This window comes from Chryseobacterium sp. CFS2, assembly GCF_036543225.1.
GTDB classification, from domain to species: domain Bacteria; phylum Bacteroidota; class Bacteroidia; order Flavobacteriales; family Weeksellaceae; genus Chryseobacterium; species Chryseobacterium culicis_A.
Genome location: NZ_JAZHQU010000010.1, coordinates 1 through 57671, shown reverse-complemented (window position 1 = coordinate 57671; position 57671 = coordinate 1). Strand labels below are relative to the sequence as shown.

At 36.1% G+C, this 57671-nt stretch carries 46 protein-coding genes (1 of these 46 running past the window's edge); 23 read left to right on the top strand and 23 right to left on the bottom strand.

Features of this window, described 5'->3' with window-relative positions; translation table 11 throughout:
- Positions 1-1550 carry the 5' portion of a reprolysin-like metallopeptidase gene (locus tag ODR02_RS20260; protein WP_309513264.1) on the bottom strand. The gene continues 1453 nt to the left of window position 1, outside the view, so 1550 of the gene's 3003 nt are visible here — the first part of the coding sequence; its start codon is at positions 1548-1550; its stop codon lies beyond the left edge, outside the window.
- Between the two features lie 196 nt (positions 1551-1746).
- Here ODR02_RS20260 and ODR02_RS20255 point away from each other — a divergent pair, with 196 nt between their 5' ends.
- Positions 1747-3186 (top strand): helix-turn-helix transcriptional regulator, encoded by a 1440-nt coding sequence (locus ODR02_RS20255; RefSeq protein WP_309513263.1) that lies wholly within the window; start codon positions 1747-1749, stop codon positions 3184-3186.
- An 83-nt stretch (positions 3187-3269) separates the two neighbouring features.
- On the opposite strand, the gene ODR02_RS20250 is transcribed toward ODR02_RS20255, so the two are convergent.
- The 3 genes from ODR02_RS20250 to ODR02_RS20240 are packed head-to-tail and all read right to left on the bottom strand — an operon-like array spanning position 3270 to position 11118.
- A complete protein-coding gene (locus ODR02_RS20250) occupies positions 3270-3707 on the bottom strand; it encodes a hypothetical protein (protein WP_209784118.1) in 438 nt (145 codons plus the stop codon).
- A gap of 28 nt (positions 3708-3735) precedes the next feature.
- The gene (locus tag ODR02_RS20245) at positions 3736-6558 is read right to left on the bottom strand and encodes a T9SS type B sorting domain-containing protein (protein WP_309513262.1); all 2823 of its coding nucleotides are present in this window, start codon (positions 6556-6558) and stop codon (positions 3736-3738) included.
- 51 nt (positions 6559-6609) lie between these two features.
- Positions 6610-11118, bottom strand: coding sequence for a fibronectin type III domain-containing protein (locus ODR02_RS20240; RefSeq protein ID WP_309513261.1), 4509 nt, complete (start codon positions 11116-11118; stop codon positions 6610-6612).
- A 775-nt stretch (positions 11119-11893) separates the two neighbouring features.
- Between ODR02_RS20240 and ODR02_RS20235 the strand changes: the two genes are divergently transcribed.
- A complete protein-coding gene (locus tag ODR02_RS20235) occupies positions 11894-12652 on the top strand; it encodes a response regulator transcription factor (RefSeq protein WP_309513260.1) in 759 nt (252 codons plus the stop codon).
- A gap of 164 nt (positions 12653-12816) precedes the next feature.
- Here the strand turns inward: ODR02_RS20235 and ODR02_RS20230 are convergent, their stop codons facing one another.
- A complete protein-coding gene (locus ODR02_RS20230) occupies positions 12817-13176 on the bottom strand; it encodes a prevent-host-death protein (RefSeq protein WP_105681978.1) in 360 nt (119 codons plus the stop codon).
- Positions 13177-13429: 253 nt separating this feature from the next.
- On the opposite strand from ODR02_RS20230, the gene gndA reads away from it, so the two are divergent.
- From gndA to ODR02_RS20205, 5 genes are all read left to right on the top strand, one after another.
- Complete coding sequence (gndA, locus tag ODR02_RS20225; RefSeq protein WP_309513259.1) at positions 13430-14848, top strand: NADP-dependent phosphogluconate dehydrogenase; 1419 nt, start codon at positions 13430-13432, stop codon at positions 14846-14848.
- Positions 14849-14859: 11 nt separating this feature from the next.
- Positions 14860-16341 (top strand): glucose-6-phosphate dehydrogenase, encoded by a 1482-nt coding sequence (zwf, locus tag ODR02_RS20220; RefSeq protein WP_209784123.1) that lies wholly within the window; start codon positions 14860-14862, stop codon positions 16339-16341.
- Between the two features lie 27 nt (positions 16342-16368).
- A complete protein-coding gene (gene pgl / locus ODR02_RS20215; RefSeq protein WP_209784124.1) occupies positions 16369-17079 on the top strand; it encodes a 6-phosphogluconolactonase in 711 nt (236 codons plus the stop codon).
- 684 nt (positions 17080-17763) lie between these two features.
- Positions 17764-18402: a TetR/AcrR family transcriptional regulator gene (locus ODR02_RS20210; RefSeq protein WP_209784125.1), complete on the top strand. Its 639-nt coding sequence runs from the start codon at positions 17764-17766 to the stop codon at positions 18400-18402.
- 721 nt (positions 18403-19123) lie between these two features.
- Positions 19124-19762, top strand: a complete 639-nt coding sequence (locus ODR02_RS20205) for a TetR/AcrR family transcriptional regulator (RefSeq protein WP_209784126.1) — start codon at positions 19124-19126, stop codon at positions 19760-19762.
- Positions 19763-19874: 112 nt separating this feature from the next.
- Here ODR02_RS20205 and ODR02_RS20200 read toward each other — a convergent pair whose 3' ends face one another.
- The 6 genes from ODR02_RS20200 to ODR02_RS20175 all read right to left on the bottom strand — a co-directional run bounded on the left by ODR02_RS20200 (position 19875) and on the right by ODR02_RS20175 (position 28520).
- On the bottom strand, positions 19875-21350 hold the full coding sequence (locus ODR02_RS20200; protein ID WP_309513258.1) for a serine hydrolase domain-containing protein: 1476 nt from the start codon (positions 21348-21350) through the stop codon (positions 19875-19877).
- 138 nt (positions 21351-21488) lie between these two features.
- Positions 21489-22643 carry a helix-turn-helix domain-containing protein gene (locus tag ODR02_RS20195; RefSeq protein ID WP_309513257.1) on the bottom strand — a complete coding sequence of 385 codons (1155 nt, stop codon included), beginning with the start codon at positions 22641-22643 and terminating at the stop codon, positions 21489-21491.
- A 351-nt stretch (positions 22644-22994) separates the two neighbouring features.
- Complete coding sequence (locus tag ODR02_RS20190) at positions 22995-24521, bottom strand: peroxidase, FMP-type (protein ID WP_209784129.1); 1527 nt, start codon at positions 24519-24521, stop codon at positions 22995-22997.
- A gap of 18 nt (positions 24522-24539) precedes the next feature.
- Positions 24540-25994, bottom strand: a complete 1455-nt coding sequence (locus ODR02_RS20185) for a ferritin-like domain-containing protein (RefSeq protein ID WP_309513256.1) — start codon at positions 25992-25994, stop codon at positions 24540-24542.
- Positions 25995-25998: 4 nt separating this feature from the next.
- Entirely contained in the window at positions 25999-28077 is a 2079-nt protein-coding gene (locus tag ODR02_RS20180) for a GMC family oxidoreductase (RefSeq protein ID WP_309513255.1), read from the bottom strand.
- Positions 28074-28520, bottom strand: a complete 447-nt coding sequence (locus ODR02_RS20175; protein WP_209784132.1) for a hypothetical protein — start codon at positions 28518-28520, stop codon at positions 28074-28076. Before ODR02_RS20175 ends, ODR02_RS20180 begins: the two co-directional genes overlap by 4 nt.
- A 472-nt stretch (positions 28521-28992) precedes the next feature.
- Here ODR02_RS20175 and ODR02_RS20170 point away from each other — a divergent pair, with 472 nt between their 5' ends.
- A complete protein-coding gene (locus ODR02_RS20170) occupies positions 28993-30312 on the top strand; it encodes a M20 metallopeptidase family protein (RefSeq protein WP_309513254.1) in 1320 nt (439 codons plus the stop codon).
- Here the strand turns inward: ODR02_RS20170 and ODR02_RS20165 are convergent.
- Both ODR02_RS20165 and ODR02_RS20160 read right to left on the bottom strand, forming a co-directional pair.
- The gene (locus tag ODR02_RS20165; protein WP_209784134.1) at positions 30309-30725 is read right to left on the bottom strand and encodes a RidA family protein; all 417 of its coding nucleotides are present in this window, start codon (positions 30723-30725) and stop codon (positions 30309-30311) included. The genes ODR02_RS20170 and ODR02_RS20165 overlap by 4 nt on opposite strands.
- Before the next feature lie 226 nt (positions 30726-30951).
- Positions 30952-31554 carry an FMN-dependent NADH-azoreductase gene (locus ODR02_RS20160; RefSeq protein WP_209784135.1) on the bottom strand — a complete coding sequence of 201 codons (603 nt, stop codon included), beginning with the start codon at positions 31552-31554 and terminating at the stop codon, positions 30952-30954.
- A 117-nt stretch (positions 31555-31671) separates the two neighbouring features.
- On the opposite strand from ODR02_RS20160, the gene ODR02_RS20155 reads away from it, so the two are divergent.
- Together ODR02_RS20155 and ODR02_RS20150 are read left to right on the top strand one after the other, a co-directional pair.
- Positions 31672-32028: a winged helix-turn-helix transcriptional regulator gene (locus ODR02_RS20155; RefSeq protein ID WP_209784136.1), complete on the top strand. Its 357-nt coding sequence runs from the start codon at positions 31672-31674 to the stop codon at positions 32026-32028.
- 114 nt (positions 32029-32142) lie between these two features.
- Positions 32143-32739: a Crp/Fnr family transcriptional regulator gene (locus ODR02_RS20150; protein ID WP_209784137.1), complete on the top strand. Its 597-nt coding sequence runs from the start codon at positions 32143-32145 to the stop codon at positions 32737-32739.
- Positions 32740-32767: 28 nt separating this feature from the next.
- Here the strand turns inward: ODR02_RS20150 and ODR02_RS20145 are convergent, their stop codons facing one another.
- Complete coding sequence (locus ODR02_RS20145; protein ID WP_209784138.1) at positions 32768-33610, bottom strand: universal stress protein; 843 nt, start codon at positions 33608-33610, stop codon at positions 32768-32770.
- The gene (locus ODR02_RS20140) at positions 33607-34083 is read right to left on the bottom strand and encodes a MarR family winged helix-turn-helix transcriptional regulator (protein ID WP_209784139.1); all 477 of its coding nucleotides are present in this window, start codon (positions 34081-34083) and stop codon (positions 33607-33609) included. The genes ODR02_RS20145 and ODR02_RS20140 overlap by 4 nt, the downstream gene beginning before the upstream one ends.
- Positions 34084-34291: 208 nt before the next feature.
- On the opposite strand from ODR02_RS20140, the gene ODR02_RS20135 reads away from it, so the two are divergent.
- A complete protein-coding gene (locus ODR02_RS20135) occupies positions 34292-34645 on the top strand; it encodes a DUF488 domain-containing protein (protein WP_209784140.1) in 354 nt (117 codons plus the stop codon).
- 16 nt (positions 34646-34661) lie between these two features.
- Here the strand turns inward: ODR02_RS20135 and ODR02_RS20130 are convergent, their stop codons facing one another.
- The 3 genes from ODR02_RS20130 to ODR02_RS20120 all read right to left on the bottom strand — a co-directional run bounded on the left by ODR02_RS20130 (position 34662) and on the right by ODR02_RS20120 (position 37568).
- On the bottom strand, positions 34662-35867 hold the full coding sequence (locus tag ODR02_RS20130) for an MFS transporter (RefSeq protein ID WP_209784141.1): 1206 nt from the start codon (positions 35865-35867) through the stop codon (positions 34662-34664).
- 87 nt (positions 35868-35954) lie between these two features.
- Entirely contained in the window at positions 35955-36869 is a 915-nt protein-coding gene (locus ODR02_RS20125; protein WP_309513253.1) for a helix-turn-helix domain-containing protein, read from the bottom strand.
- 183 nt (positions 36870-37052) lie between these two features.
- Positions 37053-37568, bottom strand: a complete 516-nt coding sequence (locus tag ODR02_RS20120; RefSeq protein WP_309513252.1) for a hypothetical protein — start codon at positions 37566-37568, stop codon at positions 37053-37055.
- 116 nt (positions 37569-37684) lie between these two features.
- On the opposite strand from ODR02_RS20120, the gene ODR02_RS20115 reads away from it, so the two are divergent.
- From ODR02_RS20115 to ODR02_RS20105, 3 genes are all read left to right on the top strand, one after another.
- Positions 37685-39100 carry an aminotransferase-like domain-containing protein gene (locus tag ODR02_RS20115; protein WP_309513251.1) on the top strand — a complete coding sequence of 472 codons (1416 nt, stop codon included), beginning with the start codon at positions 37685-37687 and terminating at the stop codon, positions 39098-39100.
- Positions 39101-39406: 306 nt separating this feature from the next.
- Positions 39407-39583, top strand: coding sequence for a histone H1 (locus ODR02_RS20110; protein ID WP_047377485.1), 177 nt, complete (start codon positions 39407-39409; stop codon positions 39581-39583).
- Positions 39584-39851: 268 nt separating this feature from the next.
- Positions 39852-41423: a M28 family peptidase gene (locus ODR02_RS20105; protein WP_309513250.1), complete on the top strand. Its 1572-nt coding sequence runs from the start codon at positions 39852-39854 to the stop codon at positions 41421-41423.
- 352 nt (positions 41424-41775) lie between these two features.
- Here ODR02_RS20105 and ODR02_RS20100 read toward each other — a convergent pair whose 3' ends face one another.
- A complete protein-coding gene (locus tag ODR02_RS20100; protein ID WP_209784146.1) occupies positions 41776-42114 on the bottom strand; it encodes a helix-turn-helix domain-containing protein in 339 nt (112 codons plus the stop codon).
- Between the two features lie 819 nt (positions 42115-42933).
- On the opposite strand from ODR02_RS20100, the gene ODR02_RS20095 reads away from it, so the two are divergent.
- Complete coding sequence (locus ODR02_RS20095; RefSeq protein WP_209784147.1) at positions 42934-43368, top strand: helix-turn-helix transcriptional regulator; 435 nt, start codon at positions 42934-42936, stop codon at positions 43366-43368.
- Between the two features lie 246 nt (positions 43369-43614).
- On the opposite strand, the gene ODR02_RS20090 is transcribed toward ODR02_RS20095, so the two are convergent.
- Complete coding sequence (locus tag ODR02_RS20090; RefSeq protein ID WP_245169681.1) at positions 43615-44001, bottom strand: transposase; 387 nt, start codon at positions 43999-44001, stop codon at positions 43615-43617.
- Between the two features lie 1171 nt (positions 44002-45172).
- On the opposite strand from ODR02_RS20090, the gene ODR02_RS20085 reads away from it, so the two are divergent.
- A complete protein-coding gene (locus ODR02_RS20085) occupies positions 45173-46534 on the top strand; it encodes a LuxR C-terminal-related transcriptional regulator (RefSeq protein ID WP_209784149.1) in 1362 nt (453 codons plus the stop codon).
- Between the two features lie 51 nt (positions 46535-46585).
- Here ODR02_RS20085 and ODR02_RS20080 read toward each other — a convergent pair whose 3' ends face one another.
- The gene (locus ODR02_RS20080; protein ID WP_209784150.1) at positions 46586-47236 is read right to left on the bottom strand and encodes an HAD family hydrolase; all 651 of its coding nucleotides are present in this window, start codon (positions 47234-47236) and stop codon (positions 46586-46588) included.
- A 52-nt stretch (positions 47237-47288) separates the two neighbouring features.
- Positions 47289-49412: a Tex family protein gene (locus tag ODR02_RS20075; protein ID WP_309513248.1), complete on the bottom strand. Its 2124-nt coding sequence runs from the start codon at positions 49410-49412 to the stop codon at positions 47289-47291.
- 280 nt (positions 49413-49692) lie between these two features.
- Between ODR02_RS20075 and ODR02_RS20070 the strand changes: the two genes are divergently transcribed.
- A complete protein-coding gene (locus ODR02_RS20070; protein ID WP_309513247.1) occupies positions 49693-49965 on the top strand; it encodes a hypothetical protein in 273 nt (90 codons plus the stop codon).
- 111 nt (positions 49966-50076) lie between these two features.
- Positions 50077-50754: a YceI family protein gene (locus ODR02_RS20065; RefSeq protein ID WP_209784153.1), complete on the top strand. Its 678-nt coding sequence runs from the start codon at positions 50077-50079 to the stop codon at positions 50752-50754.
- Positions 50755-50825: 71 nt separating this feature from the next.
- Here ODR02_RS20065 and ODR02_RS20060 read toward each other — a convergent pair whose 3' ends face one another.
- Positions 50826-51182: a hypothetical protein gene (locus ODR02_RS20060; RefSeq protein ID WP_209789045.1), complete on the bottom strand. Its 357-nt coding sequence runs from the start codon at positions 51180-51182 to the stop codon at positions 50826-50828.
- Between the two features lie 138 nt (positions 51183-51320).
- Here ODR02_RS20060 and ODR02_RS20055 point away from each other — a divergent pair, with 138 nt between their 5' ends.
- The 5 genes from ODR02_RS20055 (at position 51321) to ychF (ending at position 57540) form a co-directional block, all read left to right on the top strand.
- On the top strand, positions 51321-51572 hold the full coding sequence (locus ODR02_RS20055) for a DUF1294 domain-containing protein (RefSeq protein WP_209784154.1): 252 nt from the start codon (positions 51321-51323) through the stop codon (positions 51570-51572).
- A 354-nt stretch (positions 51573-51926) separates the two neighbouring features.
- The gene (gene typA / locus ODR02_RS20050) at positions 51927-53732 is read left to right on the top strand and encodes a translational GTPase TypA (protein WP_209784155.1); all 1806 of its coding nucleotides are present in this window, start codon (positions 51927-51929) and stop codon (positions 53730-53732) included.
- A gap of 131 nt (positions 53733-53863) precedes the next feature.
- On the top strand, positions 53864-55480 hold the full coding sequence (locus ODR02_RS20045) for a glycoside hydrolase family 10 protein (RefSeq protein ID WP_309513246.1): 1617 nt from the start codon (positions 53864-53866) through the stop codon (positions 55478-55480).
- A gap of 236 nt (positions 55481-55716) precedes the next feature.
- Complete coding sequence (locus ODR02_RS20040) at positions 55717-56268, top strand: ferritin (protein WP_209784157.1); 552 nt, start codon at positions 55717-55719, stop codon at positions 56266-56268.
- Positions 56269-56448: 180 nt separating this feature from the next.
- Complete coding sequence (gene ychF, locus ODR02_RS20035) at positions 56449-57540, top strand: redox-regulated ATPase YchF (protein ID WP_105682013.1); 1092 nt, start codon at positions 56449-56451, stop codon at positions 57538-57540.
- The last annotated feature ends 131 nt before the right edge of the window (positions 57541-57671 follow it).

Here is a 57671-nt window from a genome sequence, read left to right as displayed (position 1 = left end):
ACTCTTGGAATATAGGATACAGATTCCCATCGATCTTTGTCGGTTAATTTACCACTCATTACGACAGGCAGACTTGGGAAATATCTTCTCCCTGATGCCACTGCTGGATAAGAACGTGTAAGTGATCCTTCAGGATTAAAACCCCAGCCGCTGTCTCCTGAGATGGAACTGGTATTGCCCACGCTGTCATATTGCTCCCAGTTGTAGATAAACTGATTACCATCTGCGTCTACAGCATTAGCATCCAGGTAGTATGCTGTCCCTTTAGGAATATTATAGGAAATAAGTGGAGTAATAGCGGGTGCATTATTGTTTACAATATTTTCGGCAACTCCACAATCTGGTTTACCTTCAAGGTTGGTTAAAATCTGGTTTATTGATGAATAATGGAAATAGGCATCACTATTCATCTGGACATTATTAGCTGTGATTCCTGCATAGGCCATGATTGTTGTTCCTCCTCCAGGTTCTATATTGACTCCTGAGCCTTCGGTAACAGTAGAAAATGTATGGTTACCTCCAAGCTGGTGCCCCATCTCATGGGCTACATAATCAATATCAAAAGTATCTCCCACAGGGTTGCCATTTTGTGTAAATGCAGAACCTTTTCCTAGCGGCTCTGCTGCTGTTGGATCAGTACATATGCAGCCTATACACCCTGCATTTCCATTTCCTCCTGCGGCATTAAAAACATGCCCGATATCATAATTGGCATTTCCGACTCCAGCGGTTAAGACCTGTTGTAACTGACCATTCAAATCATTTGTATATGGATCATTAGCGGCGTTAGCAAAAATGATATTAGGAAAGTTTTGTATCGTTAAATGAATAGCAAATTCTTTTTCAAAAACACCATTCACACGGGTCATGGTATTATTCATCTGTGCAAGAGCGCCTGCAACCCCTCCAAAAAGCTGTGTGTATTCACCTGTTGCAGACAGAGCCAGTCTATAGGTTCTATATCTTGATGCGGCAGGTCTTCCTGTAATATCAATACCGGGAAGTTTATTTTTTCCGGTGTGTTTTAAAGATTTAATATCCAGCCCTTTGCTTCCTTCCATATTACAGGTAAAGCCATGTTCGGAGTCTGTTCTTTGCGTTTTATAAAACACTCCATAAGTCTTTTTATCTGCTGTAATAGGTTCAATGAACTGAAATACACCATCTTTGATAATCATGGACTGTATTTCGTTAGGGGATGTACTGAATCTTATATACTTGGAAGGATCATCAATTCCTATCCCTACGTAAGATCCCAATCCATATTTTTCAGCCAGTGACTTTTCCATTACAGGATTGCTGTATACGGCAAACTTTTCTATGGTTCCTTCTGCGGTGGGCAGCTGGATTGTGACTGCTTTTGCATTTACACCCGTTTCCTCTGCGTTCTTCAATAACTGAATTAAAATATTAATATCAGTTTTGTAAGCATGCTGGATTTTAACCTCCCTTCTGATTTCAGATACTTTCTGTGAAGAGGATTCCCATCTTTGTGCATTGGAAAGACAGAAGCCTGAAATCAAAAATAATGATAATAGAGTTTTTCTCATTTTAAAAATTAGGTATTTAAATAGTGATATTGCGAAGAATGAATATAATATTCGGGTATTCAAAGGTAATTGCTAATTTTGTAATGCAACTAATGTTTTGTTGTTGTTTTGTTATATAGAGTATGTAATACGTATGTATTGTATGTAAATTAGTAGTAGTGTAGTATTAATATTACATTTGTATTTTGTCGGAATTATGGTAAAAAAGCTAACTGTTTTCTTCTTATTGATTTCTTCCTTTTTCTATTCACAGCATACAGAAAAGGAGCTAAAGAATGTGCTGTTTGACATAGATTTTTCTACTGCCGGACCTAGAGAAATAGAAAAGATTGACAGCCTTATTAAGGTTTGTAAAAAAGATTCCTATAATGATTGTGCCGCATTAGGATACCTCAAAATTGCCAATATCTACGATAAAATGAATGATACAAAGAAATCCTTTTATTATATCAATAAAGTAGAAAAAGAAAACCTCATCAATTCAGATACTGACTTTGAAGTCATTTTTTACCTCCATATGCAAAAGTCTTTTTTATACCAGAAGCTGGGGGAAAGGGTTGCATCCTTTAAACAATTGGAGGAAATCTATGATAAGGCAATGAAAACAGACAATGCATATTTTATTTATCTGATTAACCGGCAATATGCCAGTAAATATGATGAAGTCAATAAAAAGGAATTGTCATTGAAGTATAATAGAACAGCATACAAATATTCAAAGATTTACAGAGAAAATAAAGGTAACCGCTACAGGATAGATAAAAACAGATTGAGTAACAGCTATAAAACTTCAGCTTATCTTGGGGGAATTTATACTGACCTCAATCAATTAGATTCTGCAAAAATATATATTGAAGAAGCCATTCACAATGAAAAAAAGATTAATGATATTGGGGTAAAATATATTACTGCTTTCTATGCCGGAAGATATTTTAGGGCTGTTAAAAATGTTGAACAGGCTCAGTATTATTTATGGATATGTAAAAATATTGCTAAAAATTATTATAAAAGTGAAAATTATCAGATTGCTGTAGCAGGAGAACTTAAAGCTTTATACGAAAGTCTTGGGCAAAAAGACAGTATCGGTTATTATTCTAACTGGTTGTTGGATATAGAGTCTTTAAGCAGCGAGCAATACCAAACCCTGAATGATACTGTAGATCAACAGAATGAATTAGAAAATGCCGAGAGAAAGAAGGAAACAAAAAACCTTTTCTTCATCCTGTCATTGAGCATTGCCGCATGTCTTCTCTTTATATTTCTTTTCTTGTATTACTATAGAAAACACAAGAGTAAAAATCTGGATAAGATTGATATCCCTCATCAGATGCCGGTACAGGAGAGTATTTTTAAGGAAGTTATACAGCTCGCCAAAGAAAATAATCCTGAGTTTTTAACTCGTTTCAATGAGTATTGCCCACATTTTTCAGAGGAGCTGCTGAAAGTTTCTCCGTTGAAAATTTCGGAAATAAGATTCTGTGCCTATATCTACCTTAATTTTTCTACAAAAGAAATCGCCGAATATACATTTACTTCAGTACGTACAGTGCAGACCAAAAAGTATAATCTAAGGAAAAAGCTGAATATTCCCGGTGATATGGATATTTATGTGTGGTTTTCTAAATTATTGAAATAAAGTCTGGCATCATTCCTCAAAATAAGAGAGGCTATTTCACTTTGAAATAGCCTCTGCTTTTAAATTAATATCCGATGCGGTCATTAATTTCTTATGGTGGAAATATGAATGTATTGTTGTCCGTTGGTATCTTTAAGCTCAATGTTACCAATCATATCATTATAGACCAGACATGTGGTGTCATTGAACAGATACCCTTCAATAAACACAGGTCTGTCTTTAGGAAGATTATTCTGCTCATTCAGCATTTCCAGTGATAAGCTGTCAGGAAATCCTGCATTTTTTTTAAACCTGATTTCTATTAAACCATGGTCTGCCAGATAATCAAATTTCTTTAAATGGGAAGGCAGGCTGGCTTTGGTTTTAAAAACGGTTACCTTTTCAATACTGCTTTTGTAAAGATCAAACATAGTGTCCGTTCCAATGGCATTATTATAAACCGCAAACTTTACATGGGTATTTTTTTGCGCCAGCAGTACTCCTGAAAAGAATACAAGCAATAGATATAATAGCTTTTTCATAATTAAAATAAATTTTTTGAAGGTTTGATTAATTTCTGTTTTTTACCATAATCCATCCCGTATATTTTATCGGGGTCTGTTTTTTGTTATTTTCATTCCATCCCATATCAAACCAATAGTTTCCGGTAGATACTTTCTTACCGCCAATGCCGCCGTCCCATTGATAGCCGTTTAATTTACTTCCTTCATGAATCTTGCTTCCATAACGGTCATAAATACTGAATTTGAAATTAGGTTTTCCAGCGAGAGCAGAATAATCAAGCACATCATTTATTCCGTCGCCATTAGGAGTGATGATATTAATAAGGTTAGGTACTGTAATTTCTACCTCTACAGGAGTACAGTTATAAGAGTCTTTTACATAAAACGTGTGGGTTCCGCGCGGAACATTGGTAAATACATTTTCATTCTGCCAGTTGATATTATCCATGGAATACTGATAAGGCGCTGTTCCTCCGATTACAGTGAGTGTAACCGAATTATTGCTGATGTTAACATCCGAAATAACAGGATGCTCAGAAGGATAAACCTTTACAGTCTGTCTGGTGGTACATTCTCTGTTTTTAAGATCTACCCAATACGTTCCCACTCCGACATTGTTGATGGATGGTGTTGTTGCTCCGGTACTCCATAGGTAAGAGGTGAATCCGGGGCCGGCATCCAGAGTGGTGGTATTTTCCATACAGATAATTTTATCTTTTAATACATCCGAGTAGGAAGGAGGAATAACCGTAAGGGTAACCTCTGCAATTCTGTAACATCCGTTGGCATTGCTTACCTTAATATAAACCACTCCGTCTGGAGCAATATAACTGGCTGGGGTCAGGATTTCATTGGTTCCGCTGTGGGCATCGGCAGGAGAAGGATAATATTGTTTGATTGTTCCCGGCTGTACATTCACTCCTGCTGAAGTTAAATTAAACAGACCCAATACAGGATTGGAAGGCTCAAAACATGATCTTAAGGCAGCATCTTTAACAATTGGGCTTTCGGAAACCGTTAGCGTTAAAGTTATCTGCTCACAATCTGTAAAGTCAGGATTGTTTCCACAAAACTTATAAACAATAGTGTCTGTACCCATATACCCGAAATTCGGGACATACGTAATCACTCCTGCCGGATCAATAGTAGCGGTACCGTTTGCCGGAGGTGTTAAAATAGTTACTGTACTCGGAACATAACTTTGAGTAGAATTGGTAAACTGAGGAACGATAGCCTGATAGCCTTCGCAGACAGTCATTGCTTTGGTAGACTCTTCAAGACAGGTATACACCTTATAAACCGGAGTGATTGCCGGAGTACATGAACCTACAGCGATTCTTACCGTATAATTTCCGGAAACCAATGGCGTATAAGAGTTGCTATTGGCTCCTGTAATAGGGTTTCCATTCAAAAACCATTGGTAAGTATCATAGCTGTCATCCACTTCAAGAACAATACCAGGAATACATTCTCCTGTCTGTTTGGCGATCAGCGGGATGGATGAGAAACCTGCAAAATAACCTCCATATCCGGATGTGCTGTAGCCTCCATTAATCCCTGCGGTTACAGCTTTGTTAGAAATAACAGTTACATTTCCGGTAATTGATGGGATGGCATAGGTTACCCAGCTGTTATTTCCCGTTAAAGGAAAAGGACCTTCTGTTGCCAATGGAGTATTTCCATTGACGGTGACTGTAGCTCCTGCTTCTGTTAAGATATTCAGTTTTACAATAGTTCCGTTAGGAACAGTACTTGTTGTTCCTGTTCCGGTGGGCATTTCATTGATCTTCCCGATTTCATCAATTTTTCTGGGTAAAAAGCAGTTTAATGGTGGAATATAGTTGAATCCACATGTTGCGCTGCTGTTATTTACAGAAACCAGTTGGTATAAATAGACATTTTTTGAAGTGGTAATAAACATGTTAAAATGCCCGGAAGTTCCCTGCTGAACATAATTACTTCCTGAAATTCTGTAAAAATCACCACTGTTGATGGTGGCAATAGGAGTGTTGGAACCATTAATAAATATTTGGGTATGATCCTCCGTTCCAACGATGATACCTCCTTCCAGATCATCATTGGTAGATCTTGTTCTTACCATGGCAAAAGTACTTCCCAGTCTTTCTGTAGGAACAGACTGATCGAGAATGGCATCGGACCCTGATCCGGTATTGTTTCCAAAATTTCCGTTGACATTTCCGTTGGTAAGGGTAATGGGTTTATCAGAAACAATTTTAGCCCCTATAAAAGCAGACTGGTTTTGGCCACCCGTCCCAGGCCCACCTGCAAAAATAAAAGACTGTCCTTTATTAAGGGTAATAGTCTGCGTGTTGGTTACAGGTGCAGCTCCAAAGAACGTTACAGTTCCGCTCCATGTGGCAGTTACTACCGTATTGTTTTCAGTAGCCAGTATCCCTGCTGTAAAATTATATCCGCTAAGTGATGAGGTAGTAGGAGTTCCTGCGACATAGAATTCCTTACCAATCCCTGCTTTTCCTTTACTTGTTATAATTTCAGCGTGTGTAGTATTGCTTACCATTCTTAATGAACAATAAAATGGCTTTGTTCCCTGCACATGCAGTCCTTTGTTGATAACACTATAAGCGTCTGACGTTACATTTGCGGCGATAACAGCAATGGGTACAACAAATATCTGAGGAGCCCCTTTACTGATGGTAACATTTCCGATCGGAGTATTGTTGTTGTTTATCGTCACAACAAAAGGAGTTGCAGAATCAGTAGAAAGATATAATGCCTGTGTATAACTTGTGGAGGCATAATAAGGAGCAAACCAGTGATCGGTGTCTCTTTGAGCCGAAATATGAATGCCCAAAAGAATGAATAATAAACTGAATATAATATTTTTCATGAATTACAGAATTTTGATTCTAAAAAATTGAATTTTCATCTATAAAAGAGATTATGATTCCTTTATAAATTTCTTCTGAACGGTAATGCCTCCATCCTCAATCTCTATCATATACATTCCGTGGATGAGATTGCTGACATCAATAGCATTGTTAAGAATAATTCCGGTTGATATAAGTCTTCCAACAGCACTGTAAATTTTATACTGAGCCTTTGCACTTATGTTTTTTACATACAATACAGAACTTACCGGATTGGGATAAATGTGGATCTCCGATTGGTTAAGCGAATTCGGTACTGGCTGCTTCGAAATTCTGACCGTATAATCTTCCACTTCACCATCTTTGAATTTGGTACAGTTCACAGGAATACCATCTTTTTGTAAAGCTACTCTCATCACTACATATTTATGATCGGTCATACTGATGAAAGCTTCTGTCGGAACTGAGAAAACAGTACTTGCCGTTGGATTTCCATTAGGGCCGTCCGCCAGAATTCTTTCGTTGATATCAAATTCTCCGTTTCTGTTGAAGTCGATCCAGGCAGCAATACCTGCGTTAGTTCCTGAGCTTAAAGTCTTATCAATAGTAATCTGGTTTCCTTTTGATCCTTGAATCAAATCAATAAATTGTAAAGCATTTTCGGTATAATCAGAATAGGTAGATGCGAGCGATTCATTGATCATTTCCTTATTACCATTAGGTTTCACAGTAACCTTTGAAATAAATTCTGTTGTGGAATTGGCTGCTGACATCGGGCAGTAGATTACAGTAGGAGTAGTGAAATAGTATAGTTTGGTAAAATTTCCCGGTACTCCGTTACAGATATTGGCCACCTGCATTTCGTATTTGGTAAGTTCCAGCAAACCTGTAATGGTGTAAGTATTGGTAATCACAGGAACATCAGTCCAGCTTGGAATTCCTACCTTTCTGTATTTCAGCAGGTAAGTGGCTCCCGGAAACGAATCCCATACCACTTCTGCCGTTGTTGGAGTAATCTGAGTGATCATAAGCCCAGGAGGAGGGATTTCACAAATTCTTTCTGTAGTAAATACCTTCGGGTTAGACCACGGATTGGCGGTTAGTTCTCCATTACAGATATTGGCTACCTGCACTTCATACGTTTTGAATGAATCAAGGTTTGGAATCGTGTATGAATTTGCCGGTGGCTGAGGGATTGCTGGCATATTCCATGGAATAGTGCCCACTTCTCTCCATCTTAAAATATAGGACGCACTTGGAACAATTGGGTTCCAGGTAATCAGTGCTGAGTTGGAGGTTACATTGCTTATAGTTACAAATGGTGGAGTAGGATCACATCTTGTTGTAAATGTTTTTATAGGAGTGTAAGCTCCGATTCCGCCACTACCACAAACTGCTGCAATTCTTACCTCATAAGCTGTAGCCGGAGTTAAAGTATTGATTGTTATGGGCGGATTTCCTCCTAAAACAGAAAGGTTCAAAGTTGTCCAAGCAGAAGCAGGTGTTGTAACAGGTCTGTATTCCAGGATAAAAGCATTATTGTTAGTGGCTGCAGTCCAGTTTATATTCACTGAATTATGGGTAATATTGGTAAATACAGGATTTCCAGGTGTTGCATTACTGCATGGTCTTAATCTTACACTATAATCTTCTACTTCACCATTGGCTGGATCTGTACACATTACTGGAGCGCTGGTTCGTTTCATTACCACTCTCATGGTAGTTGTTAAAGGTCCTGTATAAACTCCCGTTGCGGGAACATCAAAAGTGGCTGTTATTGGAGTCGTTGTGCTGGCTGCAGAAGTCAGTACCTTTTCAGTATCGGTGAAAATTCCATCTCGGTCCCAATCGATCCATGCATTTACAGCATCAGCATATTGAGTTCCTACCCAGCCTTTAGAAACCGACAGTTGATTTCCCTGAGAACCGATTTCAAGATTAATAAGCGTGGCTGCCGATGTATAACTGATATAATTCGTCTGAACAGAAGTGTTATCCATTATCGGAAAGTTGACAGGGGTCACTTTTACATTTGAAATATAATCGTTAGTTCCTGTTCCGGTCATGCTGCAATAGGTCAGTGGCGGAGTCGTAAAACTTATGCTGGGAGAGAATGCTCCCTGGTTTCCGTTGCATATCGTTGCAATTTGTACCTGATATCCGGTCTGCTCGGTAAGTCCCGTTATGGTATAAAAGCTTTGTCCTGCAGGAAGAGTCTGCCCTGTTGGACTCGGAAGCCATGTTCCTGTACTTCCTTGTCTCCATCTGATAACATAAGTAGCATTAGCAGCAGGCATCCATGATACATAAGCGGTATTATGGGTAAGGTTGTTCACTGCAATATTAGCAGGAGCAGCAGTAGTACAAGGCTGAAGATCAATAAATTTCACATAATAATCTTCAACTTCTCCATTGCTGGTTAAAGGTCCGCAGGCGTTGGCTGGAGTGAGAGAATATACGATGACGCGCATTTTTACCTTACTTGTTCCCATATAGGCATTTGCAGGTACATCAAAAGTAGCGGTAACAGGAGTCGTGTTTGAATAGCCCAGATTCATAATTCTTTCCCCACCAGGACTTGTTACCGGATTATTATCAAAAATACCGTCACCGTTAAAATCGATCCATGCATTGGTAGAATACGTTCCTGATATAATTGATCTTCCTACAGACAACGTATTATTCACTGAATTTCTAAGCAGCGTAACTGTCTTTGCAGGATCTGTAGAGTAATCTGTATACGTTGTTGGCCCGGAATTATTACTGGTTAAAGGGACATTAGTACCGATCATAGTTACATTGTTGATATAACCGTTTGTAACGGTTGCCGTGGCTGCATTACAATAAGTCAGAGCCGGAGTTGTAAAACTGGCAGGCGCAGAAAATACGCCCTGAGTTCCACAGATTGTTGCGATCTCTACCTCATATTGTGTTTGTTCAGTTAAGGAAGTAAGCGTTACACTATTGGTAAAAGGAGTTGTTATAGTAATGGTTTGCCATGTAAGGGAAGGAGGGATTCTGTATCTTACCACATACGTTGCATTGGCTGTTGCATTCCAGGTAACATTGGCTGAGGTAGCGGTAATATTACTCACAGCAATATTGGCCGGAGGCGTATTGGTGCAGCTTGGTAACGTTGTACCTGTTAATTGTACTCTTGAAAGTACAGCATACCGGCTTGTTGCCGTAGGAAGGTTCGCCGGATCCGGATTGGTTGTTGAATTATAATAAATCATTCCACGGTTATTTCCCGCAGAATAACTTCCCCAGTTTGCGGTACATGAGGTCCCTGTTGAATTTTCGTCAACACCTATCACCACATTGCTGACACCATCCCATAAGAATGGAGTACTTAATGGAATTTCAACCCATGTACCAGCTGCCATTGTCGGTAAAGTACCGGAATACACCTGTGTTAAAGAAGTTGAAGGCACCCAGCTTGAAGTGGTTGCAAAATCTATTTGCGTGGTGTTTCCCATATAGACCACCCACTGATTATAATTAGCCTGGGCAGCAGCAGCAGTGGAAACAAAAAATCTGATGGCTGTTATATAATTATTCGTTCCTACAGCTGCTCCAATCTCTGAAGCCATATAAATCTGCTGGGAATAATTAAATCCGGAACAAGAATATACAGGTAGAAAAGCATGGGTAGCTGTACCTCCGCCAATCTGTCCTGGAGTAAAGGGAATACCTGCAATCCATGGTGATTTGTCAGTGGCGGAACAAACGGATCTTACCCACCAGTAGTAGGTAGCTCCGGAAGTAAGTGAACTGATATTAGCACTTGTTCCCGGATTGGGTGTACCCGCTGTTGCAGTGGCAGGAGGAGTATTATTTGTACTATAATAATATTCATAACCATTGGCTGGCGCTGGAGCTGGAGCAAGCGGAGCAGCCCAGTTCAGCGTTGCAGAAGCAGGTGCAATATTGGAGGCCGGTAAAGTCACTGGCTCAAAACAGGTGGGAGCCTGAATTACCTGAACCTCATCCAGTAATACATCATCATAAAAGTTTCCATTTCCTGCAGCATCTTTATCTACGGTAAACTTTAGCTGTATGGTATTTCCGACGTAACTTGCTGCCAAAGGAACACCAACTGTTCTCCATTCTGGGGAATTGGTATCACCTGACCATACCTGCACCCATCCTGAACCGTTATTTACGGCAAGTTTTAACTGATTGTTGTCGGCAGCAGGTACGGTACCGTTAAGTCCGGTCAAATGATCTTTAAACCATTCAAATTTGATATAAGGATTCGTTAATCCCGCTAAGTTAATCTGTGGGCTCACCAGTTCCACAGTGTGTTCATCAGCATAAGGTGAAGAGGCATCAACCCATGCAAAAGTTCCGGCAGGTTTTCCTCCGTTTCCGGTAGCTCCGTAGCCTGCTGCTCCGGAAAACTTCCATTTGACGTTAGCATTTGTGGATGCTGAAGAAGGGTTCTGGCTGATCCAGCATGCAGGAAGTGCACCGGTACTGAATGACTGTAAAAAAGGCACCGGAACCGGAGCGCAGGTTTGTCCCCGGGCATGACCAAAAGTCAATAAAAATAGGATAATAGGTAGAATTTTTCTCATATAGTTTCATTTTTAGTTAGAGTCTGTTATTCAATTTGCTTACTTACTCCTGTGAAAGATATGCGGAGTTCTTCCATAGAATTTGTTTGATAAATTCATGGAAAAACTCTGTTTTCAATCACAGATAGGGTAAACTGTTAAAATATATCACTGCGTTTCCTTATCACCTCTTTTAAAAAAAGTGATTAATGGATAAACAGAAAAAAATAGTAGGTACTAAGTAAGTGGGAATGGGGGAAGTTGCAGATCCGTTACAAATTTGATATTTGTTCACTGTACTGCATATAACTTGTTGCAGTTTTTAACGTGTTGGATTTCCTTTCATTTTTATATAGTTTTCTTAGATTAGTTTTTATAATGATGACTTGGGTAAAAATAATTTAATAAAATCTTAATATGACTATACTTTCGTATAGTTTTAAATCAAATACTGATGAATTAAGTTGAGGTGATTCCTCACAGAATGCTTTTGGAGAAGACAATTGGTAAGTTTTACTTTTATAATGGAATGATTTTTTTGACATAGAGTTTTCGCTTTTCGTCTTTTAATGTCGTTTCTACAGCCCTACAAGACAGAAAATATTCATTACAAATATTAAAAGTTTAATAAAAATAACAAAGTATAGATTTTTTTGATATTAAAATAAATATTTGTAGTTTTAAATTTAATTATAATTAAGTTTTAATAGATTTTTTGTTTTAATTAATTATAAATATGTTTATAAAAAGTAGTCTAATAAAATAGTTTTGTATCTCTTGTTATCATGTCAAAAATATGGGTGATAAAATAAATTCAATGTATGCCAGGAATGCGTCGGGCATGTCCATTTCTGAAAAAAAGAACGCATCAGACAAATATTTTAATGTACTTAAAGCAGTGTCGGAAACCAGCTTGGGTAGTGTTTATATTGCAGATCTTAAAACAAAGAAATTAGAATTTATTTCGGAAAATCCTCTTCTTTTTTCCGGTTTTGGGTCTGCTGAAGTTGAAAAAATGGGCTATAGCTTTTTTCGTAAATACACTAAGAAGGAAGATCTTGAAATATTAAAGAAAGTAAGTACGTATGGACTTAAGTTTTTTGAGTGTCTTTCACCCGAGGAGAAAAAAATACACACCATCACCTATGATTTTCATCTTAAATATACCAATAGTGTAGATGTGCTGGTGAATCACAGGATTACCCCCATAGAGCTCTGTGATGACGGAGAAATCTCTAAAATAGTCTGTATAGTGTCCTATTCCCTGAACCGGACTGCCGGAAATATCAGGATCATATCCAATACTTCAGAAAGCTATTGGAAGTATAATCTCTTTACAGGAAAATGGACGGAAGAATCTAAAGTAGCCTTAAAATTAAGGGAAATCGAAATCATACGATTGTACCTTCAGGGCTTGAAAATAGAAGAAATTGCAGAACAGCTGTTTGTGTCACCCAGTACAATAAAGTTTCACAGGAGCAAATTGTTTGAAAGAATTGGAGTGAAAAATATAATTGAAGCCATATCCTACGTAATAACGAATAATTTGATTTAAACTATACTTTTTACATGTTTCCAGATCGAAAAGCACTGAGAAACACCTTGCTTTTCTCCGTATTCCTTAACTGTTTTAATTTAAAATGGGTTGCTTCCTATACCTTGTTCTCCTGAAAATTCTCCCTCTACAAAATACTATAGAAGGAGAATGTCCGGAACAGCTTAGTTAAGCTGATAATTCGTAATTACTAAACTCAGGATGAAATGAACATAGTTCTCTTCTACCTCTTTTCTGTTAATCAGTTTGTTTTTGTATTCATAAGAATTCAGGTCTCTGGATAATTTCTGATACGTTTCAAAATCGTCACCTTTCACCTTTACTCTTATATTACCATCTTTTCTGTTAATAAGTACATTATCCAAAGTCCTTACTTTAAATAAAACTTCGCATAATGTAGGACGAGCCTTCATAGAACCGATATATCTTTCAACTATATTAATCTTGAACGAATCAAATATGATGTTATTAAAAACGATTTTAGAATTAGGCTCCTGAGTGTTGAGTTCAAGTTTATAGTTCATTACTTTATAAATTTTGGCAAATATAAGTTTAATTATGCCAAAAAACAGACTGTTTTAATAGATCATTCCCATATTAATGATTGAATTTTATTCTGTAAACACAAAATCATATGAAAATGTGAATATTAGGGGCTTATAAATCAGGGTAAAACAAAGGAGTTATAAACTTTTTCTTTCCTTTTATTTTTTTCATTATAGGCATTTACGTAATTTTATTCTCTGTATAACAAAAATTCATATTAATACCAATATAATGGAAAGATATAGTTATGGAATGGTTGGCCTTGGAGTAATGGGGCGGAATCTGCTTTATAATATCGCTGACAATGGTTTTTCAATCGCAGGATTCGACCTTGATCAGGAGAAAGTTAAAGAATTAGAAGGCGGAGCTGCTTCCGAAATGAAAGTAAAAGGTACAGGCTCTCTGGAAGATTTTGTATCTGCACTGGAAGTCCCAAGAAAAATTATTCTTATGGTGCCTGCAGGAAAACCTGTAGATGCTGTGCTGGAAAACATTACCCCGCTTTTAAACGAAGGTGATATCGTAATTGATGCAGGAAATTCTTATTTTGAAGACACCAACAGACGTGTTGCTGATCTGGCATCCAAAAAACTGCATTTTATGGGAATGGGTGTGTCAGGTGGTGAAAAAGGAGCGAGAACAGGTCCAAGTATAATGCCTGGAGGAGATCTGGAAGCATTCAAACTTCTGAAACCAATGCTTGAAGCCATTGCTGCAAAAGTAGACAATGAAGCATGTACAGCTTATATGGGGAAAGGGTCTGCCGGAAACTATGTGAAAATGGTACACAACGGTATTGAATATGCCATCATGCAGCTTATCAGTGAAGCTTATGACCTTCTGAAAAGAGGTGCAGGCTTAAATAATGACCAGCTATATCAGGTATTCAGAGAATGGAATAATGGTGAAATGAACTCATTCCTTATTGAAATTACCAGAGATATTTTTACCCAGAAAGATGATTTGACAGACAACTACCTTGTTGATGTGATTTTAGATAAGGCCGGAGCGAAAGGAACCGGAAAATGGACCTCTGAGCAAGCTATGGAAATCGGGGTTTCTATTCCTACAATTGATATTGCGGTAACGTCAAGAATTCTGTCTGCTTATAAAAACGAGAGAATTCAGGCTTCAAAAATATATACTGAAAAAGAAATCACAAAACCGGAAAACACAGAATTGTTTATTCAGGAAGTAGGTGATGCTCTTTTCCTTTCCACATTAGTCAGCTATGCCCAGGGATTATCATTACTGGTAAAAGCTTCTGAAGAATATGGTTTTGAAATCCCATTGAAAGATGTTGTGAAAATCTGGCGAGGAGGATGTATCATCCGTTCTGTTTTGCTGGAAAAATTCTATTCAGCATATACTCAAAATCCTAATCTTTCCAATATCCTGCTTGATCATGATATTTCTGAACTGGTAAAATCAAAAATCAAAGCGTTAAGAAAAACTGCCGGATATGCTGTTACAAACGGAATCTCAAGCTTAGGAATTCAGACGGCGTTGGGATATTTTGATGCTTATACCACAGAATCTCTTCCTGTGAATCTGATCCAGGCTCAGCGTGATTATTTCGGGGCTCATACGTATCAGCGTATCGACAGGGAAGGAGTTTTCCATACCTCTTGGCAAAGTGCAAACAATTAAAATTCGGAAAAATGAATCAAAATAGAATCTTGCAGCCAACAACTATCGTTATTTTTGGTGCTACAGGAGATCTGGCAAAAAGAAAACTTTTTCCGGCATTTTACAACTTATATATCGATGGCAGAATGCCCAAAGGCTTCAATATTGTAGCGCTGGGAAGGGCAGAAAATACCGATGAAAATTTCAGAAATTACATCAAAGAAAATCTCGAGAGCTTCTCCAGAAAAAAAGTAACATCTGAAGACTGGGCAGGTTTCCAGGCTCATATAACTTATTTTCAGCATCAGCTGGATGAAGAAAGTTCTTATGAAAATCTACAACAGAAGTTGCAGAATTTTGATACCGTTTACGGAATGAGAGGCAACAGGTTGTTTTACCTGTCAATTGGCCCTAATTTCATTTCTACGATATCCAATCATATCAAAACTACATCATTAGCTTCCGATCCGAAAAAAGACCGTATTATTATTGAAAAACCTTTTGGTCACAATAAACAGTCCGCAATCGAACTTAATAGCCTTCTGGCAAAAACCTTTGAGGAAGAACAGATCTATCGTATTGATCATTATCTGGGAAAGGAAACAGTACAAAATATATTGGCATTCCGGTTTGGGAACTCTATTTTTGAACCTTTATGGGACCATAAATATATAGAGTCCGTACAGATTACGGTGGCAGAAGAAGTGGGAGTTGAGACCAGAGGAGCCTTTTATGAACAGACCGGAGCTTTGAGAGATATGATTCAGAATCACCTCTTGCAAATCCTGTGCATGGTAGCTATGGAACCGCCTGCTTCATTGCAGTCAGGGGAAATCAGAGATCGTAAAGTAGATGTTTTGAAATCTATCCGCAGAATTTCTTCTGATCAGGTTGATCATTATGCCGTAAGGGGACAATATGGAAAAGGTATTGTGAATGGAATGGAAGTGAAAGGATATCGTCAGGAAGATGGAATTGCTTCAGATTCCAATACTGAAACTTTTGCGGCGATCAAATTCTACCTGGATAACGAAAGATGGCAGGATGTTCCTTTCTATGTTCGTACCGGAAAGAAAATGAAAGAAAAGCACTCTTATATTACCATTCAGTTTAAACCGCTTCCTCATTCCACATTCTCAGACAGTCCTCATCATTTATCAGCCAATAGACTGATTATTAATATTCAGCCGATGATGGATATCAGACTGCAGTTTATGACGAAGAAACCAGGACTTACCCTGGATTTGAAACCTGCCGAAATGATCTTTGATAATTTTGCCTGTCAGGAAGATACTCCGGAAGCTTATGAAACTCTTTTACAGGATGCCCTTTTAGGAGATCTTACCTTATTTATGCGTTCTGATCAGGTGGAAGAAGCATGGGATGTTGTCACCACAATACAGGAAGCATGGGAAAATAACAAAGACCTGTCTTTCCCGAATTATAAAGCGGGAAGCTGGGGGCCGGAAGATGTTAATGCTTTGGTTGAAAGACAAGGACACAGCTGGGTATAAAACAATATAAAATTTAAACAAAGAAAAATGAATATTACAGTATTTGACGATCTGGAAAAACTGTACACAAAGGCAGCAGATGCATTTGTTGACCTTTCAAAAAAATCTATTCAGAAAAATGGCCGTTTTGTAGTGGCTTTAAGCGGAGGTTCTTCACCTAAAGCTATTTTCAAGTTATTGGCAGCACCGGAATATAAAGAACAGATAGAGTGGAATAAAGTCTACTTTTTTTGGGTCGATGAAAGATGGGTTCCTTTAAATGATGATAAAAGTAACTTCCGGATGACGGATCAAGCCCTTTTAAGCCAGGTTCCTGTTGATAAAAGCCATGTTTTCCCTATGTATAGTGACGGAAAACTTCCTGAAGACTATGCAAAAACCTATGAACAAGAGATCAGAAATGTTCTTGGTGATGAAGGTATTTTTGATTTTATTCTTTTAGGAATGGGAGATGATGGTCATACAGCCTCATTATTTCCGGGTGAAGAAGTGTTGCATGAAAAAGAAAAATGGGTATCTGCCTATTATCTGAAGCCTCAGGAAATGTTCCGGATCACACTGACCGCACCATTGATTAACAAAGCTGAAAATATTCTTGTAGTAGCCTTTGGAGAATCTAAAAAACATGCTCTGAATGAAGTACTGAATGGTGAATATAATCCTGAATTATATCCAATGCAGCTTATTGAAAGAAAAGAAGGGTTTCAATTTTTCACAGATGAAAAAGCGAAAAGCTGATTTTTTTAACCGTAATAAAATACAAGAGACTGTCCTGAGACAGTCTCTTTTCATATCAACTATTATAATACCGATATCGGCATATACAATCTTCTTTATAAATTCAAAGCTCATTACTTCAAATTTAAAAACAGTATCACTAGAGAAGTAATGATACTGTTGCATTTAGTGTTTTTACCTTAGTTGCTTGTTTTCGAAACCTGTCATTTCCTTCAACTCACATAGTGTTTCTATATAAAATGGTTATTAGTTTGGAGCAAATATACAAAATAAGACACTTCGTAGTGTCTAATGATGAAAAAAATATGTTAATTTTTAATTAATAAATATAAAGCATTGTAAAATAGTGTGTTATTGTGAATAATGCCATCCTGAAAATTGGATTTAATTGAAAAAAAACTGAAATATGATCTATTGGGTAATGATGAATGCGGAATGTTCATAAATAAAAACAGCAACACTAGAATATAGTGATGCCGTATGAGTTATATTTCTCTCAGTGATTGAATAGTAAAATATTTAAACTGAGTGAACTAACGATACAATCTGATCTCTCTTAATCTCATAATTTAGATCATTTGCTTAAAAAAGTGGTTATTAGTTTTTGCAAATATATACATTTAGACACTAAAAAGTGTCTAAAATGAAAAAAATTTCTTAAACTTGTACGATTGAAAGTTTACCATGGAAAGAAAGTCTGCAGCAGGAAGTATCCGGAACAAGGAACGCAGTAAAAAAAAGTTTTTGGACGCGGTTGGAAAAATACTGAGAACCAAAGGATATACTGCCTTGAAAGTGAATAGTATTGCTGCTACAGCCGGGGTAGATAAGAAAATGATCTATTCTTATTTTGGAGGTATAGACGGACTGATCGATGAGTACATCCAGTCACAGGATTACTGGAGCAGGGTAACCACTGAAGAAATTGTGAAAATAAAGCCCAAATTAGATGACGGAGGGAAATCCTTTATGGAAAAAATGCTTTTTTCTCAATTTGATTATGTGAATACCAACAAAGAAGCACAAAAACTACTCCTATGGCGTCTGTCTGAACCCCGTAAAGCTTTAAAGAAACTTACCGATACCCAGGAAGAAAATGGAGAATACATCTTTAAGCTGTTGATGGATCCTTATTTTAAAGATAATACTGAAGGTGTACGCTCCATCATGGCGATTATGGTTTCCGGACTTTATTATCTGAATATGTATGCGGCAATAAATGGAAGTATTTTCTGTGGCATCGATGTTAACACTCCTGAGGGAAGGGATAAGATCAAGCAAGCTGTTTCTTTCATGTTACATCATACTTATGAAAATCTGTAAGTGTGTAATTTTTTAAGAATAGAGAACCTTATAAAAAAACAAAACCATTAGAAATCTAATGGTCTGTCTATAAGTTGTGTTTCTACCTTAGTTGTTTCGGTTTCGAAATTGTCTTAAAGTAAGGGAACTCAATAATACAATTTGGATTGTTTTATTTTTCAACCTAATAGTGTTTTAAAATATATAGTTGGTTTTAGTTTGTACAAATATATAAAATAAGACACTGTGAAGTGTGTAAAATGTTAAAATTTTTCATAATTTTATTTAATTGTCTGAATTTCAATATATTATTTTTTGTAATAGATGTAAATACTTCTCTGAATAGATGCTGACAGTTCAGTTTAATCTATAAAATATAGAAGAAGATATTTCTATAAAGCAGCAAAATGTTTATTAAAAAAGAATGGGCCATAAAAAATATCTATAGAAAAGTATTTTATTTAATATGAAACCATTTTTTAAGAAATAAAAACAGCACCACTATGGAAAAAATGATGCTGTTGGTTGTGTTTTTACCTCAGTCGTGAATGTTCGAAATATTTTAAACTGAGGGAACTAACGATACAATCTGAATAGTTTTTAATTTTTTGATCTCGATCGTGTTTTTATATAGAGAATGGTATTAGTTTGTGCAAATATATACAAATAGTTGATATTAGACACTCGTTGGTGTCTAAAATGATAAAAAAATTTCTTAAACTTGTATATTGAATGTTTAGTCATGGAAAGAAAGTCAGCATCAGGGAGTATTAGAAATAAGGAGCGTAGCAAAAAAAAGTTTTTGGATGCCGTGGGGAAAATTCTCAAAACGAAGGGACATGCAGGGTTGAAGATTAATGATATCGCTGCTACTGCCGGGGTAGATAAAAAAATGATCTACACGTATTTTGGCGGAATGGATGGCCTGATGGACGAATATGTCCGTACACAAGACTTCTGGGTGAAAGCAACCAGCGAAGAAGTTGAAAAAATGAAACCCAATCTTGAAGACGGAGGAAAAGAATTTATTCAGCATATGCTTCAGTCACAGTTCGATTATGTGTACACCAATAAAGAAGCTCAAAAATTACTGTTGTGGACGATTTCTGAACCTAGAAAATCATTGAAAAAACTGATTGATACTCAGGAAGAAAACGGAGAGTATATCTTCAAATTATTAATGGAATCCCGTTTCAAAGATAAAATGGATACCTATCGTTCCATTATGGCGATCATGGTTTCCGGACTTTATTATCTGAATATGTTTGCCTCCCTAAATGGCAGCCTATTCTGCGGAATAGATACGAACACTCCTGAAGGACGCGAGAAAATCAAAAAAGCAATATCCTTTATGGTTGATCAGACCTACGAAAACCTTTAATCTACTGTAAAGAACATAATAAAAAGAGGCAGTAATCTGCCCCTTAAATGGTGGAATTGACGAATAATGGAATTGGCCGGCAATTGCTTATTGAACCAATTCGCAGTTTTGCTTAGTCCTGTGCTATTTTTTCTTTATCAAGTGCTACTTTAGTATTCAGATTACCTCTTATTAAAGTGACTGAACTTGGTTTCCCGTTGGTAAAATCAAACTTCAGCAAATTAGGATAATCAACAATTTTAAACAGTCCATTTTTTAAATATACCAGTTCATTATCATTTTTGCCTTTAAACATTTCTAAAATTGGAGATTCAACATACAGGCGGTTATTTTTTTCTACTATTTTAGTTACCATTTTTTGTGAATAGAGAAAATCATCATAAGTCCCTACCAGTTTCTCTTTTAGCTCTAAAGGTATTTCCTGAATGTTTTCATGATCTGATTCTCCGTTCCAGTTCATCAGGCTCAGAATTTTTCTTTGCGTTTGAATCATCACAGGAATACGATTAGGCTTTTCCCCATTGGCTAGGAATGCAAAACCATTTCCGTCTTTCATTGTCGCAAAAGTATTGCCGCCCACTCCCGTATTGGAACCATTACATGAAAACCATTCATAATTATTGTATCCAAAAGATTTCTGCCATCCATATCCCCAACCGCCTACTGCATTTTTTAAAGCAGAGACTTCCGTTATTCTTTTTGCTACCTGATGAGAGATCACTTTGTTGTTTTTATTGCGCAATGCATTCTGGATCTCAATCGAAAGTTTAGCAAGATCTGAAGGGGTAGACCAAAGTCCTGATGCTGCCACTTGTGGAGTGATAGGCAAGCCGGTTTTAATCACATTACCATCTTTATCATGAACAAGAGCCACATTGGTGGGAAATCCATTTTCGTTGGGCTGAATCATCGTTGTATTTTTCAGACCAAGAGGTGAGAAAATATAGGTATGGGCAAGTTCTGCAATAGATTGATGTAGAGTGTCTTCCAGTGCCATCTGAACAATTACATAACCACCTCCGCTGTACTGCCAGTCAGTTCCCGGAGTAAACAGAAATTCAATTTCTTTATCATATCTGGGGATTTGCCCTAAAAGACTTTGCTGTAGAGTAGGGATCTTTTCACCTTCATAATGGTCTTCAAATCCACTCTGGCTTGTACCTGCGGTATGGTTCAGAAATTGTCTCCAGGTTGGACTGTTATTTTCAGTCAGCTTACTTTTTGGCAAGTGCCATCGTTTCAGGTATTTGTCTATAGGTTCATCTAAATTGATTAACCCTTTTTCTTCAAGAATATGGCAAAGAAGCGAGGTAATTGGTTTGGCAATAGATGCCGTGGAAAAAGCGGTATTTTCATCTATCTTTTCTTTAGAATTTATAGACTTTAATCCAAACTGTTTTGAATATACAATCTTATAATTTTCAAAGACAACAAGGCTAAATCCGGATAGCTTATATTTTCCCAGTTGTGACTCAATATTTAAACTATCTGTAAGAAAGTTATAGTCTTTCTTTCTGGAAATATTCTGCCCAAAAGTAAAAGTGCTTATTAGTAATAGTACTGCTAAAAGATTGAATGAGGTTTTCATTGTATCGTTATTTATGGTTAAACATTATTATGATACAAATGTGAGAAAGCAGCTGATCCTATGCGACCGAGTACATGTAATTGGACGGATTTGACTAAAAAAATAAGTACGAATACTTTAGATTCGAAGTACGAGTAATTACAATGTGTTGTTTTGTAGTAACTTACGGTATTCTGTTGGCGTATTTCCTGTATGTTTTTTAAAAGCAGTATTAAATGAAGATTTTGAATTAAAACCTACTTCATACAAGATTTCAAGAATAGTTACCTTCGTTTTTGTAGCATCTTTTAAAATATCCATAGCATATTCTATCCGATAGGTATTTATGAAATCATAAAAATGCTGTCCTAGCTGATGATTGATTAACACAGATAATTCACGGGTAGGAATTCCAATATGATCAGAAATATTCTGAATGGTTATCGAAGGATTCAGGAAGGGTTTTTCTGCGGTCATAAAATGCTTTAACTTCAGAAGTTCCTCATTGTACTCTTTTTCATCTACAGCTTCAGGCTCATTCTTTTTTTCCTCAGAAATAATATCAGAAACAAGCTTTAATTTTGAATCGATGTTTCTGAATAGACCGGGATTGTTGAGCGCTTTAAACAAATACCAGCACACAATAAACAATTGAGAAACCAGGATTCCGATTTTTATCCACTCCGAGATGTAGGGATAATCTGAGAATTTAAAAATATTTTTTAAAAGTGCGGTTAAATACACAACAGCAAGCACACTGGTGAATTGGAACAACCAGTGGTAAGAATTGATATTGGTACCGGAATAGTTCTCGAGATATAATTTTTTTGCTTTCCTCAATAGGATAAAAACAGCCGTAAAATAGATAAATGTCTGAATATGAAAAAGAATATGATTGAACTGGATCTCTATCATATTTTGACGATCCATAATGAAATCAATTTTAGAAGCAGTATCCACTGAATAAAAACGGGGGATCAAAGCGATATTGGCTGCTAAGAAAGGAAGTAGGTGTATGAGATATTTAGGTTTAAATTTAAAATCAGAATAACAAACCGATAGTACATACAGGTAAAAGGTTGGAATCTGTAGAAAGGCAAGAGTGTTTCTTAGCATTCCAAAATTTGAAGGAACATCCGTTATGAGACTCAATAAGGGTTCGCTAATGTCTATTGCAGTGATGATGAGGAACAAAGCAAAAAGAGAATTACTTGTTTTATGCTTTGTTTTAACGGTAATGAGAAAAAATGCAAGAAAAAATGAAATGAACAAAGAGATTATTGTTACAATAATTAATAAATTATTCTTATCCATTTTTTATTTTTTTGTTCATAGTTCAATAGTCTTTCTGGTTTGCAATTGAATTTCGTGAAGCTAAAGTAAGGCTTGAAATTCAAAATGAAACTGTGCAAATATAGACATTAGATTGAAATAATATATTTTTTTAAAAAGATGTTCTGGCTCCCATATTGATTCTCTAAATCATTTGAAGTAACAGTCATGTAAATAAGTGTTTAAAGTTTTTTTTGTTCTGGAAAACAGACTGTGAGTGAAGATAAATAATAGGCGAGTACCTGACATTTTACATCAGTAGGAGACCTCATAAAGGCCTCCTACTTGATTGTGGGTAGTCATGAAATTAAATACCACCTATTTTTAACAATATTATCCTTTATGATAAGGACACCCTGATGCTGCATCAGAATTCCCAGAAATATTGAAGAACTGCTCTTCAATCACTTTTCTCTGATCCTCAGGAATATCCTGTATTTTACGAAGGGTGTTGACCTGGATATGAGGCCAGCTGGTAGTACCGCCATCATTTCCGAAATCAAATTCGAAGAATACGATTTGCTCATATTGCAGCTGAAGAATCTCTTTTCCATCTTCAATCACTGTTTCAATCCACATGTCCATATCTACCTCAACAGTCGGAACAAAACGATTGACAAAAGGAACATTCAAAACGCCTCCCTGTGCTCCGGTTTTCATCTTGGAAGACATTCTTACATGAACATAATTGCTGACCTTCTGACCTCTTAATGTATCCCTAAGCCTAAGATCAGGACGTACAGAATAAGGATATAAATCGTCTGCCAGTATTCGCTGGGTATAAATCTTGTTTGAACCCTGATCATTAACGTCATTAAGTGTTTCATGAACCCAGGCAGGTGCAGGTTTGTCCAGATCAATGATATTATCCGGTGTTACTCCTGCGTTTCCCATTGTACGTGAAATGGAAAGATGATTCGTATCCCATGCCTCTTTACCATAAGGGAATTGAGGTGAGCCTTCGATTAAATAGAACGTTTGGTTGTCCTTATTTTGAGGAATGATATCTCCAAGTAAAGTAATGGTGCTTCCATGAGGTATAACGCCGCTTCTCGAGATAGAGTAGTCCGGAATAAAATAAGGCCCGTCAATTCCTGCTCCCGGCTTTATTTCCTGAGCCGGAATGATTTCATAATAAGGCTGCCCCGGCTGTAGCTGGCTTAAAAGAATATATTTAGGGTTGGCCTCTCCGTCTGGTGTTATCCTTACCAAAGGTTCATCTCTGTATTCCCCTGTATAGCCATACTTCGCATCTTCTGTTGAAATAGCATGAATGCCGCGGTCTCTTTCAATAGATTCCTTGGTTGCTGCATGATTGTAAACGTCACTCAGCCAAAGATACATTCCGTTTTCTTCATGGATAGGAGTATATTTTAAAGCGTCCTGTCCCTGTACGGTATTAACACTTTTAATGCTCTGTTCATATTTAACAGCCCCACAGAAAAGTTCACTGGCTCCACCACGGTTACGAACTCCACCCGGAACAATGGAAAAGGTTAACTTCTCAATATATTCTTCACTGTCAAAAGCGAATTTTCCGGGAATTGTTCCTGAATTAGTTCCCGGAGAAGGCATAATCGTAGTATGTACTCCGCTTGCTAATGAAGGCTTGGTAATGTCTTTATTGTAATTAACATTGTAACTTACCCATGTTCCATCCAATGCTGCCAGAACTCCATAATCTACACTATTTTCTATGGACTGCAGGTTGTCTTCTCTAAAAGGTCTTACCGGATCATCAATAAGAAGTTTTGAATATCCATCCATTACCTCAGCCAGATTAACCTCATTTTGGCCAGGCATCTTACGGAATAACTGTTCGCCTCCCGCTTCGGGACTCTCTTTTTTTCTTTTAAGCATGATATATCGTTTTTATGGTTATAGATTGATGTATTCGAAAGTTGGGCCTGCATTATTCTGAGCGTCCAATGGTTGTTTCATCAGATTAACGGCTTGTTCTTTCAAGGCATACATATACATAATGGACTTTTCAAGCTCTCTCTGATTTCCTTCTACAGCACTTTGTATAGCATCTAATAAACGCTTGTAGGTTTTATTAAACTCAATACCTTGGGCATATAATTCTTTATTTTTGATATAATCTTCCAGTTTAGGATTAGGTTTCATTGGATATGCCTCATTCCAGTCTACCGGAAGATCTTTTCCAGTAGGTGGCGTTGTTACAGGCATCATTCCGTTTTCATCCATAAAAGGTTCATAATTTCCTCCCAGATAGAAATGCTCATGGAAAACTTCTTTAAATCTGAAATAATGCGCCAGTTCCGCCCCTTCTTCAAACTGAGAAGGATCAACATCAAAAATAGAATCATCAGCACCTTCTCCCTGTCCTTTTATTTCCTCAAAAACAGCAATTACTCCGGCTAAAGCCTCTACAGAATGTAATTTCCCACCACTTCCGTAATATTGTTCAGGACGGATTTGTTTGGCAGGATTTCCTGTGAAAATTCCTCCGGTATTTAATTCTTCAAAATTCGCAGGAAGTTGTCCGTGTTCTTTGTAGTATGCAATAATTTGGAAAATAACGATATAGAAAAATAAAACATCATAATATTCCCCAATGGTGTGTACATTTTCCATAATGAAACCCTTCATGTTTTCAAGAGTCCAGAAGTTGTTTTCCTGTACCGGGGCTCTTTGAGTATATAATGCTGAAGTGTCAGTGTCGTGATTATATTTTGGCGCTTTTACCAAAGGCTTGCCTGGACTTTCAATTGCAATAAATGTTGCAATACTGTTGCTTGAGAATGTTTCAAGGCCAACATAGAAATCAACATTCATGGGTAGTTTCATCGGGTAAGTAGGATAATTCTCCTGTTTATTGACAGAAGGCTGGATGTCTATAGCATTCAGAACATTACAAACCATAATCAGGTGAAGCATTTCTTCCACAGCAACACTTCTGATAATTTGCGAAGCCAGGGCGTTAGTACCATCCTTGATTGAATACAAAGCAGTAAGGTAAGGTGGAATGGTGGAATGTTCGATAAGAATTGCCGTCTGTAAAAGATCCTGTAAAATCGGTTTATAATCAATTTCGATTAATCCCTTTTTTAATTCTGAAACTCTGGATCCGAACTGCGATTGAAGGTAAGCATTAAACTCTTTGATCTGATTGGTTAACAGAAGATTAGTTAATGTTTTACTGTGATGCTTTAATCCTTCCATCCAGTCTTCCTTACTAAGCGTTGAATCAAACAGCAAAGAAGGCAATGAAACGGCCTCAGTAACAACAGCACTTCTGGCTGCCATTCTTCCTGCTGTTAATAACGTTTCCTGTGGTTGAGCGGTTTTATTGATAAGTTTTTGTCTCATGTTGTTATTTTTTAAGTTGAATTTCAAGATCAGCAAGAATAGACTCTACTGAACGGATCGTAAATGCTGATAATGTTAAAGTAGGGTTTGAAGTTCCCAGAGTAGTCATATTTCCAGCTCCTACGATGTATAAGTTAGGGTGATCCCAGGCTTTACAATAGCTGTTGGTAACAGAATCTTCTGCTGTAGAGCCCATTCTGTGAGTACCCACGATGTGACCTGCGCCGTTGTAAGAATACCTTACCCCATTGTACATCACGGAGTTCATATCTGCTGCAGTATATTTGGTGAAATCTTTAATGCCTAATCTTTTAAACATCTGATCCGAAGCATGCTTTGCCTGTTCCATGGCTTTCATTTCATATTCTGTCAGCTCATAATGAATGACAGGCCGAGGAATTCCCAGAACATCCATGTATTGATCATTAATCGTAACCCTGTTATTGGGATTCGGCAATTGTTCAATTTCAAAATGGAATAATACCTGTTTTGAAAGTCTGTTGGTAAGAGCCTCTCTCAATCCAGCACCGAAAAGATTCTCCTCGCTGATAAAATAGGCAACATCAGATCCCGGAGAAAATGCCGGCCATCCCCATCCCCAGTTGTCAAGAGGAGAGATCCACGCTGAAAATTCACCTCTGAAGTTCCCGTCACGGAAAGACGAAATGTTTGTTGTAGAACCAGGCCCTCTGTATGGGTAAACCGGTTCAGGGAAAAGTCCCCAGGTCAGCATTACCATATGATCCATCAGGTTTCTTCCCACCTGATCACTGCTGTTGGCCGCGGTTTTTACACCGTTTTGAGTAGTATATGGGGAATTCAGCAAAATCTTTGGATTTTCAAAAGCATTAGCCGCAAGAATTACGATAGCATCTGAAGTATCTATAGATTCTTCAATGAAATCTGTTTTCTCTTTTGAGGTATATCTTCTCAGATGAACTTTGGAAATTTTATCCTTATCGTTCTGGTCAATGCTCAATCTGTAAACCACACTCTGAGCCTGAATCTGCATGTATGGATTACGCTTAAGGTTTTCGTGATCATTAAGTTTATATAAAGCTTTTTTCAATGTCTTTAGCGCATTGTATTTAGCCTGAACAGGACAGATGGGAACACAGGAAGCATTCCCTTCACAACGTTCTCCCATATAAGGATTCCATACAGAACCCAATGCTTTATATTCTTCTTTTTCAGAACTGTCTAAAACCAGTTTATATCCGGATTCTTTTGGTTCGGCTTTGATGATCTTTGTTTTTCCGTATTTTGGATTGGGGATAGAGTTTCTTCCCTGTGGAGAAGGTACCATCATTAAAGGAATCTCTCCGGAACTTAGTTTCACACTTGTCCCTTTAAGCCCTTCAATAATCTTATGGTCCATATAACTCTGAGGAATTTCCTCCATCGGGAATACATAATTTCCATAATATTTTTCCATATTCTCATCAATGGGATATTCCTGTCTTGAAACATCTCCGGAAACTCCGATTTCAAATTCTGCCATTTCATAATAAGGCCTTAATTCCTCATAGTCAATAGGCCAGTTGATAGGCGTTTTTTCTTGAGAATCCGGTTTGTGTATTGTAATTCCATATTTCTCGGTGAGTTTGAAATCGTTTGGAAGCATTCTTGGTGTAGTTCCCAGCCAGTGAAGGGTAGTTCCGCCTCCCACTCTTATAGCATCACTTGCAAATGGCATAGGCCCAAACTGAACCAGATATCCTTTTTTATCAGGGAACGGCTGAACAATATGTTCCATATCCAGAACATTGGGAGAAGGAGCTTGCTTTAAATTCGGATAAGGTGAATTGGGAACCTTGGCTTCCTCCCGATAAAAAGTACGTATATATTCATTGTAAGTGGTCATTGAGGATACGGAATCCAGTTCCAGCCCAGCTTCCAGTCCCGCCTCATACATGAGTATTGATATTTCCTTGATGCTATCCGATTTTCCGGCATCTGCACGGTGAATCATTTTTCCTTTTGCGGCATCAAATACATGATCAGACAGTAGTTTTGCGATCAATGATCCTGCGATCCCCGTTCCTACGATGATCACATCTTTTTTGTTATGGGTCTGGTTCATGAGTTGCTGTTTACAGGTTTAATATTCCATGATTTGTAGCCAGGTTGTTTTGCTCCTGGCGGATGAGAGTGCATCAGATTCCAGACAAGACCTTCTTGGTAAGAAAGATCATTGATGTAACTGCCTTCCCAGGTTCCCAAATACCACATGGTGATTACTTTTCCGGCGATCTCGTTCATTCCTGCATTACCAATAATTTCGGATTGAATGGCCTTTTTTAATTCCTCTTCACCGGAAGAATTTTCAAGAATATTTTTAGATAGGGTAAGGAATTCTACAAAAGTGGCGGCTTCTAAGCTTTTTAAAACATAAGTGTAATAGGTTTCCGCAAGACCTGTGGATTGTAGTTCGTTTACCGTAAATCCCGCGAGCGCTTCCGAGATAGACATAAACACGTCGAAATAATAATCGTCGACGTTGAGAATTTTGTTAATAATATTCATTTCGTTAAAAATTTGGGTTAGATATCTTCAATTCCTTCAACAGGAGGGCATCAAGCCGATTGATCTACAGCTGCAAGATTTTTCAGATACCATCTCTTTTTCCGAAATGATTGAATGTATTTCAAGCGATCCATAGTAACCAGTTTTTGTTTATCCGAAATTAATCAGATCCCGGCAGATAAGATTCAGTATTTCTACGTAATTTATGTTAACGGTAATTTGAAAAATTATAAAGTAACCCTTTGTAGCAAAGGGTTTCAAGGGGTTTTGTTTTCACCTAGTTTAGAATTAATTTAAATAATGTGGTATTGAAACAGAATAGGATATTAAAGGGAATCGATTCAATTGAATTTAAAAAATAATAATAAATTGACGATCAGGATGTAACAAAAGTGAAGCTATGGTAGTCTAATCAATATGAGTTAACTTTTTGCTAAACAGTTATCCCAGATAAAACCAAATACTATTGACCATGAAAAGATTTTTACTTACTTTATTGTGCTTTGCTTCCTCTCTTTTTTCTGCACAGGGATTGAACAGCCAGAAAGAAACAGGTACGAATTTGTCCAAAAATATAAATGAACAGCCGGTACATCAATCCGTTCAGCTGGAGACAGATAAAGTATTCAATAAATTAGTGAACCTAAGAAGAACATTTCATGAAAATCCTGAATTAGCCGGTAAGGAAAAGCAAACTCAGGAAAAAATTAAGCAGTATCTGCTGGATCTGGGACTGGAAGTTCAAACAGGTCATTACGGGTATAGCGTTGTAGGGATTTTGAAAGGAGATAAAAAAGGCAAAAAAATAGCCTGGAGATCAGATATGGATGCACTACCGAATGATTATCCGGATCCGGAGGTTTTCAAATCAAAAGTAAAGGGAGTTCAGCATGGTTGTGGTCACGATATTCACATGGCGATCGGGTTAGGAATTGCTGAGGTTCTTTCCAAAAATAGAAAATATTTAAAGGGAACAGTATATTTTATATTTCAACCTGAAGAGGAAACCTTCAAAGGCGCAAAAGAACTGCTTAATAATGGATTGCTATCTAAAATAAACCCTAATGAAATCTATGGGCTTCATGTGACGGCTACTGCTGTTGGCCAGATCATGGTGAAACCCAGTGAAATGTTTGCCTATCAGAAGAAAATAAGGATTCAATTAAAAAAAGGACTATCTCAAGAGGAGCTCAATGGTTTAACAAAAAAAATCAGTAATTCTTTATTTCGGGTTTCTTCCGGAAGCAAACCCTGGGAAATACAGTCTATTGTTGATCCTAAAATAGGGTTGACCAATCCAGATACTATTTTCAAAGATTATCTTTTTACCGATGGAAAATTCAGTACTTATTCTAAAAATAATGAATCTTTTCTTGAAGCCTACCTGTATGAGACGAATGCTTCCAATGTAGATAAAATAATTCCTGAAGTTCAGAAGATTGTTGAAGATAGTGGATATAAAAATCAACTGCTTTCCGTTTCATTTGTTCAGGAAAACCCAACGGTTATCAATAATGAAAAACTGACAAAATCGGCAATAGAAATCCTTGAGAATCTTTATGGAAAAAATGCTGTTGCATCAGATTATGGTCAGGTTCCGTTTTTTAATGATGATTTTGCTTATTTTCAACAAAAAATACCCGGAGTTTACTTTTTCCTTGGGGGATCCAATTTTGAAAAAGGAGTGATAGCAATGAATCATTCTCCTAATTTCCAAGTGGATGAGGAAAGCATCAGAACCGGAGTGAAAAGTTTTTCATCATTATTGATAGAACGTCTTAACAGAAACTAATTCTTAACAGCAATCGCATCTATCTCAAACAACATTCCGGGTAAAGCGAGCTGACTTACCGGAATAAGTGTACTGGTAGGCAAGAATGAATGATTCCATGCTTTCTTCGCTTCATCCGCCCATATTTCAAGTTTTTCCTGATTGTGATCCACAATGAGTAAGGTAATTTTGACAATATTCTCAAATGTCATGTCATGGCTTTTTAGCACAATTTTTAGGTTTTTTAAAGCATCCTGAACCTGAGTTTTAAAATCATCCGCCAATTCATGATTTTCCCCGACACCTCCGCTCTGCCCGGAAATAAAGCACATCTGAGAAGGAGATTCTATAGAAATGCTGTGTGAGAAACTATAAGGGCCAGGATTAAATAATTCAGCAGGATTAATCAGTACAGGTTGTTTATTGCTTTCCATAATCTTTCATTTAATGAGGTAAAGGTGAGAGATAAAAATTGAAAAACTCTTTACATATGTTGAGAAAAATATTCTTTTATTTGGGTAAAGTTCCCTTTCAATTAAAATGGAATTCAAATAAAAAATGCTGTCTCAAAAGTTTCATTCTGAATAGGCCGGAAGTCTATGAACACACCCCGGAAATGTAATGAAGAATTTCATTTTTGAGACAGCCTTATTAAATTTTTTACTCTACAACAATACTTTCAATCCCTCTTTGTAAAGCCGTTTCCTGAATGACAGGAACAGAAAGACCTTCTGCACGTACTACAGAAATATCCGTCATTCCCATAAATCCAAGAGTTTGTTTTAAGTAAGGAACAACAAAATCATAAGCCTGTCTTTCCCCTTCTGAATATACTCCGCCACTGGAAAAAGCCAGATATACTTTTTTGTTTTTTACCAAACCTTCAGGACCGTTTTCACTGTAGCTGAAAGTTTTTCCTGCTCTGGCAATATGATCTAGCCATGATTTCAGGGTAGAAGTGATGCTGAAATTGTACAATGGAGCTTCGATAATAATAATATCGGCTTCATGTAGCTCATCAATGACTGTATCTGAAAGTTTTACCGTTTCCCATTGTTCAGAAGTACGGTTTTCAGCAGGTGTGAAAAATGCATTGATATGTGCTTCTTCTAAATGAGGAAAAAGAGGGTTCGCCAAATCACGTTTTTTAAAAACACTGTCAGGGTATTTTGCTGTAATTTTTTCCACAACGGCATTTCCCAGTTTTTTACTGATTGATGATTCGCTTCTCGGGCTTGAGACAATATGAAGTACTCGTTTCATTTTTTATTTTTTTTAAAATTGATGTTTCAAAATTATTTATATTTACTAATAAAAAGATAGTAGTTACCAAAAGGTTAGTAATAACATTTAGGTTAGTAATAAGCTAAAACAGAAACAATGGAAGAAGAAAAAATAGTGTATTCAAGGCCGCAATGCAGTACTCATCTGTCTGCTACAGAGGATGCTTTGTATGTTTTAGGAGGCAGATGGACCATCCGCGTAATGATTGCTATTTTGGGTGGACATACCCGTTTCAATGAACTGCAGAGAACCATCAAAGGAATTTCAGCAAGAGTATTATCCAGCGAATTAAAAAAACTGGAGGTAAATCATCTGGTTGAAAGAACGGTTATTACAGATCAGAAACCGGTGTTGGTAGAATATGTTCCCACAGGATATAGCGAATCACTGAAAGATGTTATTGCTGCTCTGGCAGATTGGGGAGCAAAACATAAAAAGAAAATTACTGCCTGATAATAAAAATAGAAGAGTAGTGTTGAGGTTAGAGAATACTGTATTTTGTGGTATTTGATAAGTTGCAGCATTGCTTATACTTTAAGTATTTTTACTCAAATTAATAATAACAAGATGGTCATAGGTGAAGACTTATTATTTTCCTACGGAGCCACTCTGGAAAATTATGAAGCCGGAGATGCTGTTTTTCAGGAAGGTACCGCAGCAAAATATTATTTCCAGATCAGATACGGCACTGTGAAGCTGAATACGTTTTTAGAAGACGGAAAAGAATTTGTTCACGGGCTGCCTTTTGATGGGCATTGTATTGGTGAAAGCTATTTATTTACTGATCATCATTATGCTGTTAATGCCATTGCCGTTACCCAATGTGAAATTATTAGAATTTCCAAAACAAAAATTCTTGAAATCCTGCTGGAAAACCCTGAATTGCTACTTGAAATTAATAAATACATGGCAGACAGAATGCATTTCAGATTTATGATTTCCAGTTTTCTGGCCATTTCGGATCCCATTGTAAAGCTCACAAAGCTTTTTGATCATATTAAAAAGTATTTCGGATTCGTAGAAGCGTATTCATTTCTGATTCCCTATACGAGACAGCAAATAGCAACCTTAACCGGTCTTCGGGTGGAAACGGTGATCAGATATGTCAAAAAAATGGAGGAACAGAAAATGGTTAAAATTGAAAGTACTAAAATTTATTATTAGCTTTCAGTAATTCAAACGAAGTTCTTTATTATTTTAAAATTAAAACAGGCTGATGCGTATTTTGGTAAATTCCTTCAGAAATACTTCTGCTTGCCAGATAATACAGGAAGCTGTGCTTACCAGGTAACGCAATAATGAGATCTGCCTCATTTGATGCCGCAAAAGACAGGATTCCATTAATGACGTTTTCATCATGAGAATAGTGAATGCTGCTTGGGATTTCTGTTAAATGTTCACGGATATAGTCTTCCAGTTCTTTTTTATGGTCTTCATTCTCTTTTTCATTGTTGTTGATATTTAAAAATGACAATCGTACATCCTGCTTATGAATAACAGATTTGTGATGAAATAATCTTTCTAATCTTTTAATTCCTTTAATATCACAAGGAATAAAGATATTCTTAATAGGAGTGTAATGATAGCTGTTAGGAACAATCAAGGTCTTCACAGGGCTTGTTCTTGCAATACTTATAATATTATCAGAAACAAAACTCTCAGTACTGGAAGTCTGATCATCACTTCCCAAAATAATCAATTCCACAGACGGCTGATTTTTTAAAAGCTCATTAATACTTCTGGTAATGACCCAGTCACTTAAAATCCTGGAAACCTTTACCTCGGGCGACTTTTCGGTAATAATACTGCTTAAGTGGTCAAATAATGATTCCGTTCTCTGCAGTAAATTATTTACACTTTCTTCATTCACAAAGGAATGCCCTTCTGCAATATGCAGGTAGTCAAACTCAGATTCACCTGCCGTTTTTAGTAGGATAATGTTTTGATATTCGTAGGTTTTTGCCCAATCTGCGGCAATTCTTACTGCATTTTCCGTAGTTGATGTAAAATCAATGGGTACAAGGATTGTTCTCATATGCTATCATGTTTTGATCCCGGTTCTTCCAGGTTTGCGGTCATTTTTTTTACTAAAAGCAGCGCTTTGCTAATCTCTTCTTCGTCTATAGTACCTGCTGCCTTTTTATAAAGATCCAATGCCCAGGGATAAACGATTTCTACAATCTGTTTCCCTTTCTGAGTCAAAAAGATCTGTTTATTTCTCCTGTCGTTTTTATCAGCTATCCTTTCCACTAAATCCCTTTTTACAAGGCTATTGATGAGGTAGGTAATACTTGATTTGTCTTTACTTACTTTATTCCCGATTTCCTGCTGATTGATGCCATTGTTGCGTGAAAGAAGTCCCAGAATTTCAATCAGTTCAAAAGACAGATCAGGATCATATTCATTAATACTGTTCTGAATTTTCTGCCGGAGACGGCTTTTCATTTCACTCATCGCCAGACCAAGTTCCAGAGCCAGTTCTGATCTATTATTCTGTTTTGCAGGCATACTTTATAATTAATAATGATACAGCAGTATAAAATCGATATCCAAAAGGATTTTAGCATGACTTATCCTAACAAATATACGAAAAATTAGTTTTAATTAAAACTAATTGAAGGTAAAGTATTCTATAACAAGAGATAAAAAATGAAAAAATAAATCTTCAGGAACAAATTTTGTAGTCAGATAACTAGAATATTAATTAAAAAAGGATATGTCTGTAATTGTGTTAAAAAGAATTTACGAAACACCGTCCGCAGACGATGGCTGTCGTATTCTGGTAGATCGTCTCTGGCCAAGAGGGCTTTCAAAAGAAAATGCTGATCTTGATGAATGGGATAAAGACATTGCGCCATCAACAGAATTAAGACTGTGGTTTCATCACGATCCTGCGTTATGGCAAGAATTTTCAGAAAAGTATATGAAGGAACTTCATGAAAGTAATCTAGGGAAAGACTTTCTGAAACGTCATAAGAATCAGGAAAAAATTACATTGTTATATGCTGCTAAAGATGAAGCCCACTGCCATGCCATCATTATAAAAAAGTATCTGGAAAGTATAAAATAAAAAGAAAAAGCAGAGATTAGTTCTCTGCTTTTTCTTTTTTAACGGCCTGATGCATAAAAAGGATAATTCCCAAAAGGAAAAATGCGATGATCAGATAACGCCACGAAAGATCTTTTTGATCCGCTACCGTTCCGCTTACAGAAATGATAAAGCTCGTTACAGAAGTGATTACATATACCAATCCACCCATAAGCCCTCCGGCAGTACCTGCATTTTTAGGAAAGTAAAGCATACTTGTTGTAAAAAAGGAGGTAAATAAAATTCCGGAACAGATGTGAATAAAAAAGGCAAAAGGAATCATAATGAAAAGACTTTCTGCAAAATAACTGGTGATGATCAGCCCGGCAATCAGAATCAGCTGAAGCAAAATAGGTTGTAGAATTCTTGGTTTAAAATCAAGAGTCAGTCTTCGTTTTCCGATAAAACCTCCTATCATCCAGGAGAAGCCCAGGATCAATGTACAGTATCCAATAACTACCGGCGTAAAATGAAAAGTATTTTCAATAATAAAAGGTCCGGTAATATTAAAGAGCATAACAATAGAGTAGCTCAATCCTAAAATGAAAATCCCTAACATGAAAATCCTGTTTTTAAGCATCATTTTGTAAAGACTGATATTCTCTGACAGATCCAGTTTCTTTTTCTGGGGAAGACTTTCGCCGCTAAAAAACCACTCAAAAAGGAACAGGAATCCGGCATATCCGGCTAGAAAATAAAAATTAGCATGCCAGTTAAATATTTTCTCAAGATATCCTCCCAGGAAAGGAGCCAGAATAGGGCCGCACGACCATACAATGGTAAAATAGCTCAGATAATGCTTTACTCTTTCCGAATCATAAATGTCTACGAAAATAGCACGCGTAGCCACCACAAGAACCGAAACAGCTGCTCCCTGAAGGATACGAAGCAGACAGATCAGTAAAATGCTGTTGGTCATCGTAATCAGGATACTGGTCAGGATCAGGAGGAACAAGGCGATCAATTTAGGACGGTAACGTCCGATACTATCCAGAATTCCTCCTACAAACAACTGGGAAACTCCGTAGCTCAATAGATATGAGGTCAGCGTGATCTGAATATCTTTTTCCGAAACCATCATTTCTTTGGCCATAGAAGGAAACGATGGTAAATAAATATCTGTGACAAACCCGGAAAGCGGGATAGACACGAAGGCCATAATGGTAATTAATCTGATTCGTTGCTCAGATGCTTCTCTCAACATATTCATTCGTTTTTACCATGCAAAAATAAGTCAAGAAATGGAAAACTGGATTTTAAAAGACAAAGCAAAAATTACGAAAATCAAATATTAAGATAAATTCTTAAATTTTAATGGTGAAGTCTGGGCATGCTTTTTAAAAAAGTTATTAAAATGAGCAGGCTGATCAAACCCTAAAGTATAGCCTATCTGGGCAATATCCCAATTCGTATACTTCAGCAGGTTTTTAGACTCTTCAAACATTTTTTCTTTGATAATCTGAGTAGTGGTAAGGTTGGTTACAGATTTTACAGAAGAATTCAAATGATTGACATGTACATTCAGGTGCTCGGCAAAGTCGGAAGGTGTTTTTAATGCCAATGGATAAGCAGGAGAGTCCAGAGGAAACTGTTTGGTGAGCAATTCATCGAATAACTTGTACAGACGTACATTCGCAGGGAGTTCATTTGGATTGATATCTTCCACGCGGTTTTCCAGTGCCAGATGCATCACAGAGGCAAGATTGCTTTTGATACTGCTGCAACGGAAAGGATATGCAGAATTATTCATCCTGTAAATCTGATCAAAATAAAGAGTTGCCAGCTGAGCCTGTTCTTCCGTCAGAAATACCACTGGTTTACTCCATTCTTTGAACATTGATGTTTTTTTAAACAGATTAAATTCTGAATTTCCATTAAAAAATTCCTGATTGAACAAGCAGAAATATCCCTCCTGTACATCACTTTCACACTCCCATGAATACGGAATGCTTGGAGAAGGGAAAAATAATGCAGGCCCATCAATAAACAGCTGATGGGTACCATAATGAATCGTGCCTTTTCCTATGATAAAGCTTATTTTATAATAATCACGTCGGTTGTAGGGACTCTTAAAGCTGCAATATCTCCGCATAGAAATATTGAAATGAGATTTTCCTGTCTCAAAATCTTCAGAATCAAATATTTTGATCTGGTCTTTACGAATGCGTCTGTAATAATCTTCTATGGTTTCCAGCTGATCGCTCATAAGTAAAAATTATAAAAATCAAAGATAAGTAAATGGTTGTTCACTCAGAATGATTTTAAGTGAGATAATAAAAATAAGAATGATAGTCTCTCTCGATATTTGTCTTAAAAAAGACCTGCAGTGATAAAATATAGAAAAGCATCTATACAATCTGAGAAATCTGTAGTTAAAAAATGAATTAAACTAACTTTTATTAACCTCCAATTCTAAAATATGCGATGGCAACTGAAAAGGATCTGCCTTTGAACTATCCGCCACTACAAAACCATATTCTTTTAAAAAGTCTGCAAGCGGATCGTGATCCAGGATATTGATCCATATAACATCTGTAAAACTTACTGCGGATCTGCATTTTTTCCAAAGGGATTGTCTTGTTTCCGGAGTGTCAAACTCTGAAAGAATTACAAAACTGATTTCTGTAGCCCTTTTTCCCTCAGGAATTCCGGGATGGAGAGAGCCGCTTTTGATAACACTGTATCCAATAGGCTTCTGATCCGCATACATAATGATTAGTTGATTGGAAAGATCATTCAGATCATTGATCATCTTTCTCGGATCTATTTCGTGGTGAATATATTTTTTTATGTCTTCCTCACTGACAAGCTCTCTGTGTAATGAATAAATGGAAGAATCAATAATGGTTATAAGATCAGAAATTCCCTCTTCAGAACCTACTGTAAATTTTGAAATGATATCCATGGGATTTTTTTATTCAAAATTATAAGATTAATCTATTCAAAAAGGATACAGTTCGCTAAAATATCATCGGTACAGAAAGGTATTTTTGTAAATTTGTTCAGTACAGTTGATGTATTATGATGAAACCTTATAAGTACGAAATTTTTACGGCCGAAATAGAGAGGCAGATCTACAATGGAATTTTACAGGAAAATGACAAGCTTCCTTCCGTTCGTTACATTAAGGAAAAATACAAACTGAGCACAAGCTCTGTGCAAAGTGGATTTGAATATCTTATGATTAAAGGGCTGATCAGGAGTAATCCACGGTCTGGCTATTTCGTTACAGGAATTCAGGAGGAAAATATTCCGGAAGTAAAAACAAAGCTTCCGGTCGTAGTGAGGGATGAAGTATTTATGAAAAATATGATGCTTACTTCCAAAAGAACTTCAGAATTCAGTTCTTTCAATACGGCTGTACCCGGAGATCTTCTGATTCCGCAAAAACTTATCCTCAGAACAATGCAGGAAGTTATTCGTGAGAAAGGGGCATCACTGCTCAGGTATTATCCCCCAAACGGATTGGAGCTATTAAGGAAACAGATTGCAAAACAAATGGGAGCTTATGGCTGTATATTGAATCCAGACGAAATAATTATCACGGATGGTGCGTTGCAGGCCCTTACAATTGCTTTAAAATCGGTTACAAAAGGAGGAGATGTAGTGGCTGTTGAGAGTCCATGTGTGTTTTCTGTACTGGAAGTACTTGCTCACCTTGAGTTAAAAGCCATTGAGCTTCCTGTACATTATAAAACAGGTTTTGATACTGAATATTTCAAAACGATCTGTGAGGAAAATAAGATCTGTGCTCTTGTCACGACTCCCAATTTTCACAATCCCACCGGTGTTGTAATGAAAGATGAAACAAAAAAAGAAATTCTGAGCATGGCAGAAACGTATCAGTTCTGTATTATTGAGAATGATATGTACTCCGATCTTTATTTTGAAGAACAAAGGCCGCAAAGTATAAAAAGCTTTGATAAAAAAGGGATAGTCATGATGTATTCATCGTTTTCAAAGACGTTAGCTCCGGGAATTCGTTTAGGCTGGTTATATGCCGGAAGTTTTTATGCAAAATCCGAAAGAGTAAGGTTTGCTTTAGGGCGCACCGTTTCGCCTATTTACCAGGAATTGGTTCTAAAACTGCTACAGGGAAGCGGTTATGAAAGGCATCTCCGGTTATTCCGGAAAAAACTCAGTCAGCAGGCTGTTCAGGTATTGGAGGTGTTAAGAAATTCCTTTCCTGAAGGCTCTTATTTCCACAGGCCGAGAGGAGGTTACAGTATTTGGGGGCAACTTCCTCAGAATACTGATATGGAAATGTTTTACCAGTATTGTGAGGAACATCAGATTTTGTTTACTCCCGGAAATACCTTTTCTTTCACGGATAAATATCATTTTCATTTCAGGATTATTTTTAGTGAAAGAATTACCTCTGAAAGCATTGTTTTACTGAAAGATGCAGGCAAGAAAGCAAAAGAGCTGCAGTTTTAAAACGTTAAGAGAAATTAAGTAAAATAGAGAAAGTAAAATGGCTTTCTAAATGAAATTTTTTAAGAAAATCTTCGTTTACTTTTTTTGATTCTTATTGATTTTGAATAGTTTATTTAAAAATTTACTTCTACTCTATATAATATCCAGGTATAGGGCTGATTTTCTACAATAAATTGATTTTATTTTAAAAATTAAATTGAATTTAAGTAAGACTTAGAAAAAATGATTAAATCCACTATTTTTTTTCAACACAATTAGGCTGGAATCACCATAAAACCTATATTTGCAGCCTAAATTTTTAAATAAATGAAAGAACTAATTGAAAAAATCAACGCAGAATTTGAAGCGTTCACAACTGAGGCAAACCAACAAGCGGAAAAAGGAAACAAAGCAGCTGGTACAAGAGCTCGTAAAGCAGCTTTAGAACTAAGCAAATTGTTCAAAGACTTCAGAAAAGTTTCTGTAGAAGAAGCTAAGAAATAATTTACCTTCAGCCGGCTTTTGAAGCCGGCTTTTTTATTTCTAATACATCTGCTTATCAGGTATTTCTCAATAGAAAATAAAATGTCATTTTATAAATGCCAAAGACTGTCATATGGATAGTCTTTTTTTGTGAATTATTCCCATAGTAGATTCTTGTTATTATTTTTAGATTAAAAAATGGATATTATCAAGGGAATGCCTCTTTTTCAGGCTTAATCTTTCATCATCTCCCTAATTTCTTTTATCTTTAAAGCAATCAATAAATATTATGAGGATAAATAGATTTTTTGCAGTGCCTGCAGTAGTGCTGGCCGCTCAGTTCTCCTGGGCTCAGGTAAAGGTTGACCCAAAAGAAAGGTTAAACCCTATCGTAAAAAGTTTTGTAGATGAAGTAAATAATAATTCCCAGCTGGAAAACCTGGCGTCTGAGCTGTTGGATGGAATCGGACCTCGTCTTGTAGGAACTCCGGAAATGCTTGCTGCCAATGAATGGAGTGCCAATAAACTCCGTTCCTGGGGAGTAGATGCCAATCTTCAGCAATTTGGAACCTGGAAAGGCTGGCAGCGAGGTGTTACTCATGTTGATATGACGTATCCGCGTGTAAAATCTCTTTCTGCAACACAGCTTGCATGGAGCCCGGCTACTAAAAAAGCTGTAGAGGCAGAAGTAATTATTCTTCCGAAAGTATCTTCTAAAGCTGAATTTGATCAATGGCTTCCTTCCGTGAAAGGAAAAATTGTGCTGATGGCACAGTACCAGAAAATCGGTCGTTCTGATGAACAAATCAAAGAATTTGCAACACCTGAATTGTATGAAAAGCTTAAAGCAGAAAAAGAACAGGCTGCCAAAGATTTTGCTGCTTATATAAAGAATGCCGGTTATGATAATAACAGTCTTCCTGAAGCTTTAGAGAAGGCCGGAGCGGCAGGTATTGCCATTTCAAACTGGACTGGTATCATGGGAGCCAACAGAATATTCGGAGCGAAAACATCCAAAATTCCAATGATTGATATCGATGTGGAAGACTATGGAATGCTGTACAGAATGGCAGAAAAAGGAACGCAGCCTAAAATCAAAATTGATGCTCAATCCAAAATACTTCCTGAAGCAAAAAGCTTTAATACAATCGGTATGATCAAAGGTAAAGAAAAACCTGATGAGTACGTGATCCTTTCTGCCCACCTTGATTCATGGGACGGAGCTCAGGGAGCTACAGATAACGGAACAGGAACGATCACCATGCTGGAAACAATGAGAATTCTGAAAAAATATTATCCTAATAACAAGAGAACTATTGTAATCGGACTTTGGGGAAGTGAAGAGCAGGGATTAAATGGGTCTAGAGGTTTTGTAGCCGATAATCCACAGATTATTAAAGGAGTACAGGCTGCTTTTAATCAGGATAACGGAACCGGACGTGTTGTGAATATCAGCGGTCAGGGATTTGTAAAAGCTTATGATTATGTTGGAAGATGGCTTGATGGTGTTCCCAAAGCAGTAAGAAGCCATATTAAGACTGATTTCCCAGGGATGCCTGGAGGTGGAGGCTCTGACCATGCTTCGTTCGTGGCAGCAGGAGTACCCGGAATTTCTTTAGGTTCTCTGAACTGGGGGTATTTCGGATATACGTGGCATACTACAAAAGATACTTACGATAAGATCGTTTTTGATGAAGTTAAAAATAATGTGATTTTAACGGCAGCCTTAGCTTATATGGCTTCCGAAGATCCTGAATTCAGCAACAGAGAAAAAAGAATAATGCCTCAGGATGAAAAAGGAGAGGTCGTAAAATGGCCGGAAGTAAAAGAACCTAGAAGAAGTTCTAAAGATTACAAATAGATATTCTTTATTTGAAACAGATAAAAGATTAGATATATGGGTGGAGCAGATATATTAGTTCAGTATAATTTTAAATTTCTCTGAATAAATAACAGTAAAGCCTTTTAATTTATCCTATTCTTTTTTGCCGTTATTGGCTAATGCATTTATTTATCTAGTTGAATAATATATGTTTTAGCCAATGATGGCATTTTTTATTATGAATTTCCTAAGAAATAGAATATTCCTTACTATCTAAATAAGAAAGAGATAATATTCTTTTACCCTCTGTATAAAATATATTCTAAATAAAAAATATAATATTTTTAACTACAGATGAACTTTATAATAAATGTATAGGAGTGTGAATTGATTAAATACTGAATAAAGTCTTCCATTTTGCAACGGTGTTACGACTTAGTTTAAAATGTAAAGCAAGCTGAGTGTTATTAAGATAATTCTTTTTTTGATATTCAAGAATTTTGTATATCGTTTCCTTGTTATAAGAACGGTGAGACTGGTTTTCCTTAATGTTCTGATTATAACTAAATATGATCCTGTTTATTTCTATTACATCAAACGCAGAAAGATTTTTCTTCGATAAAATTTTTTCACATTCATGCTTTTTCTCCGGATATTTCAGGTCAACAAGATCGCTGTAAATTTTTTTGTAATCAGGAGTCGTTGAGTGAGATTGTTTATGATGATCCATATATAATGATGTGGTTTAATTATTTTATAAACTTTTTTGAATGAGCCATATTGATAAAAATAGATACTAGAGTTCATAAATTAATTAAAGAAAGATCCCCAACCAATAAGAATGATTTCAATATTTAAAAATAATAATGCGGAAACTGCTTTTAAACTTTAAATAGTGTTTTTACTTCTTTAATTTCATTTACGGCCCTAGTACCTAGTCTTAATATCAACTAAACAATTTGAAAGCTGATAAAAAGTATATAGTTTGTGTTTTCATGTAAAATTAGCTTTCCATTCTATATGTTGCAATATTTCATATACATCATGTGTACAGCTTTTGTTTAATGCTAAAAAATGCAAAAATTTGCTACAACAAAAAGCAACTTGCCTTCCTCAATAAAATAGGGTTATTTGTTTGAAATTACGCGCATTTCGCCATGCTGTATCTATGATGTACGTGTTATTTAATACATCATAATGCTTATTTTATACTTTTACGGCGAAACAAAAAAATAGCGTGGAGATAAAAATTGTATTAGCCTTATTAATATTATACTTATTGCATGTGTATTCCCAAGTCGGAATTGATTCTTCTGCTCCTGAAATTACTTTAGGCGGAGTTGTAAACCCAACACAGTTGATTGTTCGAAGTAGAATCATTGTCCCGAAAATTAAATCAGAATTTGTTACCAGGGATAGTAGTGGCTATTCTGAAAAAAGACAAAGAAGGTCTGTAGTTTTCCTCAATTGACAAAGTAATGCCAATACTTAAAGGGTGTTAAATGATGAGGAGAAAGAAAAAGAATCTGAAAATATTTCAAAGAAAAATATGTTTTTTATTTACAATATCTTGGTTTTGTGCCTTATTGTTGTTTTACTTTTTGCCTATATCCGTTGTCGTAAGAACAAAGGTATACTAAGGCAAAAAGAATCTGAAACGAATATCTTAAAGGAAAAACTCAATAATTCTTACGATTGTATGATTGAATTGGCGAGGAAAAATGATCCTGATTTACTTAATAAATTTCAGGAAGCGTATCCTAATTTTATTAAAAAATTACTTGCGATAAATTCTAATCTGTCAAAATCTGATTTGATTTTTTGTGCAATGATATGGCTGGGATTATCATCAAAAGAAATTGCACAATATACTTTTGTGGAGCACCGATCTGTACAGAATAAAAAGCACAGGCTTAGAAAAAAACTGAATATTTCTTCTGATGTTGACCTGTATTTGTTCTTTAAAAATCTTTCTGAACATTAGGTTTCAGAAGAATAAGCTAAGATTGTATCAATTCTTACTTTGAAAACGGTTAGGTCTATATAGCTCATATTCAAAAGGATTAGAAACTCAAATAACAAAAAAACAGGCTTATTCTTAAGTCTATGTTTTGTTAAGGGCCTTTCCGCTTTCGGTATTCTGCTTTGAAAGGTTATTTAATTTTGTAGCTTCAACAGTGGTTGATGCTTTTTCTGTTCTCTTATTTTCTGATGAATTCCTGTAATCAAGTTATTTTTTTTCTGAATACTTGGCAATCCACTTATACAGTGTAGTTTTTGGGATTTTGTAATCATTTATAATTTCTAATTTTGTCTTTTTTCCTGTTTCAATTTGTTCCAGGATGAACTCTATGATTTCTTTAGTGTATATGTTCTTCCTGAATTCAGGTAAAGAAGATGGTTTTTTATGGGGAGTTTTGTTTGAAATTTCTTTTTTAGGAGGAGAGAAGAGTATCAGGTGTTGTGAGTAGGTCCGGAAAAAATCATATTCTAACAGTTTGCTCCATCTCAATAATTTATCTGTTGTCAGATCTTTTTCAAGGAACATTTGTTCAATTTCGGATTCGGTGCATTTCATAAAACTGCAAGCTCTCTGCATATCCAGTGCTTCTTCCATAAATTTAGCTTTGATTGTGCTGCCAATATGTATTTTTTTAAAGTTCAAAATAAACGGGATTATATAATTAAAATTTATTTTTTGAAACTATAGTAAAGATCTAAGGTTCTTTTTACCAAGCTGGAGTGAGGATTTATAATGTATAGTGTAAATTTTCACAATATTAATAGATCTTCAACATTAATTTCTACTTGAATAGAAGTGGAAATAATTAAGTAAAAGCTTGGTTATAATTTTTGTTCAAATTTAGTACTGATTATTTTGTTCGAACTAAATAGATATACATCATAAGTACACCATTTTGAAACTCCCTGATTTAGAACGGATAGTTTTGTAATGAACTTTATGTATAAAATTAAAAAAAACTCCCGTAAAAAAACGGGAGTAGCAACTTTGATCAGTATAAAGACTTATAAAAGTCAAAATGAAAACTGCTTGTGTTATTAAAGTTTAAATACAATAGATTTTTTATTGGTAGGGCATGGACTGAAACTTTAAAACAAATCTTTCCTACTTTTAACGAAATTCTTAAATCAGAAATATAGATTTACCAAAAGAATTATCTCTTGCAAATTTAGATTTGATCATTACACCAAGCAAAATTTTAGATACATCAAAAGTACATCATTTGTTTTTTTAGGTCTGTCAATAGGATTTAGGGGCAGATGAATTGTTTTTTTTGATGAAATTTTAAAATAGAATCTGTAAATGAATTTAAAATTCATAAAATGATGATAATTACTTAAAAAAAATAAATTTTCTATCCATCAATTTATGATGCGTTTTTTTGATTTTATTTTTCTCAGTATCAATGTTTTTTGAACTGTTATAATTAATCAATGCATAGTGATAATAATGTTTATATTTTTACCAATTTTAACTAAAATTAGTAAAAATATTGTAAATATTTTTATTTTTTTTAATTTTATGGCAAACAAATTGCAGTGTGTGATGGGTTTGAAAAAAAGTGTTATAAAGATCCTGTTAAGTACTATTTTATATATGAGGGATTAACATCTTTTTTATCTTTTTGAAATTAATTATTATTGAATTTACTATGCGAATGCCTAAGCTTAATCAATTTTCGAAAATATTGATTAGCACCCTAATCTGTCTGTTATTTTCTGATTTACTATATTCTCAGACGTATACTCCTCAATATATTGATAGTATGCTGCTAAAGGTTAATGAGGATTTGAGGATAAGTGGCAGAAGGAAAGAACTGATTGATCTTAATAAGAAATTTTGTGATATTAGTAAAAAGCAGGATTATAAGAGAGGTGAAGTTCTTTCTTATATTAATTTAGGTAATATTTATGCAACAGTTGGAATGTATGATAATGCATTCCAGTATCTTCAGATTGCTGAAGATAATCTTGAAGGGGGAGAAGATTACTATCTGTATACTAAATTATATCAGGAATATGGTCAGGCTAATTATGTAATAGGTCTTTATAAAAAAGCGCTTAAGTATAATTCAAAATCAATTTACTACGGAAAACTCATAGAAGATAAACGCAATCAGGAAATTTTATCTTTGGTGTATGCCAACAGAGCTGATTTTTTAAGGGAAACCGGCTCAATTGATTCTTCACTAATTTATTTACATAAGGCTTTAGATGTAAAACCTACGCCGGTTATTACTTCCACAATAGCTAATCACTATTTGCTTTATGGTAAAAATGAAGATTCATCAAAGGTTTATTTTAACAGAGCTTTTGCTCTTTTAGGAAAAAGAGATTACTGGGATTCTCAAAGGGCAATCACTTATCTTTATTATGGGGATTTTTTATTTGCAAAGAAGAATTATACTTCAGCATTGGATTACTATATGAAGTCAGTAGAAATTCTTAAAAAGACTCGAAGAATTTATCAAATCCCGAGGGTGTACCAAGTTATTGTCGATACTTATAAAAAATTAAATGATGGTTCAAAAGAGAGGGAGTATCTGGAGAAATATAGTAAATTAAATGATAGCCTGGGCCGTGCATGGGATAAGTCAATCAATACTTCTATTGATAAAATGACTCAGGAAAAGGAGAAAGTAGATAGTGAGCGACGAAGTTCCGCTATTATTTATAATGGACTTGTTTTTTTATTAATTGCCATTATTATATTCGTGTATTATAGTTATAATAAAAGAATTATCCGAAAACGTAAAATTATAAAGGCTAGAGAATTAGAGACCGAATTTTTAATAAAAAAAATGTCGATTAATGATGAAAGACTGATCTTTTTAGCCAAGAAAAATGATCCTTTATTTTTTAATGAATATCAAAGCGCTTATCCGGAGTTAGTAGAAAAGCTTCTTGATATTAATCCAAAGCTCTCCACTAATGAACTTTCCTTCTGTGCAATGATACAATTAGGTTTTTCTTCTAAAGAAATTGCGCAGTATGGGTTTATGCAGCACAGGTCAGTACAAACAAAGAAAAATAGATTACGGAAAAAATTGGATATTCCCTCTGATGTGGATATTTACTTTTTTTTACAAAGCTTAAATTCAGTAAAACCGCCTGAGGATGCTTATTGAGTTGGTAAATATTGTGCGAAAATAAAAGGTTTCCTCACCAGAGGAAGCCTTTTATTTTGAAGTACCGGAAATGTGATCTCTCAGATGTGAAAAGGTCAGAATTGCCGGTTCATAAAAGGGATCAATTAACTTTCCAAATCCGTATTGACAGAAAATGAACGGTAATCCATTAGAATTGGCTGAATCATAATCGGTTTGGGTGTCGCCGATGTATGCCGAATCTTCAACGGACAGTTGGTTTCTTTCCATCAGAAGCTGTATGTTTTCAGATTTTGGTTTTTGGGTTCGTCCGTGAGACTCAAAATCAACGAACAGACCATTGAATTGATAGTAGTCTAAGAATGATTCAATATAACCCTCCTGGCAGTTGCTTACAATGAAAAGAGAATGGGTGTTGGCTAAACTCTTTAAAGTTTCTTCAACACCATCATATAAAATTCCGCCCTGTAGGTGTAGTATTTTATTTTCTTCGGCTACAATTTCAGAAAGAAGTTCCTGGGCTTGCAAATCTGAAATACCGGGAAGAATATCTTTTATGATGTCATGAGCTAATAATCCCATATACTGATCCATATCTTCGGGTTTCAGTTCCTGCTTGAGCCACTGATTTCTACCCAATACTTCATTCCATATTTTGATGATGGTGGCTCTGGAATCCCATAATGTGCCGTCGAGGTCGAAAATTAAATTTTTTGTATTCAAAATGACTGTTTTGTGGTTTCTGCTTTAATTTAAATAAGTAAACAGTTGAAAATTATAAAATCATACTCAGCTGCACCCTTTTTCTTACTTCATCTACTTCTGTTACCTTTACACGAACATGCTGATGAAGTTTTACGACTTCATTGACATCGGATACAAATCCGTCTTTCAGCTGGGAAATATGAACAAGTCCGCTTTCTTTGATACCAAGGTCTACGAAACACCCAAAAGCTGTAATATTATTGACAATTCCCGGAAGGATCATGCCTGCTTTTAAATCTTTGATGCTTTTAACATTGGGATCGAATTCAAACACTTTTGCGGCTTTTCTTGGATCCAGTCCTGGTTTTTCAAGTTCTTTTAAAATATCTTTTATTCCTAAGATTCCGATTTCACCTGTGAGGTAGTTTTCAGGTTTTATCAGCGCTATTTTTTCTTTATTAGCAATCAGTTCATTGGTTTTAATTCCTAAATCTTTTGACATTTTCTCTACAATTCCATACGCTTCAGGATGTACAGCAGAATTGTCTAACGGATTTTTAGCATTCGCAATTCTTACAAAAGCGGCAGCCTGCTGAAAAGCTTTTTCTCCTAGTCTTGGTACTTTTTTAAGCTGTTTTCTGTCTTCAAATGCACCGTTTTCAGTGCGGTAATTAACAATGTTTTCCGCCATTTTATCCCCGATTCCCGAAACATAACTTAAAAGGGACTTACTCGCCGTATTTAAATTAATTCCTACAGAATTTACACATTTCATCACTGTAGAATCCAGTTCATTTTTCAGCTGGGTCTGATCTACATCATGCTGATATTGCCCAACACCAATTGATTTGGCATCAATCTTTACCAATTCTGCCAGTGGGTCAGAAAGTCTTCTTCCAATAGAAACCGCTCCACGCACCGTTACATCATATGAAGGGAACTCATCTCTTGCAATTTTACTTGCAGAATAGACTGATGCTCCGGCTTCTGAAACCACAAAAACCTGTAGGGGTTTATCAAAGGTAATTTTTTTAATGAAGAACTCTGTTTCACGGCTTGCTGTTCCGTTACCTATAGAAATGGCTTCAATATTATAAGCATTGACCATAGAGCGGATCTTTTTCATAGCCATACCGCTTTCATTCTGCGGAGCGTGAGGGTAAAGGGTTTCGTTGTGTAATAAATCTCCCTTTTCATCCAGGCACACAACTTTACATCCGCTTCGGTATCCGGGGTCTATTGCCAGAATTCTTTTCTCTCCCAAAGGTGGAGCCAGAAGGAGTTGGCTTAAGTTTTCAGAAAAAATTTCAATGGCTTTTTTGTCTGCTTTTTCTTTGGCCTCCTGTAGGGCTTCATTTGAAATTGCTGGTTCCAAAAGTCTTTTATAGCTATCTTTTATAGCCAGTGAAATTTGTTCCGAACTTTCATTATTAGATTTGATAATGGCTTTTTCAATGAAATCGATGGCTTCTTCTTTGTCTATTCCTACATTTGTTTTTACAAAGCCTTCGGTTTCTGCTCTTAACATGGCGAGAAGTCTGTGAGACGGTGTTCTGTTAAGGCTTTCTTCCCATTCAAAATATTGGGAGAATTTCTGTGCTTCTTCCTCATCTTTTTTAGCTTTTACAACCTTAGAGGTAACCACTGCCTTGCGCTGAAATAGTCTGCGGAGATTCTTACGGACATACATGTTTTCATTGATCCATTCTGCTATGATATCTCTCGCGCCCTGCAATGCTTCTTCTTCTGAAGCTACTTCATTGTTAAGATATTTTGAAGCCAGAAAAGAGATATCATTGTTTTTTTGGCTCATTATGATTTTAGCTAAAGGTTCCAGTCCTTTTTCCTTGGCTGTATCCGCTTTGGTTTTCTTGCGTTTTTTGAAAGGTAGGTAAAGGTCTTCAAGTTCCTGGATATCAAAACTTTCCTCTATTCTCTGTCGAAGTTCAGGAGTCAATACATTCTGCTCTTCTATAGATTTTACAATAGATTCTTTTCTCTTGACGATTTCTTCAAATTGCTTGCTGATTTTTGAAATCTGTTCGATTTGTATTTCATCAAGGTTTCCGGTTTTATCTTTTCGATAACGGGAAATAAAAGGAATAGTGCAGTCTTCTGCTAATAATTGTAAAGTATTGTTGATGCTCTTTTCAGAAATATTGAGCTGCTTCTGTATAAATTCTACGGTCGTCATTGTTCTGTTTTCGGAAAGCTAAAATAGGGTTTTGGAATGAGAAATAACGAATACGGAATGCATTAATCTCTTTATTTTTTTAATCTTAAATTATTCTTCTCCACTCTTTTTTTTGTGTCTGATTTTAACTGTATTTTAATTGATTGATAATTAATTTTTAAATCTGTGTTTGTCCTGATTTTGTATTTAAATATTTACTTATTTATATGAATTCAAAAACTAGTAGCTCGCTATGATAAACATGAGGAAAATATTGATCCTATTCATCTGTTGTTCTTTTATGAAATCCTGTATATATGCTGATTCTGAAGAACCTAAAAAATGTAACTGTATGGTACAGGAGTATGAACGGACTGTGACCTTAAAAAATGATCACGATGGTACCTATACCGATTATTCAGATACGGGCTGGGTGGCTAAAGGAGATCCACAGAAAGATAATACCGTTGAATGCTCTAGAAATGGGACTCAGAAGAGTAAAGAATTCTTCAGCAGTTATGATTCTCAATATAGATGGGATGTCTATCGCCAGTGGATGTATGACTGTAAATAATTATACGAATTTGTATTTCTTGATATATGTTAAGATGAAGGTAAGCTGGTTTTTCTATTTTTGTATCCGAAAACAACAAAATTTCAATAAACTTTTTTAAAACAGTTCAATATGAAAAAAATTAGCGTAATTGCATTAGTAGGAGTAGGATTGCTTTTAGCATCATGTGATAAAGGAAAAACAGCAGAAACTGCAGCTACGGCTCAGGAACAAACTGTAGCAGAGAGCAAAGGAGAAACATTGGCAGTAGATACTGTAACTTCTATCGTAAACTGGAAAGCTTTCCACAAAGGAGGAATGGCACCTCGTTGGGGAACACTTACTGTAAAATCAGGAGATATCAGTGTTGATGCAGGTCAGGTTTCTGCAGGAAACTTTGTGATTGATATGAACTCAATCAAAGTAGATCCGGCTTCAGTAACAGAAAAAGATAAAAAGCCGGCAGATCTTGAAGCTCACCTTAAAAACCCTGATTTCTTTGATGTAGCGAAAAACCCTACTTCTGATTTCAAAATTACAAGTGTTACAGATTTGAAAGAAGCACCAAAAGATGCTGTAGCGGGAGCTAATAAAACAGTAAGCGGAAACCTTACATTATCAGGAAAAACAATGAATGTTACTTTCCCTGCTAAAGTAGATGTAGCAGAAAATACAGCGGCTATTCAGGCTAAATTTACGGTAAACAGAGCAGATTGGGGAATCAAATTCGGTACTTCTGAAGCAGATCCTGCAGAATGGATGATCAGCAAAGATATCGAGATTGCGATCGACGTAAAAGCTAAAAAATAAGTTATTTAAATTTCAATAACTACGAGAGCTGTCTTCATGGAAGACAGCTCTTTTTAATATTACAAATGGAATCAGTTCAAAATCATGGAGTTCTGAATTCTTACACAAAATTCACTTCCAAGATATAAGGGATTACCATGCTTCTCAGACCAAAAGCCATCCAGTACATCTTTGCTTAAACAGCGGTATACGGCAACTCCTTTATAGATTTTATGATCATCTCCTTCATAATGAAAGTTGATAACTAAAATATGATCTTTATAAAATCCGGTGCCATTCTGTTGGTGATCACCAATGATCCATTGAGCAATAATACGGTTGTTCTCATCAATGGATAAGGTTAATATGCCATGGTAAGTAGGGTTGGAAGATTCTTCCTGATTACTTCCTTCAATTGAATAGCTTCCTGCAAGATCCTGTACCGTCATTGATTTGTTTTTAAGAAGAGCAAATGTAAAAAATCTTGTTCTCATAGCATCAAAAATATTTTTCTGAACCTGGATTTAAATTCCCGCAGCTTTTCTATCTGTAAATTAAATTTTATTTTTGCGGCAAATTAATTGAAAATGATCCCTTTTCTGCTGATCGCAAACCTGATTACATTTGGTGTCTTTGGTTTTGACAAATGGCAAGCCAAAAAACATCAATGGAGGATTTCCGAAAATACTCTGTTAGGACTTTCTCTGATTGGCATCCTGGGAGCCGCATCAGGAATGATTATTTTCCATCATAAAGTTTCAAAAAAATCTTTTCTTGTAAAGTTTTTCATTGTGGTTTTAATTGATCTGGTTCTTTTTTACCGATTGATAAGACATTGATACAATAAATGTTACAGTATTTCCTTAAATGTTAAATATTGTGAAAAATATTTGCCGCTATGTATTTTATTTATAATTTTATCATGCTGATAATGAGTAGGCAAACTCCAAGAGGAATCTTAGATGAATTTCCGGAAATGAAATCTGGTTTCCCTTTAATTGCAGGTTATCTGAGCTGATATGTGGAGAACCGGCAGTGAGAAATCAGGGAAGTATAAATGACTTAAAGAGTGTTTTTTGGACACACTTTTTCATTGTCTTATAAATAAGTATTTTAAACAAAATATTAAATATTTATATAACTAAATATTTTTTCATTAAAAATCACTACTTTTGCACCCGTAAAAATCTTTTATGCAAAACATTAGAAATATTGCGATTATCGCACACGTTGACCACGGAAAGACGACTTTGGTTGACAAGATCATTCACGCTACCAACATTTTCAGAGAAAATCAGGAGAGTGGGGAGTTAATTATGGATAACAACGATCTTGAAAGAGAAAGAGGGATCACTATCTTATCCAAGAATATTTCTGTTACTTATAAAGACACAAAAATTAACGTAATTGATACTCCTGGTCACGCCGATTTTGGTGGAGAAGTAGAAAGAGTATTGAAAATGGCTGATGGAGTTATTTTGTTGGTGGATGCGTTCGAAGGACCAATGCCACAAACAAGATTCGTACTTCAGAAAGCATTGGAGTTAGGATTGAGACCATTAGTGGTAATCAATAAAGTAGATAAACCAAACTGCCGTCCTGACGAAGTTCACGATAAAGTATTTGACTTATTCTTCAACCTTGAAGCTACAGAAGAGCAATTGGATTTCCCTACGTTCTATGGATCTTCAAAACAAGGATGGTTCAACACTTCATTAGAGCCAACTGAGGACATCTTACCACTATTAGATGGTATTTTACAATATGTTCCTGAGCCGAAAATAACAGAAGGAAATCTTCAGATGCAGATTACTTCTCTTGACTTCTCTTCTTTCTTAGGAAGAATTGCAATCGGGAAAGTGACAAGAGGTGAGATCAAAGAATCCCAATGGATCGGTCTTGCTCAGGCAGAAGGTAAAATTGTAAAAGGAAAAGTAAAAGAACTTTACGTTTTCGAAGGATTAGGAAAGAAAAAAGTAACTGAAGTAAAAGCAGGAGATATCTGTGCTGTAGTAGGTTTTGATGCCTTCCAGATTGGTGATTCTTTTGTAGATCTTGAAAATCCAGAGCCATTGGAAAGAACTGCAATTGACGAGCCTACTTTGAACATGACGTTCTCTATCAACAATTCACCTTTCTTCGGTAAAGATGGTAAATATGTTACTTCTAACCACCTGAAAGAAAGATTAACAAAAGAATTAGAGAAAAACTTAGCATTAAGAGTTCAGCAGACTGATGATGCAAACACTTTCTTGGTATTCGGTAGAGGCATTCTTCACTTATCTGTTTTGATCGAAACAATGAGAAGAGAAGGATATGAAATGACAATTGGTCAGCCGCAGGTTATCTTCAAAGAAATTGACGGTGAGAAATGTGAGCCTTATGAATCTTTGGTTGTAGATGTTCCTGAAGAATTTGCTTCAAGAGTTATCGACTTGGCAACGCAAAGAAAAGGTGACCTTCATATTATGGAAACTAAAGGTGAAATGCAGCACATGGAGTTCGAAATTCCTTCAAGAGGTTTGATCGGACTACGTTCTCAGATGTTGACAGCTACTGCTGGTGAAGCTATTATGGCACACCGTTTCACAGAATACAAGCCTTTCAAAGGTACTATCCCAGGAAGAAACAATGGTGTTTTGATTAGCAAAACTACAGGTCCTGCTACAGAATATTCTATTGCAAAACTGCAGGATAGAGGTAAGTTCTTCGTTGATCCGGGTGAGGAAATCTACACAGGAATGATCATTGGTGAACAAAACAAACCTGGAGATTTGGTAGTAAACATCGTAGAAGCAAAACAGTTGAACAACATGAGAGCTTCAGGAAAAGATAAAGATACTGGTGTTGCTCCGAAAATCTTATTCTCTCTGGAAGAATGTATGGAATACATCCAAGGTGATGAAGCGATTGAGGTAACTCCAAACTTCATCAGAATGAGAAAGAAAATCCTTTCTGAAGAAGAAAGAAAAAGATTAGAAAGATCTGCAAAAGCATAATAAAAATCTTATACATAAAATCAAAGCCTCGATTTTCGAGGCTTTTTTTCTATGCCAACCCATTAAAATGCTTATTTTGGCATAATAATCTCTGAGAAATAAAAAATAAATTTTAAAGTAGTTTTGTGACTATGAGAATGAATAAATTAAAACTTATCGTTTTATTGGGCGTTTTTGCATCTTACACTACCTCATGTTCTGTTCAGAACAATGTTGTAAAAACACCTTCCACAAAGAATCCGACAAAACCAACCAACAATACAAACCCGCCAAAAGTAAATCCGGTAGCTACAAAACCTACAACAGGAACGGCAGCTTCAACGGAAGAAAATTTCAGAACCAACCTTCCGGAAATCAAAAGAGAATTCCGCGGAGCATGGATTGCCAGTGTAGCGAATATCAACTGGCCTTCAAGAAATGATCTTACGGTGGACCAACAGAAAGCCGAAGCAATCAGTATGCTTGATATGCTGAAAGATAATAATTTTAACGCTGCTATTTTCCAGATCAGACCTTCTGCAGACGCACTTTATACGAGTAATATCGAGCCATGGTCTTACTTTCTTACCGGAGAAACTGGAACGGCTCCTTCACCCAATTATGATCCGCTTCAGTTCTGGATTGAAGAAGCTCATAAAAGAGGATTGGAGTTGCATGTCTGGCTAAATCCTTATCGTGCCCATCATACCAATGGTGGTGCTGTGAATAAGTTGTCAATGGCCAATAAATTGTCTGATATTGTTGTAAGACTAAAAAACGGAATGTACTGGTTTGATCCTGCCAATCCCAAAACACAGGGGCACGTATCAAATGTGGTGAAAGATATTGTAAAAAGATATGATATTGATGCCGTTCATTTTGACGATTATTTCTATCCTTATGCAACTTATAACAAAGGGGCGGATTTCCCCGATAATGCAACCTGGAATACCTATGTAAGCAATGGCGGTACATTATCCAGAGCAGATTGGAGAAGAGATAACGTTAATAAATTTGTAGAACGTATCTATAAAGAAATTCACGCAGAAAAAAATAATGTAAGATTTGGGATCAGCCCGTTCGGAATATGGAAACCTGGATATCCTGCAGGAATTGTAGGGTCTTCACAGTATGACGAGCTGTATGCAGATGCTAAATTATGGCTCAATAAAGGTTGGGTAGATTACTTTTCACCACAGCTTTACTGGCCTATTGATTCCAAAGGACAGAGTTTTGAAGCCCTGTTGAGCTGGTGGCAGTCTGAAAATACGATGAACCGTCACTTATGGCCGGGATTGAATACTGTTGAGATTAAAGTGTCTGACCGCCCTACGGAAATCAAAAATCAAATTGCAATTTCGAGAAATATTTTGAAAAATGATGCCGGAGAAATTCACTGGAGTATTGCCGGACTTACTAAAAATCCAAATATGCTTCCAACTCTGAAAAACGGACCATACAATGAAAAAGCATTAGTACCGAAATCTCCATGGATAAAAGCTGTTCCGCTTCAGACGCCTACATTGTTTATTGCTGATAACGGAAGCTTTGCACAGACAAGCTGGAGTACAAAAAATGTAGCAGACGTTTTTCTATGGGTACTTTTCACGCAATATAACGGGGTCTGGCAGACAGAAATTTTGACATTGGATACCCTTTCAAAAGACATTCCTAAATCTAAAGACGGTAAAAAACTGAATGCCGTTGCTATTAAAGCGATTGACAGGTTAGGAAATGAAAGTGATTATACTGCCAGAAAAATTAAATAATACTGATCCATTATGAGTCATTGCGAACCATAAGTTGAAGCAATCTCAATGATAACTTTTAAAACCAGTTCTTGAAAAAGAGCTGGTTTTGTATTTTAGAATAGCTATAAATTAATAATTTAAAATATTGAAAATCAGATATCTATTTTCGTTTGTTGTCATGTTGTATATAATGTAATCACCTTATCGGAACTGTTTTTGCATTATTTATTCCATAATCACCAAAATATAACATTATGAATACTAAAAGACTTTCCACCAACATGGAAAAAGCACTTAGTGACCAGATGAACAAGGAAATTCATGCATCACACGTTTTTTTATCGTATGGAATCTGGGCTGATGACAAGGGCTATCAGGGAATTGCCAATTTTCTTTACCGCCATGCTCAGGAAGAGCGAAATCACTCAATCAAATTCATGGAATACATTTTAAACAGAGGCGGAAAACCACAGGTAACAGCAATTCCAGCTCCTCCGGCAGATCCGGACAGCCTTACCGCTTGTTTTGATGGTGTTTTTAAACATGAAGTTGATAATACAACCGCTATTTACAAAATTGTAGATCTTTCCATGGAAGAAAAAGACTGGGCAACCTGGAATTTTATGCAATGGTTTGTACAGGAGCAGATTGAAGAGGAAACATTAGCTCAGAATTTAATTGACAAATTGAAAATTGCAGGTGGAGACAGAGCTACTGATGAATCTTTATTTACTTTAGATAAAACTTTACAGGAAGCACCGAATGATGTTCCTCTGGCTCAGAATGCCACAGGAAACAATCCATAAATTATCAGGTGAATCCTGAACCTTTTGAAAATCTGTCAGAACACTGGCAGATTTTTTTATTATGAAACTCCCTCAAAAATCACTATCTTTGCACACTCGTAATTCAAGGTTCTGAGTTCAATGTTTAAAGTTGAAGCGTCTTTGAATTACCCCTAAACCTTAAACTTTGAATTTTACAATATGAAATGTGGAATCGTAGGCCTGCCGAATGTAGGTAAATCAACTCTTTTTAACTGTTTGAGTAATGCAAAAGCTCAATCAGCAAACTATCCTTTCTGTACTATTGAACCTAACTTAGGAACGGTTTCTGTACCGGATCAAAGATTGTTTGAACTAGAGAAAATCGTAAAACCTGAGAGAGTTTTACCTGCTGTAGTTGAGATTGTTGATATTGCAGGTCTTGTAAAAGGAGCCAGCAAAGGAGAAGGATTGGGGAACCAGTTCTTAGCAAATATCCGTGAGTGTGAGGCAATCATTCACGTTTTAAGATGTTTTGATAACGGAAATATTGTTCACGTAGAAGGTTCAGTAGATCCATTAAGAGATAAAGAAATTATTGATATCGAGCTTCAGTTGAAAGACCTTGAAACAGTAGGGAAAGCAGTTGAGAAGGCTAAGAAATTCATCAAATCAGGGAAGAAAGAAGATATTCTTACCTACGAAACCCTTCAGAATTTACAAAAATTCCTTGAAGATGGTAAAAATGCAAGAGAATTTGCGACTGATGATTTCACAAAATCAGTTATTGCAGAGGTTCAGCTGCTAACCAACAAACCGGTACTTTACGTTTGTAATGTAGATGAAAATTCTATTAAAAACGGAAATGACTGGATTGGTAAGATTGAAGAAATGGCTAAGAATGAGGGAGCTGAAGTAGTAGTACTAGCTGCACAGATCGAAGCGGACATCAATGAGCTTGAAACTTTTGAAGAAAGAGAAATATTCCTTGATGAACTAGGTCTTACAGAGCCAGGTGTGAATCGTCTGATCAGAAAGGCGTATGACCTTCTAAAACTTCAGACCTATTTTACAGCGGGTGTGAAAGAAGTAAGAGCCTGGACTATCGGACAGGGATGGACAGCTCCACAGGCTGCAGGTGTTATCCACACAGACTTCGAGAAAGGATTTATCCGTGCGGAAGTAATCAAGTATAACGATTACATCACTTACGGTTCCGAAGTAAAGATAAAAGAAGCAGGAAAGCTTTCTGTAGAAGGTAAAGAATATATTGTACAGGATGGTGACATCATGCACTTTAGATTCAACGTATAAAGAAAAGTATTAAAGTTAGTTATAATAAAAAGCGCTTCCATGTATTTGGGAGCGCTTTTTGCTGCAAGTTGGATTTATACTTCTTAGCTGAAGTTCAAAACGAAGGCTTCTGTTAAAGAAAACAGCTCCCT

Bases quoted from the DNA above. Each gene is read 5' to 3' on its own strand.
- ODR02_RS20255 (WP_309513263.1), top strand. From the start codon at position 1,747: ATGGTAAAAAAGCTAACTGTTTTCTTCTTATTGATTTCTTCCTTTTTC.
- ODR02_RS20250 (WP_209784118.1), bottom strand. From the start codon at position 3,707: ATGAAAAAGCTATTATATCTATTGCTTGTATTCTTTTCAGGAGTACTG.
- ODR02_RS20245 (WP_309513262.1), bottom strand. From the start codon at position 6,558: ATGAAAAATATTATATTCAGTTTATTATTCATTCTTTTGGGCATTCAT.
- ODR02_RS20240 (WP_309513261.1), bottom strand. From the start codon at position 11,118: ATGAGAAAAATTCTACCTATTATCCTATTTTTATTGACTTTTGGTCAT.
- ODR02_RS20235 (WP_309513260.1), top strand. From the start codon at position 11,894: ATGGGTGATAAAATAAATTCAATGTATGCCAGGAATGCGTCGGGCATG.
- ODR02_RS20230 (WP_105681978.1), bottom strand. From the start codon at position 13,176: ATGAACTATAAACTTGAACTCAACACTCAGGAGCCTAATTCTAAAATC.
- gndA (WP_309513259.1), top strand. From the start codon at position 13,430: ATGGAAAGATATAGTTATGGAATGGTTGGCCTTGGAGTAATGGGGCGG.
- zwf (WP_209784123.1), top strand. From the start codon at position 14,860: ATGAATCAAAATAGAATCTTGCAGCCAACAACTATCGTTATTTTTGGT.
- pgl (WP_209784124.1), top strand. From the start codon at position 16,369: ATGAATATTACAGTATTTGACGATCTGGAAAAACTGTACACAAAGGCA.
- ODR02_RS20210 (WP_209784125.1), top strand. From the start codon at position 17,764: ATGGAAAGAAAGTCTGCAGCAGGAAGTATCCGGAACAAGGAACGCAGT.
- ODR02_RS20205 (WP_209784126.1), top strand. From the start codon at position 19,124: ATGGAAAGAAAGTCAGCATCAGGGAGTATTAGAAATAAGGAGCGTAGC.
- ODR02_RS20200 (WP_309513258.1), bottom strand. From the start codon at position 21,350: ATGAAAACCTCATTCAATCTTTTAGCAGTACTATTACTAATAAGCACT.
- ODR02_RS20195 (WP_309513257.1), bottom strand. From the start codon at position 22,643: ATGGATAAGAATAATTTATTAATTATTGTAACAATAATCTCTTTGTTC.
- ODR02_RS20190 (WP_209784129.1), bottom strand. From the start codon at position 24,521: ATGCTTAAAAGAAAAAAAGAGAGTCCCGAAGCGGGAGGCGAACAGTTA.
- ODR02_RS20185 (WP_309513256.1), bottom strand. From the start codon at position 25,994: ATGAGACAAAAACTTATCAATAAAACCGCTCAACCACAGGAAACGTTA.
- ODR02_RS20180 (WP_309513255.1), bottom strand. From the start codon at position 28,077: ATGAACCAGACCCATAACAAAAAAGATGTGATCATCGTAGGAACGGGG.
- ODR02_RS20175 (WP_209784132.1), bottom strand. From the start codon at position 28,520: ATGAATATTATTAACAAAATTCTCAACGTCGACGATTATTATTTCGAC.
- ODR02_RS20170 (WP_309513254.1), top strand. From the start codon at position 28,993: ATGAAAAGATTTTTACTTACTTTATTGTGCTTTGCTTCCTCTCTTTTT.
- ODR02_RS20165 (WP_209784134.1), bottom strand. From the start codon at position 30,725: ATGGAAAGCAATAAACAACCTGTACTGATTAATCCTGCTGAATTATTT.
- ODR02_RS20160 (WP_209784135.1), bottom strand. From the start codon at position 31,554: ATGAAACGAGTACTTCATATTGTCTCAAGCCCGAGAAGCGAATCATCA.
- ODR02_RS20155 (WP_209784136.1), top strand. From the start codon at position 31,672: ATGGAAGAAGAAAAAATAGTGTATTCAAGGCCGCAATGCAGTACTCAT.
- ODR02_RS20150 (WP_209784137.1), top strand. From the start codon at position 32,143: ATGGTCATAGGTGAAGACTTATTATTTTCCTACGGAGCCACTCTGGAA.
- ODR02_RS20145 (WP_209784138.1), bottom strand. From the start codon at position 33,610: ATGAGAACAATCCTTGTACCCATTGATTTTACATCAACTACGGAAAAT.
- ODR02_RS20140 (WP_209784139.1), bottom strand. From the start codon at position 34,083: ATGCCTGCAAAACAGAATAATAGATCAGAACTGGCTCTGGAACTTGGT.
- ODR02_RS20135 (WP_209784140.1), top strand. From the start codon at position 34,292: ATGTCTGTAATTGTGTTAAAAAGAATTTACGAAACACCGTCCGCAGAC.
- ODR02_RS20130 (WP_209784141.1), bottom strand. From the start codon at position 35,867: ATGTTGAGAGAAGCATCTGAGCAACGAATCAGATTAATTACCATTATG.
- ODR02_RS20125 (WP_309513253.1), bottom strand. From the start codon at position 36,869: ATGAGCGATCAGCTGGAAACCATAGAAGATTATTACAGACGCATTCGT.
- ODR02_RS20120 (WP_309513252.1), bottom strand. From the start codon at position 37,568: ATGGATATCATTTCAAAATTTACAGTAGGTTCTGAAGAGGGAATTTCT.
- ODR02_RS20115 (WP_309513251.1), top strand. From the start codon at position 37,685: ATGATGAAACCTTATAAGTACGAAATTTTTACGGCCGAAATAGAGAGG.
- ODR02_RS20110 (WP_047377485.1), top strand. From the start codon at position 39,407: ATGAAAGAACTAATTGAAAAAATCAACGCAGAATTTGAAGCGTTCACA.
- ODR02_RS20105 (WP_309513250.1), top strand. From the start codon at position 39,852: ATGAGGATAAATAGATTTTTTGCAGTGCCTGCAGTAGTGCTGGCCGCT.
- ODR02_RS20100 (WP_209784146.1), bottom strand. From the start codon at position 42,114: ATGGATCATCATAAACAATCTCACTCAACGACTCCTGATTACAAAAAA.
- ODR02_RS20095 (WP_209784147.1), top strand. From the start codon at position 42,934: ATGTTTTTTATTTACAATATCTTGGTTTTGTGCCTTATTGTTGTTTTA.
- ODR02_RS20090 (WP_245169681.1), bottom strand. From the start codon at position 44,001: ATGGAAGAAGCACTGGATATGCAGAGAGCTTGCAGTTTTATGAAATGC.
- ODR02_RS20085 (WP_209784149.1), top strand. From the start codon at position 45,173: ATGCTGCTAAAGGTTAATGAGGATTTGAGGATAAGTGGCAGAAGGAAA.
- ODR02_RS20075 (WP_309513248.1), bottom strand. From the start codon at position 49,412: ATGACGACCGTAGAATTTATACAGAAGCAGCTCAATATTTCTGAAAAG.
- ODR02_RS20070 (WP_309513247.1), top strand. From the start codon at position 49,693: ATGAAATCCTGTATATATGCTGATTCTGAAGAACCTAAAAAATGTAAC.
- ODR02_RS20065 (WP_209784153.1), top strand. From the start codon at position 50,077: ATGAAAAAAATTAGCGTAATTGCATTAGTAGGAGTAGGATTGCTTTTA.
- ODR02_RS20060 (WP_209789045.1), bottom strand. From the start codon at position 51,182: ATGACGGTACAGGATCTTGCAGGAAGCTATTCAATTGAAGGAAGTAAT.
- ODR02_RS20055 (WP_209784154.1), top strand. From the start codon at position 51,321: ATGATCCCTTTTCTGCTGATCGCAAACCTGATTACATTTGGTGTCTTT.
- typA (WP_209784155.1), top strand. From the start codon at position 51,927: ATGCAAAACATTAGAAATATTGCGATTATCGCACACGTTGACCACGGA.
- ODR02_RS20045 (WP_309513246.1), top strand. From the start codon at position 53,864: ATGAGAATGAATAAATTAAAACTTATCGTTTTATTGGGCGTTTTTGCA.
- ODR02_RS20040 (WP_209784157.1), top strand. From the start codon at position 55,717: ATGAATACTAAAAGACTTTCCACCAACATGGAAAAAGCACTTAGTGAC.
- ychF (WP_105682013.1), top strand. From the start codon at position 56,449: ATGAAATGTGGAATCGTAGGCCTGCCGAATGTAGGTAAATCAACTCTT.